The organism is Spirochaetota bacterium, from assembly GCA_017999915.1.
In the GTDB taxonomy this organism is placed as follows: Bacteria; Spirochaetota; UBA4802; order UBA4802; family UBA5550; genus RBG-16-49-21.
The window spans coordinates 173,015-230,685 of record JAGNKX010000003.1; the positions used below are offsets into that span (position 1 = coordinate 173,015).

A 57,671-nucleotide genomic window follows, 5' to 3' on the forward strand; every position below is an offset into this window, starting at 1 on the left:
CATGGAAGCCCGGCTCCTTGCCGGCACGGCTGACGCGATGCTGATCATAGGAACATCGGCCGTCGTAAACCCTGCTGCCGAGCTGCCGGTCGTGGCCAAGGGGAACCGTGCGAAGATCATCGAGATCAACATAGAGCCTACGGGGCTTACCAATTCAATCACAGATGTATTTATCCGCGGCAGGGCCGAAGAGGTGCTGCCGGATCTTCTCGGCACCATGCCGCCCCATGGGTAAACATGAGTGGAAAAAAGGGGTCAGAGCCTGGTCCGGGGAAAAATCCTCAAAAAAGGGGGTCAGAGCCCGGCTTGAGAGAGCCCGGTTTGATGACAAAGCTTTGTCCTGGAATCATGGCCTCACCTGAGCACAGAAGATGTGCGGCTTTTATTTCTTGACATGCTTTGAACCGAAGATATTATACAGGACAAGGTCGGACAATCCCGGCCGTCGTACGCCGCCGAAATTCATCGATCCAGCCCGGAGGTTTTCCGTGAAACACCTCAATATGTGTAATATATTTATTATCCTTTCGGTGGTTCTATCGGTTTCCCATGGTGCCGCCCAGGAGGGAATGGAGGGGGGTCAGAGCATCAAATACAAGGTGATGAAAGGCTTTGCCGAAGCGAATTCGGTGAAGTACCCGGTCATTATAGGCATAAGGGAGGTTGATTCGACCCGGTTCGGCGGAATTACCTTTGCTCTGATCCAGAAGAACCATAAGCAGGCCCTGCTCGTGGCAGAAAAGATCAAGAGATTCTATCTGGGGAAAAAGATCGGCACCGTTGCCCTGCCGTCGTTTAAAAAGGTCACCAAGCCAGAAACCATGGCATGGAATTCCATAAAGTGCGGCAGCGGCGATGAAGGGGCCCACGCTGTCGTGAAGGTCGATGATAAAACCGTCACCGTGTACCTGCTCCCTTCCTGTGATGAAGGGGTGCTGGCCATGATACTGTAAAAGTTAAATTTAGAAAGGAGGAACTAAAGGTCATGAAAAAATCGCTCGCTCTGCTTCTCTTTCCGGTACTGCTTCTGTCATGCGCATCCATCACAAGCCTCCTGGGTAAAAAGCCGGAGGTAAGCCTTAAAAAGTTCGACATTGATTCCATCAGCCTGAAGGACGTGACCTTTCTCTTTGAGATTGCCCTGGATAATCCGTACCCGGTGGGCTTCAAGCTCCAGGATGTGGGATTCACCGTCAAGGTCGAGGGGAACCAGCTCCTGAAGACAAGGACCCCGAAGGGAGTGACCGTGAAGGCCGGCGGCAGCGAAGTGACCCCTGTCAAAGTAACGATCGCCTATGCCGATATCATCCGCCTCATAAAAGATTACACGGAACGTGAAGACCTTAACTGCGCGATCGACATCGATATCGTGATCCCTCTTCCCCAGGCGCTTCATTCGATCAAAAAGAGCATTACCTTCAATTATACTGTCCAGAAAAAGATACCGGCGCTGAAACCCTCTTTCGCCATAACCAATTTTGAGGTGAAAGCGCCCACTATCGACGAGATCAGGCGCTCCCTGGTCGATACCGGCAGAAAAAACCTGGAGCCGAACAAGCTCTTCAACATGTTCCAGGGCCTTCTGTCAGGACGAAAGACCAGCCCGGCGGAAATCCTCGACCTCACATCCCTTGACGTTCCCATCGGCGTCAGTTTCGACGTGGAGGTGAAGAACAACACGAAGGCCCGGCTCCAGTTCCGGGATCTCGCCTATGATTTCTCTATTAACGACGCGAAGATTCTTGCCGGCACCACCGGCAGGACCACCAACGAGGGGAACCGCTCCGTCATACGGATAGCCAACACGTTCAGCTCCAAGGCCCTGGGAAAGTCAATCGTGAATTTCCTGACAAACCGTACCGGCGCGTACCAGTTCAAGGGCTATTCCAGCGTCAAGCTTCCGGACGAGATAAAGATGTCGCCGCTCAAGCTGGATTTCAACGAGAAGGGGCAGTTCGCGATCAAGTAATCGGGAGTGATAGGCACGCAATTGGGCGCCATGGATATTTCCTTTGAGACGAGAAGCCTGTTCATAATACCGCCGCTGCTGTCACTGGTGATCGGCCTCATGATGGCCTTTACCGCCGTCATCAGGGGCAGGCTCTCCCGCGAGAACATACTGTTCGCAGTCCTGTGCATCTGGTGGTCCCTGCTGCTTCCGATTTTCATCAGTCACCACCTGTTCTGGGGCAGGACGGAACTGATCATGAGGATCGAACGGACCTGTCATTTCTTCTACGTGTATCTTCCCGCCCTGAACGTGCTCTATTTTTTTCGCATGACCGGGACCAGGAGCAGGGTGATGCTTCCCGCCGCATTTATCATCAGTTTTTTCCTCTCCCTGTCGACCCTGACGGACTATTACATCTATGGTCTTTACGTTTACTCGTGGGGCTATATGGCCAAGGGCGGCGTCATGCTGCAGGCGTTCGGACTCTATTCGGCGGTGGTGGTGGCCTATTTTATCGTATTTTTCTTCCGCAAGATCAGGACCGAAAAGAACCAGATCATACGTCTCAAGCTCATCTATATCCTGCTTTCCTTTATATTGACGGGGCTGCTCACTCTATCCAATCTGCCCGCCATGAACGGCATCGATTTTTACCCCCTGGGGAACCTGATGTTCCTCCCGTTGGCCTTTCTCGGGTATGGCGTCCTGAGTAACCGTCTGCTGGACATCAGGAGCGTGCTCCATGTATCCCTGATCTGGGGCGCCATGTCGTCCCTGATCCTGATTCCCAACATCGCGCTTTATTACTTCGCCTATTATTTCATGGGCAGGATTGGGGCTGTGTACCAGTTCATGATCGGGGCCGCCTGGTTCATCGGCAACTATTATTATTTCAGGAGGGTGCAGCCTCTTATAGACCAGCTGTTCAATAGGCGCAAGTACAACCTCGGCGCCATCGAATCGGCCTTCATTGACAGCATATCCACCCTGAAAACGCTGGATGAGCTGGTCGGCCAGTTTACTGACCTCATCAGGAAAACCCTGTCATTCAAAAGAGCCGACATGTTCCTCTGCCGGCTGGATGAATCGGCCTTTGCCGATTCGGGCATGAAGACGTGCAGTCTCGATCCGGCACTGGAGACGTGGTTCGTCGATGCGAACCACCTGGTTGACAGGGCACTTGTGGAGGTCAAGGCGGATTACGCTGTGCGGGACAGCCTCCTCGGCCTTTTCAGGGAACTGGACGCCATGTACCTGGTTCCCTTTGTGCAGAAGGGAAGACTCCTGACATTGCTGGCCCTGCCGGAAAAGCAGAATTTAAGACAGCTCACGGCCTACGAGGTGCGCTTCATCAACAATGTCAGGGCCGCGGCCGTCATAGCGATGGACAACTCCGTCATGTACAGCAGCCTCACCATGCTGACGGAGCGCCTTGAGCACAAGGTCGAGGAGCGCACCGCGGAGCTGAAAAAGGCCATGAACGCCCTCTGGGGCGAGATGGAGCTGGCGAAAAAGATCCAGACGATCCTGCTGCCGCGCTCGCCGGCCATACCGGGTTTCGAGATCGCGGCATACATGCGGCCTGCCGACCAGGTCGGGGGCGACTATTACGACATCATTAACGCCGAGGGGCTCGACTGGATCGTTATCGGCGATGTTTCCGGCCATGGCGTGCCCGCCGGCCTCATCATGATGATGGTGCAAACGGCTATCCACACGGCCATCGGCGGGAAGCCGAACCTGCGGCCGGACGCGCTCCTGAACCGCGTCAACAGCGTCATCACTGAGAACATCCGCAAACTGGACGAGGACCGCTACATGACCATAACCGTCATAGCCTGCCTGTCCCGGGGGCGGTTCATGTTTTCCGGCCAGCACCAGCACATCATGGTGTGTCGGGGCGCTTCGGGAGACGTCGAATTGATAGAGACGAACGGCATCTGGATCGGCATATCCGAGGATATGAAGCGTCCGGCCACCGGCGATTTCTCCATGGACGTCGGCGATACCCTGGTGCTCTACACCGACGGCGTCACCGACGCGTGGCGGCAGGGCTCTGCCAGGGACGTCCGCGACCCCGCCGAGGACATGTTCGGCCTTGATCGCTTCAGGGATATCGTCAGGAGCCTTGGCTCCAGGGGCCCCGACGAGATCAGGGATGGCGTCCTTGCCGCGCTGAAGGATTATTATTTCGATGATGACGTCACCATGGTTATCATGAAGAGGGTCGAATAAGCCGGGAAAGGCCTGGTGAGTCCTCGTTGTGGGCGGTCGATCCTTGTGCATTTCTCCATTCCACATTTTTAATAGTCTCACCTGTTGACAATTTCAATGTTTAATTGTATAATAGTAACTAGAGCATGACTCGTCTGTCGTGTAAAACTGGTTCCCGCTTAATTACATTACATTTTTCATCCTGTATCCGAGACTCCGAAGTAGAAGGGAAGGGCGCACTGCGCCGTTGAATTTTTATCTTTTGGAGGCCTTGCCATGATGAATTACCCTCTCCTGCTTACCGATTTCATGCTTCGCGCCGCGCGTTTTTATCCTAAAAAAGAGGTTGTGTCCGTGTATCCGACAGAGACGTTCCGCTACGGTTACGGTGATTGGTTCAAGAGAATATGCAAGCTGGCCCATGCCCTTGATGCCTGGGGCCTTAAAAAGGGTGAGCGGGTGGCGTCTTTTGCCCTCAATAATCATCGGCACCTTGAGCTCTATTTCGGCATCCCCGCCATGGGAGGCGTGCTCCACACGCTGAACATCCGCCTGTCCCAGGAAAACCTGGTCTACATTATCAACCACGCCGGGGACAGGATCGTTTTTCTCGACGAGGACATATTCTTCCTCCTGGAGCCGGTAGCTGACAGGCTCCCGACGGTGAAGCTGTTTGTCGTCATGTCCCAGACCGGGAAAATGCCCCAGACGAAGCTCGCTCCGGCCGTCCTTTACGACGACTTCATCAGGGACTTCCCCGACAGCTACGACTTCAGCGTCGACCGGGACGAGAACGAGCCGTGCCTCATCTGCTACACCTCAGCCACGACCGGCGACCCGAAGGGCGTCGTGTACAGCCACCGCGGCCTGGTCCTTCACACCTACTCGGTGGCGGCCACCCTGGGGGCCCTGGAAAGCGACTGCACCCTGCACATCGTGCCCATGTTCCACGCCAACGCCTGGGGCGCGCCCTTCGTGAGCGTCATGCTCGGCATGAAGCAGGTGCTGCCGGGCCGCCAGATCCTGGACATGAAGTCGCTCTGTAAAATTATCGCCGATGAGGGGGTGACCTTCTCCTGCGGCGTCCCGACCATATGGATGATGATGTACAACTACCTCGAGGGGGGCGGGGAGCACGATTTCTCGTCGGTGCGCAATTTTTACTCCGGCGGATCAGCCCTGCCGGTCCATCTCATGGATGCCTTTGAAAAGAAGTATCATGTCAACATGGCCCAGGGATACGGCGCCACGGAGACTTCGCCGCTGGTCACCCTGTCCGGCACCAAGAGCTATATGGCGGGCCTCTCCATCGATGAAAAGATAAAGTACAAGGCCACCGCCGGCATTCCGGTGCCGGGGCTCCAGGTGAAGATCGTCACCGCCGAGGGAACGGAGGCGTCCATGAACGGGGAGGATATGGGGGAGATCCTGGTGCGCGGCCCCTGGATCGCCAGCGAGTATTATAAAGACCCGGAGACCAGCGGCCGCGTCTTCAAGGACGGCTGGTTCCACACGGGCGATATCGGCACCATGAACGGGGAGGGATATATCAGCCTGGTGGACCGGGTGAAGGATATGATCAAGAGCGCCGGCGAGTGGATATCGTCCATCGACCTGGAGAACGCCATCATGGAGCATCCGAAGGTGCTGGAGGCGGCGGTGATAGGCATACCCCATGAAAAATGGCAGGAGCGCCCCTGCGCCTGCGTGGTGCCGCGGCCGGGACAGGAGCTCGCGAAAGAGGAGATCGTCGATTTCCTCGCGGGGAAGGTCGCCAAGTGGTGGCTCCCGGAGGAGGTCGTGTTTTTAAAGGAGATCCCGAAGACCAGCGTGGGCAAGTTCTCCAAGAAGGAGCTCCGGAAGATCGTGTACCCGATGCTCAATGTGAAGGATTTCGGCGCCTGAAACTACACGGCTTCCTTGGCTTTTTCCAGCAGCTCCATGGCGTTTTTGAGGATGGAGTCCGATGTGTCCGCGAGCTCGCGAATCTCCAGTACCATCTCGGCGACGATATGATTTGAATCGTCGATCGCCTTGGTGGTGTCCCCGATGGCTTTCTTCTGCTCCGTCGTGCTTGTGCCGATCTGCTTGGCAAGGTCTATGTTCTTCGTCATCTGGTCTATGATCACGTTGATATACCGCTCCTCGACCAGGATGCTTTCCTGGAGGACCTTGATCTTGCCGGAGCTCTCGCCCATCTTGCCGATGAGCTTCTTGATGGTGTCCGCCGTCGTGGTTATGACCTTGACGCCTTCCGCCGTGGTTTTCGTGCTGAAAGAGAGGACCTTTTCGATCTCCTTGATGCTCTCGCTGGTCTGTACAGCCAGCTTGCCGATCTCGTCCGCCACCACGGCGAAGCCCCGGCCGTAGTCGCCGGCCCGCGCCGCCTCGATGCTGGCGTTGAGGGAGAGGAGGTTGATCTTGTCGGCGATGTCGACGATGATCGACACCGTCTCGCCGATAACCTTGCTCTGGTCGCTGATCTTTCCGATGGTGCTCTCGACCTCGCGCAGGCTCTCGTTGGATATGCTGGTCTGCGCCACGATTTCCTCGATGTCGCTGTAGGTGTCCCTGAGCTTTTGCGTTGTCTCCTGCTTGATGCTCCGGAAATCGTTGACGATGTTTTCCATCGCCACGTTCCCTTCGACCTGGTCCCTGGCGGTGTTGTTGATGCTCTCCGATGAGCTGTACAGCTCTTCCATGGTCGCCGACATCTCCTCGAAGCCGGCGGACTGGCTCTGCATCTTGTCGTTGAACCGCGTCACCAGCTTGTTCTGCTCGTCCACCCTTTCGAAGAGACGGCCCATGCGTTCCCTGATCTCCATAGTTATCTGTCGCTGGGCCTCAGCCTGCTTCTCGATCACCGCGCGCTGGGCGTTGGTGCGGCTGTTGAATTCCTCGACCACGGGAATATTCCGGTATACCAGGTAAAAGAGGATGGCCGTTGCCAGTATGAAGTAAACCTCGCGGAGGAATATCACGCCGGACACTACAGTTTTTCCGTTTTCAGAGGCATACCAGTGAACATCCGCTCCGTTATATACCGCCCACCAGAAAAAGAAGATCCAGTTTGCCAGGGCGAAGATTGAAAAGAATATAAAAAGTTTTCGATTGTAGAGAAGATACATCATTACAACGAGAACGATCAGCATGGCCGTGCTGTTATAGGATTGGAGCGCGAAGGTCCATCCCTCGCGGAAGCCGTAATTATATTTGGCCACCAGCGGTATAAGCACGGTTAGGAATGCCGCAATCCATGGCAGGACAACCGCTTTCTTGCGTGTTTTTTTGCGGCGGTATATTATTATGGCGATTATGATGGCGACAGTATCAACGGCAATGGGCCTCATGATGTCCAGAAAGCCCATATCCGCTATGGCAAGGAACAGCGCTGCTGTTGCGGTAACCACGATGAGGCCTATAATATAAACGAAACTTCCTTTGATCTGGAGGATTTCGAAGGGTGTATAATCGATATGATCTTTTGGCGTTGATTTATTATCTGTTTTCATATATCTTTTGTACATTTTAAAATACTATAATTCTGGCAAGATGTCAAAAAATTGATTTTTGTCCAGTATAAAAATGATCAATAATCAAGCGTTCTTAATCCAATGATAAATAATTGCATTATGGAAATTATTCATATTTGGAGAGGTAAATATGTCTCGTGCAATCCAACCGGTCGGTTGTAACATTAATAAAATATTCATTGACAAGGGTCTCCGAAATTCCTATGGGCAGATAACTTTTTTTATTGAAGGACAATGAAAAAAGATATACTATAATCCGCGCCCCTGCCGGGCAGCGGGGCTGTATGTATTACCTTAAAAAACATAAAGAGGCTTAACATCATGACGAACAAAACCACTGTTCTTGGCATAGACATTGGGTCCATATCCATTTCCCTGGCTGAGGTGAGCCGGGATGGGAACATCGGGAAGACCGCCTATGCCTTCCACCGCGGAAAAATCGCCGAGACACTGAAGGAGCTCCTCTCCGGTTTTGACCTTGCCTCCGTCGGAGGACTGGCGGCGACAACATCATCGCCGGAGATCATTGACGGCGCCGTGGCGTACGATTCGCGCGTATCGGCCATCAGGGCTGCAAAGCACCTTCACGGGAAGGTCGGATCGATCCTGATCGTGGGGGGCGAAAAATTCGGCCTCGTCCTCTTCGACGGGGATGGGGAATATCTCAATTATCGCTCCAACACCTCCTGCGCCGCCGGAACCGGCAGCTTCCTGGACCAGCAGGCGGCGCGGCTCAGCCTCTCCGGCATCCATGAGTTCAGCGAGCTGGCCTTCCGCAACAGCGGCAGCGTGCCGAAAATTGCGTCGCGCTGCGCCGTTTTCGCCAAGACCGATCTCATCCACGCCCAGCAGGAAGGATATTCCCGCGAGGAGATCTGCGACGGCCTCTCCTTCGGCCTCGCCAGGAACATAGCCGACACCCTCTTCAGCAACGTGAAGCCCGGCGGGCCCATGGTCTTCTGCGGCGGTGTGTCCAAGAACCGGGCCGTGGTTAAGCATTTTTCGCGCATGCTCGACATCGATATCATAACCCACGAGCATTCGCACCTCTACGGAGCCATCGGCGCAGCGTTGAGTTATATCGATGAGAACCCGAAGGGCATCGCCGCCTGTATCCGAAAACCGGAAGACATCATCCTGGTCCATGAAAAGAAAAAGGACTATTATTACGATTCCCTCACCCTGAAGCTGTCCGAGTACCCCTCCTTTGACAGCATCAAGCGGTATGAATTCCGGCCGGTCAATAACGGATTCACCGTGCCGGTGGAAATCGACATCTACGAGCGCCTTGAATCGGGCAGGGAGTACGGCGCGTACCTGGGCGTGGACATAGGGTCCACCAGCACCAAGGCGGTGATACTGGACGAAGACAGGAGGGTCCTCGCCGGGCTCTACACCAGGACCTCCGGAAGGCCCGTGGCCGCGGTCCAGGCCCTTTTCGAGGGGATCGACGATATGACCATGCATCAGGGCGTATCCATACGGTATCTCGGGGCGGGAACGACCGGCTCCGGCCGGAAGTTCATAGGCGGCATCATCGGCGCCGACATAGCCCTGGACGAGATAACGGCCCACGCCCGGGCGGCCTGCGAGCTGGACCCCGCCGTTGACACGGTCATCGAGATCGGGGGGCAGGACTCGAAGTTCACCACGCTCCGCAACGGCATGGTCAACTTTTCGATCATGAACCACGTGTGCGCGGCGGGCACCGGGAGCTTCATCGAGGAGCAGGCGAAAAAGCTCGGCTGTCCCCTTTCTGACTATTCCCGGCGGGCCGAAGGGGCCCGCGCGCCCATGTCCAGCGACCGGTGCACGGTATTCATGGAGCGGGACCTGAACTACTACCTCTCCGAAGGGTTCTCCGTGAACGAGGTGCTGGCCTCGGTGCTCCATTCGGTGCGGGACAACTACCTGACCAAGGTGGCCATCGAGAAAAATATCGGCGATCGCGTGTTCTTCCAGGGCGCCACGGCGAAGAACCGGGCCCTGGTGGCCGCCTTCGAGCAGCGCCTGGGAAGGCCCATCATGGTCTCGAAATATTGCCACCTCACCGGCGCCATGGGCGTGGCGCTGCATCTCCATGACCAGGGCAAGCGGAGCACCGCCTTTCGCGGCATCGGCCTGTACCGGAACGATATACCGGTCCGCACCGAGGTGTGCGAGCTCTGCGCGAACCACTGCAAGATCACCGTCGCCGAGGTGATGGGGGAGACCGCGGCCTTCGGGTTCCTCTGCGGCCGCGACTACAAGACCGATTCCTACGTGAGGCATCCCAACGCCTTTGACCTGATCAAGGAGCGGAACAGGGTCCTGAACGCCTCCCTGCGGGAACCCGGCCGCGAAGAGGCCGGCGAAGGGCCTGCAGTAACGGTGGGCATACCCGCCGCGCTTCATCTCTTCGACGAGATGCCGCTCTGGAGAAAGTTCTTCGATCTCCTGGACGTCGGGACCGTCACGAGCGAGCAGTACCGCCAGGGCATCGCCGAGGGGAAGAACCTTACCGGCGCCGAGTTCTGCGCTCCCATGGCCGCCCTTCACGGCCACGTGAATTACCTGGCGGACCGCGCCGATTATATCTTTCTCCCCCATTACATGGAAAACAGGCAGAGCAGCCGGGCCGTCAAGCGGAACTACTGCTATTATACCCAGTACTCGCCGTCCCTGGTGCTGTCGGCCATCGACATCAGGAACAAGGATAAGATCCTCACGCCCCTGATCCGGTCCAACCTGGGGACGTTTTACCTGAAGGTCCAGCTCTTCCGGATGATGAAGACGATAAAGGGAAACGGCATCGGATTCATGCAGGTGTCCAATGCCTATGACCAGGCCAGCGAGCATTTCATCCGGTCACGGGAGGAGCTCCGGCGTCTCTACGAGGAGGAATCGGCCGGCTCCGACGATATCCATGTTGTCTTCGTCGGGCGCCCCTATACCATCCTTTCCCGGAGCATGAACAACGGCATCCCGGAGATCTTTTCCCGCCACGGGATAAAGACCTTCTTCCAGGACATGCTCCCCGAGGAGGAAAACGACGACGCCGACATGGACCATCTCCTCGAGATGATCCACTGGAAATACGCGTCCGTGGTGCTGAACTCGGCCAAGGCCATATCGTCCGCTCGGGGGGTGTACCCGGTCTTCGTAACATCCTTCAAATGCACGCCCGATTCCTACGTGATGGAATACTTCAAGAAGATCATGGACGGCAGCGGAAAGCCTTACCTGATACTGCAGCTGGACGAGCACGATTCCAGCGTCGGCTACGAGACGAGGATCGAGGCGGCCATCCGTGCTTTCCGCAACCACCACCAATCGTCGCGCAACGTTCCCGCGACCCTCAATGTCATTCGCGCTGACGGTCTCTCGAAGGGAAAGGACATCTTCGCGGGGAAGACCCTTCTCCTGCCTAACTGGGACTGGATTACCTGCGGATTCATCGAAGAGATATTGAGAAAGGACGGCATTGATGCGCGCGTGGTCTCTGAAAGCCCCGACTCGATCCACCGGAGCATGAGATTCAACACCGGCCAGTGCATTCCCCTCAACATCATCGTACAGAACGGCATCGACTATATCGAGCGGCACGGCCTCGACCCCGCCAGGTCCGTCATCTGGAGCATGAACTCGAAGATCGCCTGCAACATCGGCATGTTTCCCCATTACACGAAGTATCTCCTCGAGTCTTTCGGAAAAGGGTACGAGGACATAGCGGTCTACATGGGGGACATCACCTTCGTCGATATAGCCGTGCCGACCGCGGTGCAGTGCTATCTCGGCTTCATGTTCGGCGGGATGCTCAGGAAGATGTCCTGCCACGTGCGGCCCTACGAGAACGTACCGGGCGCGACCGACCGGGCGCTGATGCAATCGGTGAAGATCCTCAGGGAAGCCTTTGCCGGCGGCCGCTCCAAGGAGGATGCCCTGACCGAGGTGATGGGCCTCTTCAAGGCCATCGATGTCACCAGGACAGAGCGGCCCAAGGTTGCCATCTTCGGCGACCTCTATGTCCGCGACAACGATATCATGAACCAGGGCCTTATCAGGACCATCGAGGCCAACGGCGGCGAGGTCATCACCACCCCCTACAGCGAGCTGATCGCCATCGTCGCGGACCGCTATATCAAGAAATGGTTCCTCCAGGGGCTCTTCGGCGACGCCGCCCTGGCCAAGGTGCTCACCAAGGTGGTCACGGTGCTCAACAAGAGGTATTATAGGTATTTCAACCAGGTGCTGCCGGGCGGCGATTTCAGGCTCCTCGACGACGCCGAAGAGGTGCTCACGAAATTCGGCCTGAGCATCTACCACACGGGCGAATCGATGGAGAATATCATGAAGATATTCCACATCATCGAGCAGCATCCGGACCTGTCGCTCTTCGTGCAGACAAACCCGGCCTACTGCTGTCCCTCGATGGTGACCGAGGCCATGGCCGACCGCATCGAGCAGCTCACCGGCATCCCCATCGTCACCATCGAGTATGACGGCACCACCGCATCGCGGAATGAGGACGTGATACCGTATCTGAAATATCCCCGGAAAGCGCGGCGCAGGGATTTTTCCAAGGCTATGTGATGGGGCGGAAGCGGCGGCCAATCCCGGAGCGGAGGATTGGCCGTTGCATGACGGAAACGCGGCAATGCTATTTCCTGAAGACCAGCAGTTTGCTTCCCGTGTAATTGATTATCGTGCCTGCGAGGATCCCGATCAGGGCCGTGAATATGTAATACCTTCTGAAAAAACCGACATGGTTGTAGAGCGATAACGAGATGATAAGGTTTATCGACAATCCCGCCAGGCAGATGGCTATGAATTCCAGGTATTGCATGATTGAGTTGGACGGTTTTGTCCTGCTGAATGTTATGAACTTATTAAGTATATAGTTCGAAGTCACGGCAAAGATAAAACCGAGAACCAGGGACGTCGAATAGGGCAGCGATAATACCTTGTATGCCAGGTACACGGTAAAGAGGTTAACCGGTATCCCCGAAGCTCCGATCAGGGAAAACTGGACGAACTGGACTATGACCTCATACCGGTATGTATAGAGCCTGAACAGGTGGGCTATGTACAACAGCTGCTCTTTCAGGGATAGCTTGCTTTCCCCGTGAAGCCGCTTCTGGAACTGGATCGGTATCTCCATGATGTTCCGGGGATCGGTCTTGACCAGAAGCTCAAGGCCAATCTTGAACCCCAGCGGGTTGAGCCGGTCGCCGGCGGACGCCAGCAGGTGTTTCGGGAACGCGAAAAAGCCGGACATCGGGTCCCTCACCGCCGCCAGGGGCCGCGCGAGCATGCGCGATACCCAGGCGTTCAGCTTCCTGAACCAGTTGAAGTGCGGGATGCTCCCGCCCGGCACGAACCTGCTGCCGATCACGAATTCCGATTTCCCCTCCATGATGGGCTTGATCAATTCCGATATCTTTCCGGGGGGGTGGCTCAGGTCCGCGTCCATCACGACGCAGATGTTTCCCCGCGCCAGGGAAAAGCCCAATATGACCGCGGAGGAGAGGCCCTTTTCGTTGATCCTGACGTGAAGGTCGACGGGATACGCCCTTGACAGCCCCTTGACGACCCTGTCGATGCCGTCCCGTGAGTCGTCGTCGACAATGATTATCTCGTAGTTGATTTTCTCTCCGGTAAGCACACCGTTGATCTGTTGCGTCAGCTCCGGTATGTTTTCGGCCTCATGGTACGTTGGCACGATGATTGAGACGAGCGGTTTGTTCTTCATAGCAGCCTCCAAGCAGCGAATATTTCTTTTTATATATGTGTGATGGATCCTCTCGATAAGCGGAACGCTCTTTAAATCCGCTTGTAGATGTCGAATCCGTCAATGGTTTCAGCCAGCCTGTAGTGGTCCTTGATGTACGACCTCATTTCGGCGGCCCTCATCTCAATATAGTTATCCCTGAATATATGCGAGAGCATGGCGTCTTTCTTCGTGTTGAAGCCGTCAGTATCGTCGACGATGAGAGCCGGCTTTTCATTCATCAGCTGCTTCAGGAAAATATCCCACGCCGTTATGTCTTTTCTGGAGATGCGGGAATAATAGTAATAGCGGCAGAGAAACTCGGCCGGATAGACCATTGACGTGGCCATGGTCCTGCCCGAGTAGATATAGATCGGGGTAACGTTTACCCATACGTATATTTTGTCACGGTCCGATGTGTTCTTCTGAATGTACTCGACCACGCCCTTGTACTGTTTAATGCTCTCATGGATCGTGGGACGCTGTGTGTTCATGTGAATGGCCATGAAATAGAACGGAGACGTCGCGAGGAACAGCACCATCAGGACCTTCACCATGGCCGCCAGCTCTTTGCTGACGGTGAAGCTTTCAACGTGGCGGTACAGGGCATGGAAGCCCTGGGCGGTGAGGAGGCAGAGGGGTATGTACATCATGTAGAAATAGCGAAGACCGGGCTTGCCCCCGGTAAAGAACGCCAGGTACTCCATGAGAAGCATCATCATCAGGAAAATGAACACTTCGCTATTTTGATTCCATTGGAACATGCGGGTAATTCTTCCCGCCTTCGACGCAATACGCGAGAGAAAGGGAGCCTTGTTCTCACCTGATGCCGGTTCTTCCGGTGTCGCTCTTTCAGAGCGGATTCCCCGCCATTGGACAATCACCTGGCAGACGGCAAAGAAAACCATCGGCATCAGGCCCGCGAAAAACAGCAGTATCATCAATGCCGATATAAATTTCATGTTCAGCCGGAGGACTCCGAGATAATGCTTCACTATCGTCGATTGCCAGAACGTATAATAATCATAGACGCCGGAGAAGTAGTAGTATGTGGGAACCGCCGCCGCCAGCAGCACGAAGGGAACCGACAGGGCCAGGACCATTTTGACGGATTCTTTTTTAATGCCGTGCTTGTACAGTATGAATAATCCGTAAACAGCCATGATGATGCCGAATCGCGTGTTATAGAGGGTGGCCAGGGATTGGAAAATGCTGCAGAGGATGATGTCGATCGTCTTGGGAGAAAGATCCCTCTTAACAAAGAAATAGAGGCTGATCACGCTCATCAGTGTGGCATACATTTCAGTTCTTCCGCCCAGCACTTCAGATCCCTGGGAGCAGATGCTGTAGGCCGCGAACAGGAGGCCTGAAATCATGCCTATGGCTGGGCCGCCCAGGCTGTTGCCGACGAAGTATAGGCCAAGGGCCGTTAAAAATATGACGGCGATGGTAATGGCCTTGGAAAGATAGAGGTAGCCCTCGTATGATTTTCCAGAAAGGTTGTATATGAGGGCGCAGGTATAATAGATTAATGGCGGCTTGTTATCCCCGAAATCCCTGTATAAGCTGTCACCGGCCAGGATTGACTGGCCCCCTGTGGCGAATATCAGCTCGTCGATATTCCATGCCGCGACCCTGAATTCGATACTGTGGAACAGTATGGTGGCAAACAATAACGATATAAAGAAAATTCCTTTATGAAGCTTCTTGTTCGAATCCATGGCAATAACGGCTCTTAAAACGTATTGATTAACCATATGGTTTAACCAAAAGGTTAAACCATATGGTTAAAGTAGCCCGCTGAATAATACTGTCAAGAAAAAATTGGGAGATTAGCTTGGATTATATAACATTCGGGAAAAAATGGAAGCACAAAACTAAACTATTGTTCATAAAATACCGCAGAATCCCCAAGAGATGTTTTTATCTTGATTAATGAGGATGAGCGTGATGCATTGTCGTCCATAATTTCCTGATCTGAATTGACAATGGCGGTAACACAATTAAAATAGGACCTCGCCGAGAACACCCTGGCGCGGCATTCATACCTTTCCGGGCTGGCCGGCATGGTCCTGGTGCTGGCTTTCGGTTTCTTCGCCGCTGTCACCAATGCCCTGGATGACGGCTGGTGGCTCTTCTCTTCACAGCTCACCCATGGCTCTCACGAGGGGATACTCCTGGTCCTTGGTTTCTGCGCCCTTGTCATGTTCGCCATTGAAATGGCGATACGATATAAAAAGGAAGGCCATGTAATCGCGGTTTCACCCAAGATCAGAAACAGGCGCTTCGGGGCATTTATCATCGAATGCGCCGTCAACTATGCCCTTGATCTGGCGATCCTGGCCGGGGCCCTGTTTTTTTTCAATTTCGCCAATGAATACGGTGTCGCGAGTCGGAACCCTTACTACAGGCCGTTCTTTGTGCTTCTGAATATTGCGTGGGACCTTTATCTGCTATGGGGATTCCCCTACATTGTGCTGACCCGCTCGCTGCAGCATGATCCTGAAGCTGACCGGCGGGAGCCGGCCTATCTTCTCCTTAAAGCCCTCGTCAGGATTTTTGGCAGGCTCCATCTTCTTGATCTGCTGAAAAAGCCTGATCTCTTCGATATCAGGAGCGACGGGAATGCCGACACCTTCGGCCCCGGCGATAAGAAAATACTCCTCGCGCTGCTCGTGAAGATGTTTTTTGTTCCGCTGATGACCGTCTTTTTTACTGACCAGTTCACCCACCTGGTGGGCAACTGGCGCTACATTGTCGCAGTCCTGGCCGGCATCAAGGAAAATATCCGCTTCGGCATCATGGACTTTTACAACGTGGCGTTCACCGTTATATTCTCCATAGATGTGGGTCTCGCCTGGTGCGGATACACGCTATCCACGCGGTGGCTCAGGAACACCTGCCTCTCGGTGGAGCCGACGCTCCTCGGGTGGATGGCGGCCGTGCTCTGCTATCCGCCCTTTCAGCATTTCCTGGGTATTTACTTCACCATACCCTCGGAAAAGGGCTTTCTCACCATGCCTCACCCCTGGGCGGTGGCGCTCTTCGCCTTGCTTTCCATCATGAGCTACGTCGTGTACATGTCGGCCACGGTGGTGTTCGGGCTCCGCTTTTCGAACCTTACGCACCGCGGCATCATCAGGACCGGCGCCTATGCCGTCATCCGCCACCCTGCCTACGCGGCAAAGAACTTCTCCTGGTGGTGCGTGATGATGCCCTATGTCATTTATCAGGCCGTAAGCCAGAACGCCCCGGCTGTCCTGGTCCAGGTCCTGGGCCTGGCTGGCATGACCGGGCTTTACTACCTGCGGGCCGTCACCGAGGAGCGGCACCTCTCCATTGACCCGGCGTACCGGGAATATTGCAAAGAGGTGCCCTACCGATTCATACCGGGGATATTGTAAAGGTCTGTGGGATTTTTTATTGCACTTTTTGACCCTGCTGTAGATATAAATATGATGCTTAAATATACATACAAATCACCGCTATTCATATAACCATTGGGGGAAATCCATGAAGAGGATAGGTCTATATAGCTCAATGTACTATTTATACATTGGCATCGCAATAATGGCTCTAATGGTCACTGCCGGATGCTATGATAATAACCAGAACAAGAAAAAGACCATGGCAGGGCTCACGGCGGCCCAGGTGTTGAGCAGGTACAGCTCGTCGGGCGGTGCCAGCGCCGGTGTCGGCGACACCATAGCGGATTACCGCGTGGCAAAGGAGAGCGTCTTGCGGAGCATTCCCCAGACCGCCATTGACGCAGCTAAAAACAATCTGAAATATATTATTTTCACACATCCCATGGAAGCAGGGTAATCACCGGCATGACCGGTCTATTAAGTTATAAGAGCGGGGATAGTGCGAAATTTTCTTTCACGTCGGGTGGTACGCCTGTTAGCGGTTCCCTTTATTTCCAGGAAGCCGGCTATGATCTGAGCGCGCAGGAAACGACATGGGATGCCAGCGTTCGAACCTATCTTAATGCCCATCCAGAAATCAATGTGGTCATGGGTTCCTGGTGTGACCCGGCCGGCCATAACCACCAATCATACATTGATAGAATGGAGACGCTGATAACCGAGTATCCCGCTGTCACCTTCGTATTCATGACTGGTCATCCCAACGGTGACGGGGAAAGCGTCGGTACAACATCGGCCTATCACTGCCATACGCTCATTACCGAGCATTGCCAGATCAACAACCGCTACTGTATTGACTACTGGTCCATTGAAACGCACGACATGAATGATAACTATTATGCCACCGCCAATGATGACGGCATAGCAGGCTCTGTCTCATTTTATTATGATTGGATGACTTCCCACGATGAAGGCACTGATTATTATGGTTGCAGCTGCGCCCATACAACGAACCAGAGAATCACCTGCAACCGCATCGCCTATGCCGCGTGGTGGATCTGGGCCAGGGTCGCGGGTTGGAGTGGGAGTTAGTCCCTTACTTCTTATCCTCCCAGTCCCAGAAGAAATCCTTGTTGGTGAGCTCTTTTTCTTCAGGCTTGTCTTCCGCCCTCTGCATGGCCTGGGGAAGGTCATTTGTATTGTTATAGAAATAATCGAGCTGGTCCTCCAGGTCCCTGGTCTCGGCTTCCCAGTAATCGACGGTGCCGAAATGGGGGAAGGCCGCGGGAAAGGCCGGGTCGTCCCAGCGCTGGGCGATCCAGGCGGCGTAGCGGATATACCGGAGCGACCGGAGCGGCTCCACCATGCGTAGCCAGGAGCCGTCGAAATCCCTGAACTGCCGGTACGCTTCAAGGAATACCTCCCGCTGCCTCAGGCCCTCGCTGTCCCGGGCCGGAACGAGCATCCACAGGTCCTGGACGGCCGGCCCGGTCAGGAAATCATCAAAATCCAGGAAAAACCAGCCCTCCGTACCATGGAGCAGGTTGCCCAGGTGGCAGTCGCCGTGTATTCGGTGGAACGGAACATCCTTGCGGAGCGTCTCGTAAATCTCAACGACCTCCATTACGGCATTGCGGTACCGGTCCTTGCAGTGGGGCGGCAGGAAATCATGCTTTTCCAGGAAGGCGAGGGGCTGCAGGCCGTAGGTCTCGCCGGTGAGCTCGATGCGGTGGGGCGCCTTCTTTGCTGCGCCGTTATTGTGGATGCGGGCACAGAGCCGTCCCAGTATCTGCAGCTCCGTGTCCGAGAGCTCATCCGGGACCCTGCCGCCGGTGCGGGGCCACACGGCGTAGAGGATACCCTCGATTTCATGGAGGGTATCTCCGCCCGGGAGCGGGAGAGGGGCGCAGACCGGGATCTCATCGTCCCTGAGGTCGAAGAGGAACCGGTGCTCTTCAAGGATCTGGTCGCGGCTCCACCTGCCGGGGCGGTAAAACTTGGCCACCGCGTGGGAGCCGTCTTCGAGCCTGAGGTCATAGACCCGGTTCTCGTAGCTGTTCAGTGCTAGGCAGTGCCCCGTGGGGTCAAAGCCGCTCTGTTCAAGGGCCTTGATCACGATATCAGGTGTTAAATTAAAGAAGAAATTGCTTGTCTCTGCCATGAATCCCTGCCGGTCTTTGGTAAATTAGAATCTCATGTCGGCCCTGAATGCCTCGATGAACTTGCCCCGGAGCGCCTTCGCCTCGCCTGTCAGCTTCTCGTTGGACATGGCCTTCTTGCTCCAGACCCTGAGGGCATACTTCATAAAGTAATTGTCCATGAACTCGCTCAGGGCCCTGAATCTCAAAATTACATTGTTTGCGTTGCCGGTGTCCCATTCGAAGGAGACTATGGAACCGCTACCGCCGTTGGCCTTCACCATGACGCGGGAAAGGTCGTAAATCAGCTGTTCCATGTTGCTTGGAATGAACATGTTTATCATCCAGGGCGGGATGATGTGGTAGTAGCTGCCGGATATGCGGGTCTTCGAAACATCTTCAAGCTTCATGGTCCATGATCCCCGGGCCGGCTCGTCCCTGTACCTGAAGCTCACCACCATGGTGTCGGTGGTGAAGGAGAGGCCGTGGACGTCATGGACCATCTCGACCACCGCCTTGTAGGAGTAGTCCTTGAGGGATGTCAATGAAATCTCCTCGGTGAAAACGGGGTTGCCTGTATCATCAATGGGGATAAGCCTGCCGCGCCTGGTGCACAGGGTAAGGCTGAGGGCGTCTTCGCGGCTGTCGAAAACGACGGTCATGACCGTGCGGTTGCCGCTGTTCCTGACAACCATGGTGATGCGGTAAAACCCCCTGACGTTCTCCAGGGATTTGCCCAGCTCGGGGAAATCTTCCTTGATATTCGCGATGCAGTACCCGTACCTGAAGGCAAGGCGCGTGTAGGGCTTATTATCGTGGCTCCGAACATCGAGGAAGGACCGTATCACCGAGTAGCGGTTAAAAAGCCCTGAAACCCTGGGGAAGGAGCGGTTGAATTCATTGATCACCCTGCGGGAAATCCCCTCAATCTCCGGATAGAGGGGGCTTTCCGGAGCTTTAAGGTTCCGGATGTTGTCCGGATCGATCACTTTCAGCAGGCCCTCGACGAAGAGCATGACATTGCGGTGGGAGTAGCTTTTTGTCGCTGTCGATGATTCGACTGAAACGATAAAGGACCTTGCGCCGGCGACAGAGGCGTCGTTTTTTTTCAGCCCGTACTCCGTTGAATAATCCCAGGCATGGGATAAGGCGCAGCGGCCGTCCTTTCGCGTCATTATGCCTTCATGATATTTGTCGCCGGCGGTGCATCCCTGGTATCTGAGGGCCCTGAAACCGCCGCCGTTGTCGGTGAAGTACCTGCTTTCATACAGCTTCATGAAATCGAATTGCTCCATCACCGACCGGAGGTACTTCATGAACTCGTCGGTTTCCGGATCGGAGACATGGCGCACCGAAGTCCTGTCCAGGAGCCGCGAGATCTCCCTGGCCGCGTCCATGCCCTTCCTGTCCGGGGAGATATCTTTCAGGACATCGCCGAAGTTATAGGGCGCGATGTTCATCCATACCGTGAGAGCGAGCGTTACAAGGCCAGTCATATCCTGATTCCTGGAGTATAATACTCTGTTAAGTCAATTCATTGAGTTGATCATATATAATTCACGGTGTATTAAAATCAATAGAAAAAATAGTATGATTCAATTCTCACGTCCAATAAATCATCAGAGGCGAAAAATGCCTGCTTAGTGCGAAGTGGAATTGAATAACATGTAGAAAATCATCTCTCAAACGAGCAAAACATGGTGCGCTGATCAGGATGATCGAGTGCAGAGCCGCGACAGGATGTCGCAATAAGGCTCTGCTTTTGCGTGAAGCGAGGATGGTTCACGATGAACCTTCCGCAGCAAAACAACAGACATCATTTGCTAACAAACAAACAAAGCAATAAGCAGGCATGTTTCGCCTCTAAATAATACTTTCTGCTCATTTCCATATACATAGCAATTGACAAAATTATTATAATCATTAAAGGTGAGTAATAGACAAAATTATATCTGAGTGTCTAAAACTCGGATAAGCATATAAAGGGACGCGTGATGTCACACCAATCCGGATCATTGATCTCCATATTCCTTGCCCTCGGCGCAAATCTATTGATCGCCCTGTCGAAATTCATAGCGGCGATGGTGACCGGCTCCGGCGCAATGCTCGCCGAGGCGGTGCATTCCTCTGCGGACTGCGCCAACCAGGGCCTGCTCCTGTACGGGATAAAAAGGTCCAGGAAGCCGGCCAACCCCGAGCATCCCCTCGGGTACGGCATGGCGGTTTATTTCTGGTCCTTCATCGTGGCGATAATCCTCTTCTCCCTCGGGGGCCTTTTCTCTGTTTACGAGGGCATCAAGAAGATGAACGCTCCGGAGCAGCTGGAGAACCCGGCGGTGGCCCTGGTGATTCTCGGCATCAGCATTGTCCTTGAATCGATTTCCCTGGCCGGCTGCCTGAGACAGGTGAATAAAACAAGGGGGGGTCAGAGCCTCCTCCGGTGGTTCAGGACGAGCCGCCAGAGCGAGCTCCTGGTGGTCTTCGGCGAGGACCTGGCCGCCCTCCTGGGTCTGACCGTGGCTTTTGTGTCGATACTGCTTACCCTTTTCACGGCCGACCCGTTCTATGACGCCCTGGGGAGCGTCATCATCGGCGTCATTCTCGTAAGCGTCGCTGTCAGCGTCGGCAACGAGGTCAAGAACCTCCTGATCGGCCAGAGCACCAGCGAGGCGACCCGCAGGGAGATCCATGATTTCCTCTGTTCCAGGGAGGAGATACGGCAGGTGCTGAACATCATCACCCTGCAGATGGGACCGGACATCATGGTGGCGGTCAAGGCGGAGATGAAGGAATGCCCGAGCTGCGCCCTTCAGACCGAGGCCATCAATGCCTGCGAAGCCGCGCTGAAGGAAAAGTTCCCCGCCATACGGTGGTCCTTTTTTGAGCCGGATGTACGGTGATTGAAATGCAGGCTGGACGACGATCAAAGTGCTTCCTTGGCGCATAACAAAAATATCATATCCTTTCATAAAGAAAGAGAATTTTTGTAGACATGCGGTTCCGCCCGTGGTGATTCATTCCAGATGATATATCAATGCATCTGTGAAAAAAACGCGATAACGGCATGGCCCGGAGAGGGGCCGCGCCATCATGCGCCACCGGGAGAGGGTTATGAGCATCCTGTCATGGGAAAAGAATGAATCGGTCGCGGTCATCAAGATGTCCAACGGGGAAAACCGGATGAACCAGGTTTTTACGGACACCATGATCGCAATCATGGATGAAATAGCTGCGGATACCTCGATATCGTCGGTCATGATCCTTTCGGGAGACGGCAAGTTCTGGTCCACCGGCCTGGACGTGCAGTGGGCCCTGGGCCTGGCCCAGGCCGGCAACATGGCGGCGATACGCACCTTCATGGAATCCATCAATGAGATGTTCAAAAAGATACTTCTTTTCCCGATGCCGGTCATAGCCGTCATCAACGGCCACGCCTTCGGCGCCGGAGCCATATTCTCCTGCGTATGCGACTTCCGCTTCATGAAGGCGGACCGGGGCTATTTCTGTTTTCCCGAGGTCGATATAGGCATACCCTTCCTGCCCAGCGAGATCGCCTTTATCACCAGGTACGTGCCGCACCGCCTTTTTCAGGAGATGGTCTTTTCCGGCAAGCGGTACGGCGCCGCGGACCTGGAGGGCCACGGGATCATCGAGAAGGCCTGCGCCGATGAGGCCGACCTGATGGCCCGGTCCCTGGCTTTCGCGAAGTCCTACAAGAAAAAGCGGGGGATCTTCGGCGAGATGAAGCGGCGCCTCAACAACCGCATCATCGAGATCATGGACAACGAGGACGCGAAATACGTAAACACCGGAACCATGCTTATTCTGGACTGATGGGCATGAGCTTTATCCTTCGCCATGCGGGTCGTTTCTCGCAGAGGCACAGAGACGCAGAGTAAATTGATATTTGATTAATGGAAACAGCAATTTTAACGAGAAAGAAAATATACCTGAAAGATTAACTAACCAAATATCTCTGCGCCTCTGCGCCTCCGCGAGATATCTTTTGAAGTCGCTGCTTGCAGGATCGGCGTTTGGTCGGGATAGCACCCCGCTCCTAAACAGGGAATCAGAATGGAAAAAGTTAACTTATATGCTTGACAAAAAATGCCGCAGCGGCGACTACACTTTATCGTTTTTATTATGACATTTATTAATTGATGAGGAATCGAAGAGACCATGAAAATTGACGATTGCCAGACATGCAAGAACCATATATCGTACCAGAACGGCTACGTCCTCTGTAATTACTGGAAGATGCAGGAGCAGAGGGTGACGGGCAAGAGGGAAGGCGGCGTTACTTATATTGTCGCCTGTCCCCGCGAGGAATAGCGTGGCGATGCGCGTAAGGAGGATGTTTCATGGCCTGCGATAACGTACAGAAGAACATGTCCTTTTGCAACTGTTCCTATGAGCCGTGCAGCAGGAAGGGCAAGTGCTGCGAGTGCGTTCAGTACCACCGCAGGTCCAACGAACTCCCGGCCTGCTTTTTCCCTGACGATATAGAAAAGACCTATGACAGGTCCGTCAGGAAATTCATCCAGTGCCAGAAATAATCCGGCGCGCCGCTTTACGCGGGGCCCCGCGGATAGTATATTTATAGTAAATAAAAAGGGGGATCCTGAGGCATCCCCTTTGATATATACATACCAACCCGGGAGGTGCCTACTATGCTGACTACCTTCATACTGCTCTTCGCTTTAACGGCTTTCTTCATAATAATCGGAAGGATCATTGCGGGTAAAAAGGGCATGGTTATCGCCTTCATCCTTGCCCTCGTGATGAATTTCGCCACCTACTGGTTCTCCGACTCGCTGATCCTGTCGGCCTATAGCGCCCAGCCGGTGCCGGCGGGCCACCGCCTCGAGAGGATAACCCATGAGCTGGCCAGGAAGGCCAACCTGCCGCTGCCCAAGGCCTATATCCTTCCCTCAAGGTCGCCCAACGCATTCGCCACGGGGCGCAACCCGGAGCACGCGGCGGTCGCCGCGACGCAGGGTATCCTCGACATGATGAATGACGATGAGCTGGCCGCGGTCATGGCCCACGAGATGGGCCACGTGAAGAATTACGACATCCTCACCGGCTCGGTCGCGGCGTCCATATCCGGGGCCGTGATGATCCTTTCCCGCATGGCCCTGTTCTTCGGCGGGAACAACAGGGCAAGCTTCGGCAAGCGCCTGGCGGTATCGATCCTCGCCCCGGTGGCGGCCACGATCATAACCATGGCTATCTCCCGGGAGCGCGAGTACAAGGCGGACGAGTTTTCGGCTAAGCTGACGGGGCACCCCGAGTTTCTGGCGAGCGCCCTTCTTAATCTCGAGAAAGGGGTGAAGAGGGCCCCCATGGCGGACCACAGCCCGCAGACGGCCCACATGTTCATCGTGCATCCTTTTTCGGGGATGAGCATCGGAGAGGTATTTTCAACCCATCCCCCCGTTAAGAAGCGTGTCGAGCGGCTGATGGAGCTGAAAAAAGATATGAAATAGAAGGGGACCTGCCTTGGAAGGATTCGCACCGGTTATCGGCCGCTGCCGCGATGCGCGGCTCTCGTTCTACCGCTGGCGCGTCGGCGCGGCCGCGGCGTCCAAGATCACGCTCTCGCTGGCGATGGCCTGTCTCACCGGCCTCATGGCGCAGATAATCGTGTACCTCCCCTGGACGCCTGTGCCGGTCACCGGCCAGACCCTGGCGGTGCTTGTCGCCGCGATGGTCCTCGGCAGGTGGGGCGCCCTGAGCCAGGTCCTGTACCTCGTGATAGGCCTGGCCGGCGTGCCCTGGTTCGCAGGCTCAGGCGGCGGTCCGGCGGTCCTCGCCGGTCCCACCTTCGGGTATCTCCTGGGATTCGTTGTCTCCGCCTATCTGGTTGGGGCCATCCTGGACCGTTATGAGGGAATGCGGAGGCTCCTTCCTCTCTTTATCATCATGGCAGCGGCTAATTTCATTGTTATCCTCGGACTGGGGACCCTGTACCTGTACCTGTGGCTTGGAGCGGTCAGGGGAGCGGCCCCCGGATTGTACGAGCTCCTCACCATGGGAGCCATTCCCTTTCTTCCCGGAGCGGCGGTTAAGACGGTCCTCGCCGCCTTCATCGGCACGGCCATCATGCCGAAAGAGCGGATCCCTTCCCGAACATTGTAATTATAATCTATGTATTGCATTGACATTTCGAACCCCGTCAGCCAGGGAGAGAAATCCTGAATTATATAAAATATAATGATTTCTCCTCATCCCGAAATGCCGGGATTCGTCGAAATGACAAAGCAGGGGCGTGTAAATTATAATCTCTTGTAGGATTTGTTGCGGTACATCATTTCATCGGCCCGGGCGATCAGCTCGTCTATTTCGGTGGGATAGGCGGGATCGTATCTTGCGATTCCCCAGCTCATTGAAATAATGTAGCGGTGCTCCGCGGCTTCGTTGTAGCCGTCGATGCTGGCGATGATCCTCTGCTCGATGGATTGGATCTCGTCGCATTCGGCGTTGATCATCAGCACTATGAACTCGTCGCCTCCCCATCGTGCGATGATATCGGAGGTGCGGAATATCTTTCTCAATATGGCGGCGGCCGATATCAGGGTATTGTCCCCTTCGAAATGCCCGTAGGCGTCGTTGATATGCTTCATGTGGTCGAGATCGAAAAAGCAGAGGAGCATGCTCTTGCCGGTCCTCTTCGCTATCTCAACCTGCTGGCGGGCGAGCTGGTTGAATCCGCGCCTGTTGTAAAGGCCGGTAAGCTCGTCCACGAGGGATATCTCGTGGAGCTTTTTCTCCATCGTCCTGCTTTTTTTGAGCTCTTCGCCGAGCTTGACGTTGTTATCCACCAGGACCTGCTCGAAGTTGTGCCTCTGGCGGGCCAGGTCGATGAGAATGCCCAGCTCCATGCTGCGGAAAGGCTTCAGGAGGTAGCCGTAGGGAATCTGCGTCGTGGCGCGCTCCACCGTCTTGTCGTCGGTGCAGGTCGTGAGGAAGATAATCGGTATCTTGTATTTGTTTTTTATCTTTTCCGCCGCTTCGATACCGTCGGATTTGCCCTTCAGGAGAATGTCCATGATGACAACGTCGGGCTTCAATTCCTCAATGGCCTTGATGGATTCTTCAGACGTGGCCACTATCCTGGTTACGGTGTAGCCGTATTGCTGGAGGGTCATGCTGATGTCAAAGGCTATGAGGGCCTCATCCTCAACGATGAGTACTTTGCAATCTTGTTTATTTTTCATTACTAAGTATCCGGGACCATCTGGTTGGACGCTTAAAATAAACAATGTTCACAAGTTTTGTTTTGTCAATGAAAAAATTAATAGGCTTGTTGTAAAATTGCTTATATTCATTGATAGTTGCTCCAGACGCCTTCTGAGGCGGGGCATTTTTCGTTGAATATCAAGTAATGCAACAAGTTAATTAATAAACAGGCTCAGACGATTATTTGCTTGTATATAATGATATTTTTGGATGATACTGTAATGACATTAAGGGTCAAGCATGGAGGTTCTTTATGAAACCAGGCGATCTCATTAAGAATATTACTTTCAAAAAGAGATACATCTTCTATGCGGTCATTGTCATTGCCATTGCCGTTTATGTGTTCCTCACTGTTCCTTTCGGCTGCTATGACATGAAGCCCTCCGGGGATACGCAGGTTTCCGGTGACACCTATACTTACAATGTTCCCCTGGACCCCCAAAGCCCATGGCCGAAATTCCGCGCCAACGAACTCCAGAACGGAAGGAGCCCGGTGATGCCGGTGCAGGGCAGGGGCATGCCCTGGGAGTTTAAAACGAAGAAGGGGATCTTCAGCTCGCCCGTGGTCGACGGCGACGGCACAGTCTACATCGGCTCGGCTGACCAGCGTTTTTACGCTATCCGGAAGGACGGCTCCCTCAAATGGTCGGTCCAGACCGGGGAGATCATCGATTCCGCCGCACTCCTGGATGATCGCGGGCGCGTCTACGTGGGCTCCGGCGACGCCCTTGTGTATTGCATCGACCGGCAGAGCGGGGTGGTGCTGTGGAGATCGAAGGCCCACTCGGTCGAGGAGGTGCAAAAGGAGTTCGGCCTCAAGACCTATAATGTCAACTGGTTCGAGGGTAATATCGGCATTCTAAAAAATGGCACTCTTCTGGCGCCGAACGACAACTACCTGGTGTACGCCATCAGTCGCGATAACGGAAAAAGGATCACCCAGTATATCGCCAATGAGATGATCTGGTCGCTCCCGGCGGTCAACACCAGGACGGGCCTGGTGTTTTTCGGCACCGATTTCATGGCGCTGAAAAACGTCTACTGCTACGACACCGCCACGGGGAAGCTGAAATGGACGGCCGGGGGCCTGGGCACCAATGCCGCGTCGCCCCTGCTGACTTCGGATAAGAAGAACGGCGCCCTGGTGATCGGCGGTTTCGACGGCTTCGTCCGCGCCTACGCCCAGGACTCCGGCAAGGAGCTGTGGAAGTTCGGGGCCAGGGACCATGTCTACGCCAGCGCGGCGCAGCTCTCCGACGGCACCATAATCGTTCCTTCGGCCGACGGCACCATCTACGCCATTGATCCGGAATCGGGCAAGCGGAAATGGGCCTTCGACACCCTGGAGCCGATCCGCTCGTCCCCGGCCGTGGGCGGCAAAGACCTGATCTATGTCGGGTCCGGCGAGGGGAGGCTCTTCTGCGTGAACCCCGACGGAACCCTCCGGTGGGCGTACCGCTGCATAGGGGACGACCGGAACGACCTGAACGCCTCCCCGGCCCTTGGAAAGGAAGGCGTATATGTCGCCGGAGAGAACGGAGGCGTATTCTTCGTTCCCTATGACTATCCGCTGACGCCTGCCGGCAGGGGCGATGGCCGATGCGCCCGGGGACCGAAGGAGGACCTTCCCGATGAAGGGACCTTCATGATCTATACGACGCCCTTCGGCGGTCTTCTGAAAGAGGCGCCGAAAGAAATAGACGCGAATCAGCCTCTCACCTTTTCACTGTTTGTCCGCAAAAATGGGGACACGGTGCTCTCCGCCATCGACCGTGACAGCCTGAAGGTATCGGTATCCGGGAGCCCCGCCATGACTGTCAACGTGGCGGCCAACCGACGCTTCGTTACTGTGGCGCCCCGGGAAGCGTGGATCGGCCCCGCCGGCGGCACCGTCACCGTCACCCTGAAGGGCACTTACACCACGGAGATGTCACGCTTCGGCCTCAAGTTTTTCGGAGGCAGCCGGGGAGGGGATTTCAACCTCGCCTATTCCTTCACCGTGCCGGCCCGGAAGGGAGGGGCCATGCCCTACCGGGTGCCCCGGGCCGACGGCGATTCCTCATCCTGCTTCGAGTTCAGCCGCATGGCGGCGCCGAATCCCTCCATGCTCCCTTCGTGGAACCAGATCGGTTTTGATTCGCTTCACTACCTGGCGGGAGCGGTGGAAAGGTACGGGTCCGGCGAAAGGGCCATTCTCTGGGTGATCGGAGGGAAGCTTGACGGGGCCACGGGAAAGACTGTCGTCAATCCCCAGCTTGAGGCGCGCTTTCCCCTTGTCCTGGACTATGACCGCGGACTGGTAACCTTCTATAACTATGACGGTTTCAAGATCAACTTCATAGGGTCTTGGGACATGCCCTTCGGCTTCTACCGTATCTCGGCAAAGGCCGATCCGGTCACCGGCGCGGTAACGACCCGGGCCGCCATGAGCGCCGTGGCCCTTTGCGATGAGATCGAGTTCTACGGCAAGGGCCTGAAGCTCATGGGGATGTCCGAGTTCGATACGGGCCGCATGGCCGTGTTCGGCGGCTTGAACCTCGGCCTCTGGGGCGCCGGAGCGGCGGCGAGGCCCGCCGGCGCGGGACGGGTCGCCTTTGCCGCGGCGGATACATCGGTATCGGCGAAGGTCTCCGGCGGCGCCCTGAAAAAGGGCGGCCATGTGTTCAGCCTTCTGCTGGTTGACGATGCTACCGGAAAACCGCTCCCCCTGTATTACACAAAGCGCACGGCGGTCGAAGCCAGCGCCGATGGAACGGTGACGAAGGTAACCGTTTCATTCGATCCGGGCCAGGTGAAGGGAAAGGTCAGGGCCTATTACATGGTGAATACCTATCCGGCGGCGAGGGGATTCGTCACTGTGCCGGGAAAATAGGCATGAGAAAATAACTCAAGGACATGGCCATGCAGCTGACAACGCCTCCTGAAATGACGACGGCAGTGACTGACTTCATCCTCGGGTGCCTGGCCCTGGGGCTGCTTGCCAGGATCCGGGCACTGAAGGGCCTGGACCGGCTGAAAGCCGGCGCATGGTCATGGGTGTTCGGCCTTTTCTGCCTGGCGTCATTATATGGGTCCGTTGTTCACGCGGTAGCGATGCCAGCGGAGACCCGCGACCTGCTGTGGATGCCCCTTTCATTCATCCTCGGCATGATGGTTTCGGTATTTGTCATAGCCCTGATCGTCGAATGGAAAGGAACGGCTGTTTTAAAACGGGCCGCAGCGGTGATGATATCCCTGGGTTTGATTTTCTTCGCGGTCATGATGGCATTGTCGAAGGTCATAACCGGTTATTTCATCGTTTTTATCGGATACTCGGGCCTCGCCATGGCCGTCTCATTCTGCATCTGCCTTTACCTGGCATTGCAAAGGCATGACGGCGCTTACGCCTTGATGGCAGCGGGGGTCGCGGCGATAATCATCGCCTCCGTGGTGCAGGCCATGCGAACCTTCCACGTCACCGTCATATGGGAGTTTGATTACAACAGCGCTTATCATTTAATCCTGATGGCGGCTGTTGTACTCATCTACACCGGTATACGGAAAAGCGCTGTTCCATAATTTTAACCGCAAATACAGGGATTCCTGATGTAACTGTTAATGCTGGGGACAACAATAAGCATTTTGCCTATAACCCGGGTAGTGATCTTCCCCTACATTTCTGTATATATGCACGGATATTTGCACTTTTATTGAATAAAAAGTTATTTTGCCGTGGTTTTAGTTCTTGACTTCTTGAAAAGATAAATACTAATATAAAAAAAAGTCCCATAATTATAGTTAATCTTTAGTTAATCACATAACGCACAACATGAGGACGCGATGGAAGATAAAAAGACGGGGAAACTGCGTGATTTTTTTCTTTCAGCTTATTATGACCAAGAATACCTTGATTATAAAAAAGCCCAGTTCATCTTAATCTTCAGCATTGTTTTTACGGTTCTCATTGTAATCCTGTTGGTCGTGGCGGCAACTGTAATGCCGGAGCATTTGGTCCGGTACTCGACAATGATCTTTCCCTCTTTGCTGGTTTCAGTTGCGAGCATCCTGCTCATCAAAAAGGGGAAGGCATCCATTGCCATCAATGTGCTTGTGCTATGCTCCACCCTTGCATTGATAATAGGATTTTTCATGAGGCCGCCCCATCTCGCAGGCGTCTCCATCGGTCTTTTCATGTACATGAGCCTTGTCTTTGCCACGCTCTACTCCTCAACGAGAATATCCATTCTGGTGTTTGTCTGTTTCATTATAACCCATCTGGTCTATTATTTAATACAGTCGCCCGGCATAACGGCGGAACAGACCGCCGATATCATGAAAACGGCCATGCTTGACGGCGTCATATCTTTGTCGATCGTATATGCCGTTTCTCTTTCGGCCTCGCGCTTCCTGAACAAAGCCATCCTTCGCAGCAAGGAGGAGACCGAGAAGAACAGGAAGCAGTACCACGAGATAAAGGACCTCAACGGCACGATCCGCAACACCTCCACCGAGCTGACGGAGTCGATCCACATCATGTCATCGGTCATCGAGCGGTACGCCACCACGGCCCAGAGCCAGGCGGCGTCGGTGGAGGAGCTTACGGCGACGATGGAGGAGATATCCGCGAGCATCACCAGCGTCAGTAATGCCACGAGGGACCAGAACGGCTCCATCAAGGACCTGATCGGCAGCATCGGGGTCATCACCGGGTCGATCGAGGCCATGGAGCGTTACGGAAAGGAGATCGCCGGCCTCTTCACTTCCTTCATGAACCAGGCGGAACAGGGGAGAAACGCATCAGAGCAGCTTGACGCCATCAACAACAAGATCCTCGCCAATTCGAACAGCATCATTTCCGTCGTGAGCATCATGGAGGATTTCTTCGAAAAGGTGAACCTCCTTGCCCTCAACGCGGCCATCGAGGCGGCCCGCGCCGGGGACCATGGGCGGGGCTTTGCCGTCGTGGCCGAGGAGATCGGGAAGATGTCGGACACTTCGGCCCGGGACCTGAAGCAGATCTCGACCCTTATCGAGAGGAACAAGGAAGACGTTGAAGCGGGAAACAAGATAATAACCGATATCATCGGCTTTATAAAGATGCTTCTTGACAATATCACCAATATCAAGGAAAAGACCGGCGAGGCCATCAGGGAAGTGAGCGCTCAGAAATCGATCAAGGACGACATGAACGACAAGGCGGTCATCGTCAGGGACCGTTCGGATCAGATCGAGCATTCCATGACGGAGCAGAAACTGGCCATCGAGGACGTGGTCAAATCCATAGACGAGACCAACAAGAGCGTCCAGCTCAACACACAGAGCACCGAGGACCTGCGCAAGAGCGCGGAGACCCTCGCCGACCTGTCCAGCAATCTCAACGCGGTTTTCACGGATAACTGACGGATCATACCCATCGCCTGTAATGGCACCATCAGCAACATCGGCGCGCGTATTGCTCATATCTGCCAACAGGGAGGAGGCCACCATGGCCGCCTGGCCGCTGGGCTTGGTCTGCGTGGCAGCTGCGACGCGTGAGGCGGGCCATGACGTGCGCGTCCTGGACCTGATGAGAAGCTCTGACCCCCGGGCCGCCGTGGCGGAGGAGATCGGCGGATTTCGGCCCGAGGTTATCGGCCTTTCGGTCCGTAACATCGACGACCAGCGCATGAAGGGCGCCGCCTTTTTCCTGGATGACGTGAAAATCATTATCGACGCGTGCAGGGAACATTCGAAGGCCCCCATCGTCCTTGGGGGAGCCGGATACAGCATTTTCCCGGACAGCGTTCTGAAGTATCTTGGCGCCGACCTGGGAATACCGGGCGAAGGGGAGGCCGCCTTCCCTGAGCTGATATTGCGCATTCACTCCGGCTCTGACCCCCGGGGACCCTATTCCCTGTACCGCGCCGGGCGCGCCCCTGCCGGGACAAGGACCTTCATAAAGAACCTTGACGACTATCCCCTTCCCGATATAACCATGAAGGATCTGCCGGCTTACGGCGGCGAGTTCTGGATGCCGGTGCAAACACGGCGGGGCTGCGCCATGGAGTGCAGCTATTGCTCCACGCCGGCCATAGAGGGAACGCTTCTCAGAAAACGCTCTCCCGGGGCCGTCACCCGGTGGCTCGGACGGTGCGCCGACGCGGGCATCGGCAGGTTCTATTTCGTGGACAATACCTTTAACCTGCCGGAATCCTACGCCCTGGACCTGTGCAGGGAGATCACGCGGGCCCGCCTGGGCATATCATGGCGGGCCATCCTCTACCCCTGGAAGCTGAGCGGGGAGCTTGCGGAGGAGATGGCCCGGGCCGGGTGCGCGGAGGTGAGCATCGGCTCCGAGAGCGGCAACGGAGATATCCTCCGGTCGATGAACAAGCGCTTTACCGCCGAAGACGTGCGGCGCTCCTCCGAGCTGATGGCGCGCCAGGGAATACGGCGCTTGGGGTTCCTGATGCTGGGCGGGCCCGGAGAGACCCCTGCCTCCGCGGAGGAGAGCCTGGCCTTTGCCGACTCCCTCGGCCTTGAGTCGCTGAAGATCACCATCGGCATACGCATCTACCCGGGAACGGAACTTGCCCGGAGGGCCGTGGCGGATCGGATCGTCGCCCCCGATGACGATCTCCTGCGTCCCCGCTTCTACATGACGGCGGGCATGGAAGGGCCCATCAGGGAGATGGTGGATCGATGGAAAGCCGATCGGCCTCACTGGATCGTATAAGGCCGACTCCCGATAGCTATTGCGTCGCTATCGTTTAACGAAGGACGCGGCTCTGCGGCTTGATTTTTATATTGACATGTCAACTAATGTATAATCAGAATGAGGCCTGTTAAAGGGTGCATTCTCCATCGGACGCCATTCCGATACTATTCATGACAGGTGTACTATGAGCTTTCCTCAGAACGCACTGTTATCAAAGTACTGCGCGCCGCTCCTTTTCGCGCTCTGTATAATGCTGCCCGGGTCCGCCCTGCACGGAGCGGGGGCCGTCACGGTGTCGGACGAGGTCGACAGTTATCCCCTCGGCCTCCACCTGTATTACCTGGAAGATGTAAGTAAAAACCTTACCATCGATGACGTTTCCGGCGGCACTTACGACGATACGTTCGTCCCCAGCCGTGAGGACATCCCGAATTTCGCCTTCACCGATTCCGTGTACTGGGTGCGCTTCACGGTGCGGACGGAGCAACTGAAACAGGCCGACTGGATCCTGGAATTCAGCTATCCCCTCATGGACCAGATCAGTCTCTACGAGAAGAAGAAAGGGGGCAAAGCGGTGCCATTGGGGGAGACGGGATTCTCCCTTCCCTTCAGGACGCGGGAATCCTCTCACCGGTTCTTTCTTTTTAATCTTAAGCTCGCCCCGGAAGAGACACGAACCTACTATCTCCGACTCGTGAACGAGGACCGGATGGAGGTGCCGCTGAAGCTCTGGTCGGCCCGGGCCTATTACGCCCGCGACCATGACGAGCAGTATCTGCTGGGGATCTATCTGGGGCTCATCCTGTTCATCTGCGTCTTCAACCTGCTCATTCTCGTGTCCATCAGGGACATATCGTACCTGTACTATATCCTCTTCGTGCTGAGCTTTGGCTTTTTCCAGCTCATCCAGAACGGCACCCTCCAGGAGTATTTCTGGCCCTCCGCCCTGGAGCAAGTCAACCACGTCATTCCCTTTTCGATCGCCATCACGCTCCTGACCCTGGTCCTGTTCACCCGCTCTTTCCTTGACGCGAAAAAGCTATACCCGGCCTTCAACCGCTATTTTGTCATACTGGCCTCGGTCATCGCCCTTTCCATGACCTTCCAGCTCTTTGTCAGGTACTCGGCCGCGGTGCAGGTGCAGGTGGCGCTTTCCCTGGTCACCCTCATATCTGTTTTCGGCGTCGGGACGGTGGGCGCCTACCGGGGGTCCCGGCCGGCCCGCTACTTCATCGGCTCGTGGATGATCATCCTCACCGGGGGCATGATTTACGCCCTCAAGGTGCTGGCGGTCCTGCCGACGAATCCCTTCACCACCTACGCCCTGCAGATCGGTTCCGTGATCCAGTTTATCCTCCTGGCCCTGGGCCTCGGCGACAAGATCAACTTCATGAAGCAGGAGAAGGACACGGCCCAGCAGGAGGCCATCCGCTCCCAGCAGCTGGCCATCGACAACCTGAACAAGGCCGACCGGCTGAAGGACGAGTTCCTGGCCAACACTTCCCACGAGCTGAAGACGCCCCTGGTGGGGATCATCGGCATGGCAGAGTCCCTGGTGGACGGCGCCGCCGGCCCCATGTCGATCGAGATGAAGTACAACCTCTCCATGATAATATCGAGCGGCAAGCGCCTGGCGAGCCTTATCAACGACATCCTCGACTTTTCCCGAATGAAGAACAGCACCATCGAGCTGCAGCAGCGGCCGGTGGACCTGCACCAGCTCGTCGACCTGGTCTTCGTCATGGCCAACATGCTCCTCCACGGCAAGAGGATACAGCTCCTGAACGAGGTGCCGGTGAACCTGCCCCTGGTGAAGGGCGACGAGAACAGGCTCCAGCAGATCTTCATCAACCTGGTGGGAAACGCCATCAAGTTCACCGACCGCGGCTACGTGAGGGTCACGGCCAGGACCGCCGGGCCGGAGCAGGCGCCCTCCATAATCGAGATAATCGTGGAGGATACCGGCATCGGGATTCCGTCGAACAAGCTGAATGACATCTTCAAGTCCTTCGAGCAGGTGGACGCCTCCATATCGCGGGAGTACGGCGGCACCGGCCTCGGCCTTTCCATAACGAAGAAGCTGATCGAGCTCCACGGCGGCGCCATCAGGGTCGAATCGGAACAGGGAAAGGGGTCCCGCTTCTTCTTCACCCTGCCGGTGTCGTCGAACCAGTCCACTATCGCCGCCGAACCGGCCCCGGCGGCCGCCGAAGCCCCGGTCCCGGATGCCTTGCCAGTGCCCGCCCCGGCCTCCGGCGAGGGCACCAGGATCCTCGTGGTCGACGACGAGCCGATCAACCTCCAGGTCCTCACGAACCAGCTGTCCCTGGAGCGGTATTCGGTGATGATCGCCACCAACGGCGAGGACGCCATACGCATCGTGGAGGAGCACCTGCCGGACCTGCTGATACTCGACATCATGATGCCGCGCATGTCGGGCCTCGAGGTGTGCCGGCGTCTCAGGGAGGTCTACAGCCTCCACGAGCTGCCGATCCTGATGCTCACGGCCAAGAACCAGCTCAACGACATCATAGCCGGATTCGAGGCCGGGGCCAACGACTACCTCGCCAAGCCCTTTGACAAGCGGGAGATGATAGCGCGGGTCAACACCCTAGTGGCCCTCAAGGAGGCCATCGACAAGAACAACTCCTACATAGCCCTGCAGAAGGAGCTGGAGATCGCCAACCGCATACTCCAGTCGATCCTTCCGGACGTCCTGCCGGAGATGAAGGACCTCAGCATCCACGCCCATTACCACCCCATGGAGGAGGTGGGGGGCGACTTTTACGACTTTCATGTCATCGACAACGACCGCATCGGCGTCCTCATAGCCGACGTGTCCGGACACGGCGTGCCGTCGGCCATCATCGCGGCCATGATGAAGGTGGCCTTTTCCCTGCAGAAGTCGATCGCCCACGAGCCGATCGATGTCCTCCGGGAGATCAACCAGATCCTGCGGGGCAAGTACGGCCGGCAGATGATCACGGCGATCTACGCCTACCTGGACATGAAGACCGGGACCATTCGAGGGTCCAGCGCCGGCCATTTTCCCATTATAATTTTCAGAAAGGCCGATCAGCAGATTCACGAGTTCAAGCCGAAGGGATGGGCCATGGGCCTCCAGCCGGAGCTGAAGCTCTCCCAGGAGGAGTTCACCCTCATGGCCGGGGACCGCATCATCCTTTTTACCGACGGCATCATCGAGGCCAGGAACAGGGAGGGCGAGCTCTTCGGGTACGAGACCTTTATTCAGCTCATTCGCGACAACCAGGACATGGCGCCCCGGGAGTTCTCGGATTATATTTTGAAGCGCATCACCGAGTGGTGCCAGCAGGGGAAGAGGTTCGACGACGACCTTACCCTCATCGTGATGGACGTGGCGGACGGCTATGTCACGGCCGGCACGGCGGTGTGAATACGTGCAAAATGGAAGATAACCATTATGCCGTGGAGTTATTGCGCCTTCTGAAAGAGCTCGACCCGGAGGAGGAGACTTTCAACGCCGAAGGGCGAAAGAAGTCGAGAAGGAAATTGTGAAGTTAAAGAAAAGATAGGAATTGCCCCGACTCCCAGTATTTGTCGAATAGCCGTTATCAAGACGATTAACAATGCTATAGCCCCATACTAAGATTATTCCCAAAAAACTGATAAAGTCGTTGACATTAATTTAAATAATTAAATAAATGAATAAAATATTTAATTATTTAAATTAACATTAATTGGTCACTGAGTCTATACAACGATAAATATAAGGATATAAAACAATCCCGGTCAACCGGCAGGAACGCCCATGAATATTAAAACATTCGCCGCATTGATTAAAAGCGGACAATTGCCGGGTTTGCTCCTTTTTCGAAGGCAGTTCACATTTTTTTATCGTCTCTGCTTTCTGGCTTCCATTGCGGATAAGGCGGTTCTGCAGCAGTTATACCGGGGGAAGGTGCGGGTGGAAGATATTCCGGGCGGATTCGCAGGGGACACCGGCCCTGGAAATGCCACCGCAACATGGCTCGACCTGGCCGTAAGCCTCGGATTATTGAAAAAAAAGAACGGGAAGTATTCCCTCCGCGGCAGGCTGGTAAAGCGCTTTGCTGCGCCGGAAAATGATTCATTTCGCGCGCTGGTCCGGGAGGTCATGTCACTCCATTATCGTTATCTCATGGAGACACCGGAAAAGCTCGAAGCGGGCAATCTCTGGGACTCCGCCGGTCCCCATAAGGAATTTGGCGATGTCATCGCCCGGTCAAGCCGTGTCCTTGAGCCATTCTTGTTCGAACTGATTGACCGTTTTATCCCCTGCTCGGATTCCCTTCGATTGCTTGAGGTGGGTTGCGGCAACGCGGGGTATATTATCTACGCGGCAGAAAGACACGAACGTCTCCGTGCGGTCGGATTGGAGCTCGACTCGAAGGTGGCGAAAACGGCCCGGGGTGCCGTCGCGGCCAGAGGTCTCCAGGATCGCGTGACAATTGAAGTCGCCGATGTAAGGGAATACCGGGCAGGCGCGCCGTTCGACATCCTGACACTGTATAACAATATTTATTATTTCCCCGTTGAAGAGCGGATCGGGTTGCTGGCGCATTTGAAAGATCTTCTCAATCCGGGCGGCTGTATCCTGCTGACGACCGGCTGCATGGGGGGCGGTATCGAGTTCGACCTGGTGAACCTTATCCATGGAACGACAAGGGGGTGGGGCAGGCTGCCCTACAAAGACGAAATGCTCCTGCAGTTGGGTACAGCGGGGTTCAAGCGGAATAGGGCGAAAAGTCTTATCCCCGGGAACGGGTATTATGGTTTTATCGGCTACAAACCGTTATAATAGGCCGGGCGCTTCCGGCGGGAACAGGCAAAAAGCTATGGTCAGGTCCGACAAGGAAAAAATGATATTCAGCGCCTCATTGAAGCTCTTCGCCCGCTATGGATATAAAAAAACAACGATAGAGGACGTGGGCCGGGAGCTGGGCATGACTCCCGGGAGCTTGTACTTCTATGTGAAAAGCAAGAAAGACCTCTACGAAAAAACGGTTCGCACCGCCCTTGATTCCTGGCGGGAATCAGTGGCGGCGGCGGTGTCAAGGGAATCGGGCGCCGTGAACAAGTTCAGGGTCATGGCGGAGCAGTCTTTCAAATATCTTCGTGACCGCAGCGATATCCTTGCCATTCTTTCACGGGACAGTGATATTTTCACCATTACCCCCGGAGAAGACAGGTTTTCCGATATTAATCGCGAGGCCATGGGGTTAATGAGGAGCATACTCGAACAGGGGGTCAGGGAAAAGACCTTTCGCGCCATGGACGTAGAGCTCATGACCGACTTTCTTTTTTCCACATACATGATGATGCTTATCAAGGCATACGTGAAGCCCGAGGGAGACAATGTTGAAGCCATGTTTCGCGAGGGATTGAATCTGATACTGAAGGGGCTGGCGAAATAAAATGCCGCCAAGTTCCTAGACGACCGGCAGGCACGGAACGGGCAACCCTGAAGCCATCGGTCAAATCACTGGTGAGCATAAACGGCATTATAATGCCTTTAAATATTTCAGGAGGTACATATGACAGCCGCAACGGAACAGGCCCTCAACGGGTTGAGAGACCTATCAATGATCAAGTGGTACGTGATTCCTCTCCTTGCGATCGTGCTTTACATTTACGTAACGGAGATGAAAAAGGCCAGGGAAACCGGCAACTGGGAGGCGATTCTAGCGGGACTCACTCTCTTTGGCATGGACTTCCTCAATGAAACATGGAATGGATGGGTAATGGCAATCTCGCAGCATTCCGCGTTCTGGACCACGCCGGGAGATACGGCGCTGAGGACCATGGTGGGATGGAACATTGAGATCATGTTCATGTTCTCCATAGCGGGAATCATCTATTACCACAGTTTGTCCAAAGAGCAGAACCTCAAAATACTGGGAATCCCGGAAAAATGGTTCAGCGCCATCGGCTTTTCCGTATTCTGCGTGTTCGTGGAAGCGGTGCTCAATTACGGCGGGCACCTGGTGTGGGAATATCCGTGGTGGTACCGCTCCTTCGGCGGTATATGGCTGATATTCCTCATCGGTTACTTTCACTTCTTCGCGGCCATCATCTTTATGCTCTGGCTTAAGACGACGAAGAAAAGGGTCATTTTTATCTCATGTGTTTATGGCGTGGCGATCGTCATGAACATTATCGGCCAGGGGATCATGGGCTGGACATACTGAAAGACCTTGTATCGCCTGCCGTAAGGGAATGCATCGAATCGTTTTTTAAAAATACACTCCCAGCGACAGCTCCGCGCTGATCTCGACATGAGCAGCCTTCCGGTCCGCGTCGAGATTGTTAAAGACCAGAGTGCCGGTCGTGCAATGGTGCGAGGGGGAAGGCCTTCCCGGCCTCCCCCCTTCGCGCTCCCCTCTCTGGGTCGCTCAATCGGCGCGACGGCCTTCGGGCGTAACTCATCGAACCCGCTTCGCGGGATTCGATTTCAAACAGACGCCCGATAAGTATCCGCCCTTTGGGCGGATGTTTAACGAGTTTTTTCTATTGATTATAGATTCAATGAGTGTTTCCAAATAATTGGTTCCATGCTTAGCAATCATGACAGAATATGTATGAAACACAGGAGCAAAAACATCATGCCGGTAAGTTCATACGCCTCCTGAATGAGCTCGATCCCGATGAGGAGGCCTTCTACGCCGAAGGGGCGAAGGAGGTGTAGGAAGCGATAGGGAAGATGAAAAGGGGGCGGAAATAATATTCCTCAGTATGGATTTCATGGGCCCGATCGGACAGCTGTAATTACATCCCGCTGCTTTTAGCGGGATTGTATGATAATAGCTTTCATGAACAATAAATTTAAAATTTAGATGCGTATAACAATTGTTGTCCCCACCTGCTAGATTTATTAATATTCTCTGTTGAAATGATAAAAACAATTGTCGCCAATATTTTTGTTGACTTGAATTTTGCATGAATATTAATAAAAAAAATATAAAAAATAGGGAGCAGCCATGAAAAAAACAATTTTAGCATCGTTGATATTGATGCCATTAATGGCGTGCAGCGGCGGATCTATCAAAGTTGTAAAAGATGATTTTAAAAATCTTACTGAAGTTACTTGGTCAATTGATCACGGAACTGATTGGACCCTGAATAAGTTAAGAATCAACGAAGGCAAGTATGTTAAGCAAATAATAAATAACAAGGCAACAGTGCCGTATTATACGGCAAAATTATACATTTATCAGGGTGGCTCAACGATCTCTAATGAAATTATTGTCAAAACAAAGGACAAGACTGCCACATTACCTCTCGTGATTGAAAACACTCAGAAAAACCTGGAGATAATGATTGGTTCAGGATTTGCCACGGCTGCTACTTCAGGCACTCACAAGATCAGGATAAATTTTCCGCAACCATTAATTAATGAAATACTAAAATCGGATCTGGTCTCCTATAGGTTTTATGTAAATGAACAACCTGTTACAATAGTCATAAACAAAAGTAAACTGGAGAAATTTAAATCATTTTTATCAATTACCAGTAATTGATGCATATTATTGTTCGCTAATAAAATATGACTTGTGAGAGTAAACGTTTTCCCGCTTTGTTTTCGGGACTGGATGGCCATACTCTCATTTGAGGTTGCCGGGGGAAAGCCCGGCCCTGATAAAAATAATTCCGTAGTACCGGGGAGGTAGTAATGAGAAAATTGTTTCTGACGATCTGTGTAACCTGGTCATTTGTCATGACAGGCATGGGAAATCCAGTTGATGTAATCAATGATGATTTCAAGAAAACCACGCTCGTAAAATTGGTGATTAACCAGGGTGCGGATGAAAGGCCGAAGAGTCTTCTGGGGGAAATAATCTTCACCAGGGAGATCAAGAACAATAAACCAGGTCAGGTGGAGCTTAACTTCAAAATGGATATGTCGCCGGAATTTAATGATGTCGAAAAGAAGTTCTACCTGAAAACAGACGTGAGCCAGCATGAGATGGTAATACAGCGGTTCGAGCGGGAAATGAAATCCCAAAATGAGTTGATCGGAACGAGACAACGGAAGGTGACAAGAATTAAAGTCATTCTGCCAAAACCGGTCGAAGACGAGATGTTGAACACTAACCAGCTGGTCATAAGGTTATATGTTGGCGATCAGCAGGCGACCTATACGGTGAGACGGGGACAGCTGAAAGATATAAAAAAATTCATCTCTACTGTGTCGGTGAAATAGTTTAAAAGAGCTGAATAATGAAGGGCTCGGGCGGCCGGAATGATTCTGCGCGGAGAAGCGATATGGACATCCAGCCGTCTGCAAGCCGGCCGCCATCTATACAGAATTAAAACCGGTAATATGCAGTCATATTGATGTGGTGGTCACATGCCACTGCGCTATCCTGCGCCGGAATACTGTAATAAGAAGGATACACGGAAAAAGGTTGTTCTTTTATCCGCTCCAGAAATGCGTGCGATTCCGGGTTAAGGTACGCGCCCAAGGTTGCCGCGGCCATGATCAGCGAAATCCCTCCGAAACCGGCCATGACGTACAGCGACGCATCCCTGCCCCGAATGTTTTTTTTCATGTCGCCGAGGTTATTTCTCATCGCGAGGACCTGCGTAAGGCCATAGAGCTGAAACGCGCTTGTTCCGGAAAAGACGAGGGTCATGTTGAACGCCTTTTTGCTGTTATTGTATTCCCATTTCGCGGAGGAGTACCTGGACTGGAAAACGGCGGCCGGTATGCCTGCTGCGCATGCGGCTATGGCGAAAGCCAGTGAGGAATAGCCGCATTGTTCATAGGTATCCATGCCGGAGCCGGTTGTATATATCACGGTTTTATATTTTGTCTTTTTTTCCGGCTCAGGTTTTTTGCCCAGCATCCTGTCCGTCAGCCTTTTTACGAAGCGTTCAGCCGTTGCGTCCAGGTTGCTCCTCGACTCGGTGGCAATTTTTTCGCTGAAGTCGGCCGAGCCTTTCTCGACGTCAACGATGCGGCCCGTTATTATTATCTTCTCGTCAAGCTGGATGAGGGAACCCACCAGGATTTTGTTGGCCGAGAGGAGTTTCCCCGCCTGTACCGCGCAGGAATCTTCGGTGCACCCGGTCATCTGGAACCCCTGCTCGAAGAGTATCTTGTTCATCTGGTCCCGCTCCACCACGATGTACTCGCCGGTGTTGATCATATCATTGCGTATCAGCTCCGATATGGTGCGCGAGTCCTTGACAGAAATCCCCTTGGGCGAGAAATCCATGATGGCGATGCGCATTTTCTTGTTTTCAGCGAATAGCGGTGATCCAAGGAATAGAGTAAATATTGATAGAATTATTACTATTATTTTATTCAGATTCACGAAAATTGATCCTTATATTATACATTATATGTCCAATTATTATAAACATTTGTTTATAAATTATTTTTTTAATAATATGCAGTATAGATGGTATAATTGGTTCCCGGTTTAGTATAACCAGTTTGCACATAAATCCAGTATTTCCCAGCAGCTGAAATAGGGGTGATCATTGTAATATCACCAGTCCAGCTTCCGCTACTGTATATTTCAGTGCAACTGGGATTTTCTAATGATCCCGAGAGGCCTGCATCACCCGATGTAGAAACTGATAGATTTTTACCAGCGGTTGTAATATTTATATAAAAGTAATTAGTCTGACCACCACCGGGGTCAGTAGTAATATTACGATTGCCATTGAGCGATAACATTAAAGCACCATCATGGCAAACTGTCGAAGCAAAGCCTAATCCTGGTACAGATATAAGCGTCATATTATTTGTTTCTTTTTCCATTTTATTAACATCATCCATGGTGTCACAGTTTGAAAATATAAACAGTAGACACAACATGGCGCCGGTCATGATATGGCGAATACTCATGGAACTCGTCCTCTCGGTTTTACATTATTATAGATATAACGGATTGTGATAAAAAATATTAATATAAGCTTCAGGTCCGGATGCGTCTTGTAAAGCATTTTTTAGAAAGGCGGCAGGCCGGTGACGCATCTGCCGGTTCTCGACATCTGGTCGGCGGTGTACGCAGATCCTTTTAAAATAATCTTTATACTAAAAATGCACGCCCAGGGACAGCTCGCCTCCCAGCTCTATATGGGAGGCCTTCCTGTCCGCGTCGAAATAGGCCGGCAGGGCCTTGGAGTACCTGAGGTTCGTGTAGGCCACGGTGACCCTGGTCCCCAGTATCAGCGGGAACCACTTGTTCAGGCTTATCTCCGGGCCGAAGCCGCCCCGAATGGTGTAGCCTTTAACGTTGGCAGAGTTGAACCTGCCCGATTGAAGAATGATGAGGGCCTGGCCCAAATTATAAAAAGGCGTGCCATAGATTCCCGCCATCCGGGCCCAGAGATAGGGCGCGTCACGGAGAGCTGATCCGGCTGTGAGGTTGCCGGAAACAATCTGCCCCCCCAGCAGGTAGAAGCTCAATATGACATTGTAGATATTGCTCCTGGGGCCCATGATGAGGCTTGCCGCGGGACCGGCTGCCCAGTAGTGGTATGTCGCGAGGCCCCCCTGGAAGAGGTCGCCTCCCAGGGACTTGTCGGCGTCCTGGTTGTTAAAGACCAGGGTGCCGGACATTTCGTAGCCGTAGCGAGCGCGCAGCCCGAACTTGAGGCCTGTCACATTGAATTTTTTCTTCACGGGGAACTTGATCGAGGGCGCCATGACGTCGACCTCCGGGCCCACGTTCAGGAACCAGGCCAGCATGGAGTATTTTACCGGTTTCAGGTACGCCATTGAAAGGTCGGCCTTGAACATGTCCACGCGGCGCTTCTCTTTGCCGGCAACGCCTCCCTGCCATATGCCGCCGCCGCCGTACAGGGCCAGTCTCACGTAGGAATCGATGAACCCCCCGGGATGGGGCGGCGCCTCGGGAAGATCCTTTTTGATCTCGTCCCTGGCCGCGTCGGCCGCTCCGCCTTCCTCCCCGCCTCCCTCGGTCTCGTCGCCGCGGGAGCGCGTCGATTCGCGGTCCACCACGGCGAAGCCGTTGTAGGAGAGGGTCTGGCTGCTCCCCGGCGCCAGGGATATCTTCGCCTCGTAAAGCTTGCCGCCACGCTCGTTCAGCACCGTGTAGCTCCCGCTCTCCAAACCCAGGGTCACGGCCCGGCCGGCTCCCTTGTTCAGCTCCGCCACCAGGGCTTTCCGGTTGTCCCGGAGAAATATCCTGCCGGTAATGGGCTTCGAGAGGACCAGGGAACTGGAGCTCCTGCGTATCTCCGTGAGGACCACGTCGCCTAAGCCGGACATCATGATGTGATAATTGGGGTGCTGGGGCCCGCGGAGGGTCTTCTCCGTGCGGGCCAGGGTTTCGGTATAGGCGTACTGGTACGCCTCGTTCAGGGTGATCCTGCCGTCGCCGATCTGGTCGGCGGCGCCGCGGAGACCAGTGAGGAGCGAGTGGGTGAAGAAAGAGCCCTTGATCCTGTCCGATTCCTGGGACGCCTCGTCGGAGGAGCTCGAGGTCATGAAGGCGAAGCCCTTCATGGAGTGTGACCTGTCCACCAGGAAGGGGGAGCGCATCCTCCCGCCCTTGATGCTGGTGAAGGCCCCGGAGGAGCAGGAGTCGAGGATGGCGATGCGCACATCGGCGGGGATGTTGATCACCGCCTGCTTGATGTCGCGGTAGAGGATCTTTTCGCCGCCCGGCATGATCCCTTCCTCGTCCGAGTGTCCGGAATAGTAGAACAGGAGCTCCACCCGGGCGAAGCTCTTTTTCGCGCCGATCACCCGTCCCCGCATCTCGGCGATGGCGTCGATGAGGCGGTCTTTCCGCGGCTCCAGGAGGAGTATGGCGCTTTCCTGGTCCACCCCGCCGAGCTTCCTGAGGACCTCCATAACCGACCGTGCGTCCGTGATGGCGTAGCGCAGCCTGACACGGTCAGGGCCGCCGTTGTTCGATCCGATGATGACTGCGTAGCGCTTCATCACGTCCTGACGCGCCGCGTGACCGGTCCCGGCCGAGAAGGCCAGGGCCGCGATGATCAGTGCCGATAATGCCTGGAGGTACCGCATGGCGTTAATCCTTGAGGAGTACCAGTGATGTCTGGCGGCTCCCGGTGTCAATTGATAATTCAGCTTTTTTCGCCCTGCCGGGGCTTGCGGCCAGCTTTTCCGCCGCCCTGTACAGGGCCCGGGCGTCAAGGGGAGACCGTGACGATATGAATATGAAGCGTTCGAACCCCGGGGCGTCGTCCAGCTCGTAGGAGCTCCGGAGAAATATCTTCCTGTTTTTCTCGATCCTGGTGTCCCGCGACGGCGAAGCCGGGTAATGTTGCGTCACGGTACCCCTGCCGTCCAGGGAGAGGATGACGCCGTGGGTGTCTTCTGCGGAATAGTAGGCGATCTGGAGGAGGTCCCTGTCGCGCACTTTGCTGGCTGCGGATAATTGCTCGGCGCCGCTCCCGCTCTTACGGTAGACATAGAGTTGGGCGCCGGTCCCCTTGACGCGGGTCACATCGTTCATGAATGGATCGGGGATGGTATCGTTGCCGCTCCTGATGATGGGGAAGAGGACAAGGACCGCGACGGCGGCGACAGCCGCCATGGACGGGACGAGAACCATCGCGCGGGAAAAACGACGGCCCGGGGCGGGGGCGATCCCGCTGAGAGAGGCCCACTCGATGATCCGGGGGACGATCGTCTCGGGCCTGTAGCGGCGGAGTATCTTTCCATTGGATTCGTTTATTTGTTCAATGCGTTTGCGCAGCAGCGGATCCGCTTTCATCGTTTCCCTGATCCGTTCCATGACGTCGGGGGTAAGCTCGTTGAGCAGGTACCGTTCAAGGGTAATGTCTGGAATATGTTTTGCGTTCATGACAGCATCTCCTCTGAAACCAGGCTCTGCGCGGAGGCCTGCAGCTTTTTCAGCCTTTTACGGACGCCCGAAACGGAGAGCCCCACTTCCCGCGCGACCTCCGCCAGGGTCATCCCGTCCACGTAATGGAGGACGGCTATCTCCCGCGACGACGCCGGATCCCTTTCGAAGATGCGGTCCAGCAGGTCGGCGACGCCAATCCGGTCCTCGGCATCGTCGTACCGCGCGATCGCGTCAAGGGCGTCGGAATCATGGGTCACCTGCTTTCTTTTCTCGTCCCTGATCATGTTGAGGCACACGTTCGTCGCCATCCGGTAGAGGAGGCTCGACGGATAGGAGCCGGTAAGCTTCACGCGATTTCTGATCAGGTTCACGAATACCTCCTGCATGGCGTCCAGCGCCCTGTCTTCATCGTTGAGGAAGCGCCTGCACCTCCTGAGCACCATCGGTCCGTACCGCCTGTAATAGTCCTCTATGTCTATGCTCATCAATTGCCCCGGCAGAACGGCGCGCCTCTCCATGGGGGCGCGCCGGAGTATGGTGAATCAGATATGAATCCCCACCGACACCTCGCCGCCCACTTCGTGATGGGCCGCCTTTGTGGTGGTGCCGCCGTATATGAGCGGCGCCTTCCCGAAGGTGAGGCTCGTATAGGCGTATGTCAGGTGGAACCCGACAACCAGCGGGAACCACTTGTTCAGGCTCACTTCCGGGCCGATGCCGCACCGGATGGTGTAGCCCTTCACGGTGGTTTTGTTGAGCGCGCTCAGGGTTAAAATGTTCACGCCGCTCATGAAGGGCGCCACGTTGCCGGCGCTCCATAACCCGACCAGGCGCGCTGTCAGAAGATTGGAATCGCGCAGCGCGGTCATGGGGTTGAGTCTGCCTCCGAAGACCTGGCCTGCCGTGCCGTACACGCTTATCATGAAGTTGACGACGTTGCTCCTCGGGCTGAAGATGAAATTCATGGTCGGACCGGCCGTCCAGTAATGGTACTGCAGCAGCCTGCCCATGAAGACATTGTCATCGTTGATGCCGTCGAATCCATGGCGGTATTCCGGCGTAATGACGCTCATTCCTTCCTCGTATCCATAGCGTCCCCTGACGCCGAACTTCAGGCCGGTGAAATCAAAGCCCCGCTTCTGGGCGAACCTGATGGCCGGAGCCATGAGCTCCGCCTCTGCTCCGCCGGTGGCGAAGGTTCCGTACTGGGAATAGCCCGGCGTATGGAGGGTGGCCATCATGAGGTCCGGCTTGTAGGCCCTGAAGACGCCCCGCTCCTTCTTGACGATGCCGCCATCCATCATTCCGCCGCCGCCGAAGATGGACATCCTGAAAATGGATGTATGGTATCCGCCGATCGGTTTTTTCGCCGTGTCAGCCGTTTCTTCCGGGGCGGTTTTCTTGAATATGTCGACGCTCCGGCCATCGCTGAATTCCAGCCGGGAAACCTGGTCGCGGCTGATGGATTTCTCCTCGCCCGCGCCGTCCTGCCGGTAGAAGATGGTTTCTTTCGTGACCCTCGAAATGGAGCACCTGATGGCGTCGCCGCCGGTGAGAATGATCGTATCCAGCTGAAAGTGCTGCTCCTTTCCGCCGGTGTAGATGATCTTTGAGATCCGGTCTTTGCTCACGGTGTCAAAGGCTGATGGGCCTTCAGGGTCGTATTCGACAGCCCCGTCGGTCACCTGTATGACCGCTCCTTTAAGGACCGTGCCATCCTTTAATATGATCTCGTCCGCGTAGAGCGCGCCGGCAGCGAAGATTGCCAGGATGAGGAATAGTGGTTTTTTCATGGGAACCCCCTTCAGTCGTATGATGAGCCGCCATGCCGGACCGGTTTTGATGGCCATTCCCGGTATGGGCCCGTTTCTTAATGTAACACCGGTATGGGAAAAAACTGTTACCGCGTTTTCATTTATTTTTTCCATCGACGGGGGCCTGCTGCGGTCATCATGGCTCTGACCCCTTTCCTGATGACGATCCGGTCCCGGTTCATCCCGGCAAGCCTTGTTCTTTTTGATCGGCCGGGATTTCCTCCGCGCCGCGGTCTTTGTATTCCGACGGGGTTATGCCCATTATCTTCAAAAAGGTCCGGTTGAAGGTGCTCAGGCTTTCAAAGCCGACGGCGAAGGCGATGTTGATGATGGTCCCCTGGTCCCGGGCGCGTAGCCTCTCGGCTGCGTCGTGGATGCGCAGCTCGTTTATGTACTCGTTGATCTTCTTCCCGGTGTGGATCTTGAAGAATTTCCCCAGGTGGTTCGGGCTTATGTCCAGGGAGGCGGCAAGGCCTTCCCGTGAGATGTCGGAGGTGTAGTTCTCCCGGATGTAGGAGACGGCCCTGTCGATTTTTTCTTCCGTAAGGGACGTGATCGAGTAGGTCTTGCTGTCCTGTTCGCGTTGATTCGTGCTCCGGTATGTGAATGCGTTGTCGAATACCTCGATGAGATTGTCGGCGAACGCCATCATTATCGATGAATCCTTTTCGGTAAATCCGTAATCTGATGACGCTTTCTCGAAGTAGCATATGCCCAGGACGCCATGATCGGATTTGATGGGGATGCACATCACGGGATGCTCGGGCGCCGTATCGCCGCTGCTGGCCTTGCCGGTAGATGTTATGACGGGCAATCCCCGGGACAGCACTTCCTCGATGATCAATGGCGAGTACCCGTCGTTCCTTCCTTCGATCTCATCTATGTATGACCGGAGCTCAAGGTAATTATCATCTTCGACAGTGAGGAAATATATCTTGTCCGCCTGTGTGAGCTCCTTGGCTTTCAGAATCGTCTTTTCCCTGAGCTCTTCGATGTTCGATATGATGCTTATGTCCTGGCTCAGTTTCTTGATGGCAAGCTCCCGCTGGTTGTCGAGAATCGTCCGGATCGAGGGAGTGTATGCCGCTGCGGCGTCTCCGGCCGGGGCCTTTCCTTTCCTGTCCTCGGTGATCTTCGAGACTATTTCGCTCAAGAGGAGCTCGATGCTCCGCTCCTTGATCTCGCCTTCGAGCTTTTTTGAGACCGCCTGAAGGCCCTTGCGCATGAGGTTCATGCGGTCCACCAGGGCGATGGACAGGATGATCAGGAACGCGGCGGAGCCGATTATGATCGACCATGTCGTCAGAAAGCTTCCCGGTATCAGCCCGAAGCTCCTGAACACGTACAGCACCGATCCGGCCATGAATCCCAGGCTGATGAGGGCGTAGAGATAGGCGTTACGCTGCCTGCGCGCCACCAGATAGACGCCGACGCTGAAGGCCGTGATGATGGTCACCACCGTCAGGAAGGCGGTGGCGGGCATGATGATCTTGTAGGAGCCGAGGATTGGGATGGTCGCCACTGACAGCGTCGCGGCCAGAAGAACACCGGCCTGGGCGTCCAGTATTTTCTTGAACAGCGGGGCGTTCTTTTTAAGCTGGAGAAATACCAGGATGAAGCGATTGCCGGTGATGTTGGCGAAGCAGAGGAACAGGGGAGGGCATATCTCCGCCAGCTTCGGGCTTTCCGGCATGAGGTGCTGGAAGGTGACACCGATCTGGGACATGATGAAAAGCAGGATCGACAGAATGAAGAGGGAAAAGTTCAGATAGCTGAGGTGGCGGATCAGGAAGTAGACGCAGAGGTAATTGAAGGCCATGATGATCATCATGCCGTAATAGAACATGAGGAGTCTCTCTTCCAGGAGGGCCGACGTCGCGAAATGATCAGGTGACCAGATCGTGAGAGGGAAATACATGGAGCTCGGCGTCTGCTGCCGCAGGTAATAGGTTTTTGTCGAATTGGCTTCCTGCGTCAGGGGAAAGACAAAAGTCCGGTGGGGATAGGGACGGTCGGTGAAATCATACCGAGCCCCTGTTCGCATAGTCCGGAAGGCGTTATTTCCCTTGGGCGTGAAGAGCTGGAGATCGGATATGAGCGGGTAACCATGCTCAAGAAAAAAAGAAATCTCTTTTCCCGTTGTATTGACCACGGTAAAGCGCGCCCAGTATACGTTTCCTGTAAAACCAAACCCAGGATAAACTTCGGTGGAGGGCGACCATAACGCCCCCTTTGACGGCCCGGAAACATCGGTAATGGAAAGGGTCACCTTTTCGTCTTTCAGGAAATCAATATATAATCCTATGGGTATTTTTTTCAGCGAATCATCGATTCTGATCGGCGCGGAATAGAGTGAGGATGCAAGCATGAGAATACCGATGGCGGCCTCGGCAATGAGGCGGATTCCTTTCATCTTTTTTCTCCTGCGGAAATTCAGAATACTTTTTTAATTGAGATGCATCGGGGTAACTAATTTTCAAGCTTTTTATAAACAATAAAATAACCGGAATCGAACATTTAAATGTATTTTATTATATTATTGTTTATATAAATATACATTAAAAATAACATTATACATAATAATATATTTAGCAATAGTCTTTTTTTAACAGGGCTGGTCAAAATCTGATCTTTTAAATCAATAATAACCATTTTCAATTTAAATTTCTTTTGATAAGACAACCTTAATTTATTATTGTATCAATAAAAAAAAGAATTAGTTGTATAAGTATAATTACGAACCGTCTGGACGGTAAATTATTATGCATATTCATTCTTTTTGATAATAATTATCACGATTCTCCAAAAAGGGGGGGCATGATGAAAATCAGAAGGATTTCCATTGGATTGTGGCTATTGCTTATTTTTTCAGTCATATCCGCAAATTGCCGTGTCAATGAAACAGGGGCATATTTTCTCCCGAATCTGTTCTATAGCGGGGAAATGTCCAATACCGATTTGAAGCTGCTGACTGTAACATCTTACGAAAGTACCAGCGGCGCCACTGCATCAATTGAGCTGACTCCGGCTTTTGACCCAAAAGAATATAACTATAATGTGGCCATATCTTCGCTCACAACCCAGGTGACGATTGTCGCTGTTTCATCAGATAAGCGATCCGAAGTGAGTATCGATACCATAGTAGGAAGTTCCAGGACCATGGAATTGGTGGAGGACACCAGGGCTATTGACATATCGGTCGCGGCTCCGGATGGTGTAACGATAAAGTCATATACCATCAACTTCACCCGTTCGCTGGAGCTCGATGAGTGCAGGCTTCTTAATTTTCAAGCAACTTCGCCTGATAAAGAAAGCATGAATCTTTCTCCCACCTTTGATCCGAATGTAAAAGATTATAAGATTATGGTCGCGTGGAACCACCTTTATGTGGTCGTTAAGCCGACCGCTGTCAGCAAGGTGTCGGCCATACAGGTTAACGGGGAGAAGGTCGTCTCAGGGAATGAGAAACTGGTCGTTCTCAGCCTGGCCAAGGGCGATTCCGTCAACAGCGAGGTGATTAAGATTGTCGTTGTTGCGAACAGCGGCTCAACCTCACTGTATAACGTAACGGTCATGCGGGCCATAAAGCCCGTTTTCACCAAGAATGAGGCGCGTCTCCAATATATCAAGGTGAGCATGGGGCCCAATGAATCATCACGTCAGATATACCAGGATGCCGACGGCAATTTCTTTCCCGACAACAGCCTTGCCTTCAATAAAGACGTTTTAAGCTATTCCTGCGTTGTATTTGGATATACCAAGGTCAATGTGACGGCAAAGGCCATGTCGGACGCTATTACATCGATGAGCATTGACGGGACCGCCGGCACGCCGTCGACCCTCGTTGAAGGGAAAATGACGCAGGAAGTATCCCTTACGGCGGGAGTCATCAAGGAGATACCGATTCAGGTCGTTTCGGAGGACGGGACGATAACCCAGGTCTATACGCTTCGTGTACGGCTTCTCAATGTGTACGAGTTGTTCTTTGGAATCTACGGGCCGGTGGCCCGGGCGAACAAAGCCTCCTGGACGCCGAAACCGAGCGGCGCATACGATAAGACATTTTATGGCGCCATCAAGGATTATGACGCGGAAAATTACATGCATTGGGTAGTCACGGTCAGCGGTACCACGGCGACGAACTCCATGACTTACGTTAATTATGACAACGGCGATCAGGGCATGCCTCTGGTGGGCTCCAATGGAGGATTCAAGTTGAACGGGGGGATGTCCGTGAAAATCAACGGGTTATCCGGTTCCGGAATCGGCCCGCAGACAGGGGACATCACCATGCTCACGCCGGAAGGGGATCTGATCGCTGTGCTTCACGTGCATTATATCATAACGAACAAGGACGCCACCTCGCGCAACGCCGATTCCTATACATCGATTGATTACATGGGTACAAGCGGCACGGTGCTCTATTATGACGCGGATCCGGACAACAAGAACCTCGGGTCGGCATACTGGGACCCGGCGAATCAGTGGACGGCAAACAGTTTCTGGCATCCCTGATGATCGAAAATCGAGAATGATTCCGGACGTTATTACAAAAAGGAAGGAACGTACTATGAAAAAAACAATGAAATCACTGGCGATGATAATCACGGCTGCGGTCCTTATCGGCGGCTGTGATTCCGGCAAAAGCGGGAAAAGCATGCTCCCCTACGCAACGCCCTTTGCCGCGGCGGGCAGCAGCGCCGCGCTGAAGAGCCTTGAGGTTCTCAATTTCACCATTTCGCCGGCCTTCGCGCCTGAAGTGGCGGAGTATACCCTCGTTGTGAAAAAGGCCGAGACAACATCGGTTACGGTAAAAGCCATAGCTTCCGATGGCGCCTCTGTCACAGTGGGATTGAACGATCTGACCCCGGCGGCGGTCTCCGCCACTGATCATACCGCACCGGTGGCCCTTGACGCAACAAAGGACGTGAATACCGTTACCGTGAATGTGACCTCCGAAGACGGCGCCGCCACCATGGCCTACCTGGTGCGCATATACTATTACGGCACCAGCGCAAGTCTTTCGGGCCTTTCTGTTGCGGTGACGGCCGGTTCCCTGGGAGGAGTTACGGCAAACCTTGCTCCCGCTTTCGATGCGGCGGTTACGGCCTATACAGCCGGCATATCATGCTATGTTTCTTGTCTTGATGTTACCGTGCATTTGCCCGATGGGGCCGGTATGACCGCCGCTGTCAACGGGTGGACCGCCACATCCGGTGTGGCCGTTCCCATAACCGCCCTTCCGGCAGCCACAAAAACAGGCACTATCACCGTCACGGTGACATCGCAGGATAAGAGCGCCACAAAGACCTATACGATTTCGATTACCAAGGGAGCGTTACCGTCGTCCGAGGCTCATTTGAAAAATCTTGTTCTTCGCAGTTATCGGATATATAATGGGAAAACGGGGATCACCGGTTATTCGTGGGGAGAAGAAGTATTGACTCCGGTTGTATCCGCGGCAAAATTGTTGACCGCTTTTGATTATGCCAAGACCTTCACTGATGGCGTGGGCACGTATCAACCGTATCAATTCCAAATTCTGGCGACACCGTTGGACAACACTGTTTCCGGTATAACGGGGCTTGTAACCCTCAATAGTGGATCTACTACCGGGTTCACTTTCACCAAGGACGCTTCGACAGGTGTTTACACGGGAGAGGTAACAGGGCCAACAGCAACGAATTGGCTGGGCCAGACCTATGGTCATGGTTTGACTGAAGCATATCTTGATGTTACCGCGGAAGATGGAACGGTAATACGATATAAAGTCATGATGCAGGTTAATTGATATATTTCAATGAATGTTGATGAGAAGTATACGACAAAGTCACATGAATTAAGCATATCAGAGATCCAGCAAAAAGCGGAATTGTAACAACGGCCCTGCCGCCATGAGGGGTGGGGCCGATTTTTAAACATAAATAAAGCATATCCCGGAGGAATACATTATAATGAAGAAGCTCGGTATTATATGTATTATTAATATTTTGTTTTCGATCATTGCGTTTTCAGCCTACGCCTCCCGCCTCAACCAGGAGGACGGCATACTTCCCAACCACAGCGCCGATTACGTGCGGACCCTCAACCGGTTCGCGTCAACCGGGGCGGACGCTGCCTTTTACAACCCGGCCGGCCTGGCCTATCTTGAATATAACGGGTTGAACGTGCATTTCAGCTCCCAGACCTACTATGCAAAAAGGATCCATTCAATGGATTATTACGGCATCCAATATCAGAACTTCCCGATGCTTCCCACGTCGAATTACAAGAATCCAATGAACGGTAAGCCCAAAGAATACACCGCCGAAACCCTGGCGCCGGTGCTGCCGGGATTCGAGCTCATATGGAAGGCCGACACATGGGCCGTCTACCTCGATGTGGCCGTGACCCAGGCTGCGCCGGGCATGACCTTCGACAAGGGCCTGGCCGTGATCGACTGGGGCATCCTGGCTCCCTACGAGACGAAATACGCCATGACAGGAGGCATCTCGAACAATGTCATGGGCATGTGGCGCGACGCCAAGGCCGTGCGGACCGAAATGTACATAGCCGGCACTGTCGGCGGCGTTTACAAGTTCGTCGAATGGATGTCGGCGGCGGTGGGCCTGCGGTATATCAACGCATCGGGAAACCAGTCGATCAGCGTGAAATACGCCGGAATAGCCACCCAGACCACCACCGGGTACGGGGTCGAGATGACCCTTCCATGGCTCATCGATGTCGACGTCAAGGGATACGGGCTGGGCGTAATCGGGGGTCTGCATTTCCGGCCTCTGAGCATAATCGACATCGGACTGAAGTACGAGTATTACCTGCCCATGATACTGAAGAAGAAGACGAACAAGTTCTTCGTCCCCGGCGTGGTCGCGTCATCGGGAAACCTGAACATCTTTCTGGACGGCATAAAGCCGATACTGATGGAATACCTCTACGACCCGTCCGGCTATGATATATCCAAGATGACGCCGGAGGCTTTCATCAGGTTCCGGAAGGAGGTCAAGAAGGAGCTCAAGGTCACATACCCGCAGACCCTTTCCATGGGAACCTCCGTGAAGATATGGAAGGGCCTCAGGACCGAGCTTTCCTGGGAGATCCAGCTGCGCAACAAGAGGGACCTCGACGGCAGGGAGAAGTATTTTAAGGAAGTGGGGTACCGCCTCGGCGGGTGCCTGGAATGGACCTTCCTTCCGAAGACGACGATCAGCGTCGGATACGCCTTCAACGATTTCGGGATCAAGCCCAATGCCCGCAATGAGGTCGACCCGCTCCTGCGAAGCCACAGCCTCGGCGGCGGGTTCGCCTTTGGCGTTTCAGAATGGCTGGATATCACCGTCGGCGGCATGTATATGATGTACATCAAAGAGCGCGTTTACAGCTACGAATATTCCAACGTGAGCGGCGCCACCATTCACGCCATGAGCAAGACCTTTGATGAAAAGAGGCTGAGCGTGGGCATCGGCTTTACGGTGAAGCTCTTTGGCGCTCCCCCCAAGACCGAAGACAAGGAGATGAGCATCAAGCTTCAAAAGGGAGGCGCATAGGCCGGTTTCGGCAGGACTGACCAGGCTGATCAGATGAGATGGGCCGTTAAACCGCCCTGGCTGTGACACTGCGGCCCATTGATTGGATCATCTTTTTGGATCGTAAATTTATCCAGCACGGTCAATATGTCAAGCTTGCGGATCATGTCGCGGCTCAGGCCGCACAGGACAAGATCGATATCCTGTCTCTTGAGGCGGGTGTTGAATTTCAGAAGAAAGGCGATAACGGCCGCGTCGATATTTTTCATGCATGAACAATCCATCGCTATGCGCGATGGATTGTTTTTTATCAGGGACTCTATTTCACGCTCCATGCGGGCAAGGTTTACGCATGTGGGGTTTTCATTCATGCGCACCAGTATCGTCGCATCGCATTCTTCAAAGTATAAAGTGCCCATCCCGCCTCCTTTGAAATTTCAACATTCCTCATATATTTTAATTATACAGGGAATAGGCTGCTATGTCTTTTTAAAAGGCACGGGAATTGTATTTGAGCAGGAATAAATTTGAACATGGTGTCAGAATCGGCGCCAGGAAAATGATCGCGGGTGTCCGGCATGGTTCCATGAGAGCGAGCGAAACATTATGCGGCAAAATATCCCGCCGCATGCTCCGGTGTATATCGTCAGGGCTTGGCCGGGATCATCCTGTCGCCGCCGGACGTGAAGGTTTGCTCGAATTTGCGGTGGGGATAGAAAAGGGGCACATGAACGACAAAGGTGTACGAGCCTTTACTCATGACATAAGCGTCATCCAGCTTCTTAAAAAAGATGGCCATGGCAAGGCTTTTCAGCCCGGGAGGATAATAGGCCACGGTCCCTTCGAGATAGACCAGGTCAAGGCCATTGATTGAAAAATATATGAAACCCTTCATATGGCGGGAGGTGTTCTTCTTCGGCATCACCTCGAATTTCCAGCAGGGTATCCCCTCTATCGTTTTTTTGCCCTTGAGACGCGTTGCGTAGTTCGCGTCCGTATCCGGACCAAAGGGCAGGTAGGCCGGGCTCCGTGTCGGATAATTGTATTTCCAGGCCGGCTCCGGCTTTCCGTTTTTCTCGTATTTCAGCACCTTGTACGTAGCCTTTCGGTAAAAGTACTCCCTGCGCCGGAGGAGCACGGTGTAGCCGCCCCGGTACGAGTTGTCCCTGGAGTCGTACTGCCGGGACACGATCTCGCGGGTGCTTTCAACGCCGATGTATTTTTTGTAAACGGGCAGCGTCTTTTCCCGGATCTGCCTGACAATGTCCTGTTCCAGCCGCTCCGGTATGACGGTGCCAGGTGAGGCGCCCGAAAGAGCTGCCACGGCGATTGCGGTGAAAATGATGGCGATATACGTTATTTTCATTGATGGAGCCGATGGTCTGCCATTCAAAAAGGAATAGAATGACGGCCCTGTCCAATCTGTCAATTATTATACCATAAAGCCCGTGGCCCGAAGTGATCTGCCATGGTAGCAGTATTATGTTAGGGGTATGGGCCATCCCTGCGAGAAGGCGACAGGACGTCGCCGATTCCGCCGAGTCAACATGGATGTTATACGAGGCGGACGAGCGGGGATGGCCCATGCCCCCACTATTCAACTGCTACCCCCGCTATTATTCAGCCTGGTGTTTAAATCCTGCTTGAATAATTTATCACGCATGATAAGGTTCTCCCTGCCGTGAATACCCTTCAGAAGGAGACGACCGATGAATGAACTGGACCGTGAAAAAAAATGGGGCCTGAGCTTTTCCTATCTCATCAAGGTGCTCTTCATGAGGAAGAAAGTCGGCGCAAAATTCCAGACCCCGGGATTCGGCCTCGCGGCGCAGCTCTTCGCGACCGTGGCGAAGCATGTGATCAGACGCCTCGGCCCGGAGGAAGGCGAAAAGCTCCTGAAGGAAGCCATCGAGGAATTCGGCAGGGAACGCGGGAAGCGCATTGCCGAAACGGTCAAGGCCCAGGGAAAGCCCCTGTCACTGCGGAACTGGCTCATCTATACCGATATCTCGCCGGAAAACTTCGAGGCCAGGCCCGATTTCCCCGGGGGGGACCTTGAGGCGCGGGTGGGCAGCTGCACCTTCATCGAAGCGGCGGTCCGGTGGGGCCTTGTCGATTACGCGAAGATATACTGCAAATACGCCGACTATGCCATACTTGACGGCTATAACCCGGATGTCACCCTCATGCTCAGGGACCGGCACGCAACGGGAGAGGATCACTGCGTGTTCCGATATATAATGAAAGAAGAGAACAAGAAGGATCTCTGAGCCTCAGGAGCTTTTCAGCATTTCCCTGATCTCGTCCCTCAGGGCCATCTTGTTCACCTTTCCGCTCGCCAGCAGGGGGAGCATGGGACGTATGAAGAATTTTTTCGGGATCTTGAAGTTGGCCAGGGACGATTTGCAGAGGCCCCGCAGATCCTCCTCGGTAACGGCCTGTCCCGGCTTGGGCATGACAAAGGCCCATCCCACCTCCTGGTATATCTCGTCGGGGACGCCCATTACGGCGGAGAAGATGACCCCCGGGTGTGACTCGATAACTTCCTCGATCTCGCGGGGATACACGTTTTCGCCGCCGGACTTGAACATCTCCGAGAGCCTGCCGGTGATGCGGATGTAGCCGCG

Annotated in this window: 45 protein-coding genes and 1 pseudogene (2 of these 46 running past the window's edge); 30 read left to right on the forward strand and 16 right to left on the reverse strand. The window is 54.2% G+C overall.

Annotation, left to right across the window (positions count from 1 at the left end):
* The 5 genes from KA369_06450 to KA369_06470 form a co-directional block, all read left to right on the forward strand.
* Positions 1-235 carry the end of an NAD-dependent deacylase gene (locus KA369_06450; protein MBP7735598.1) on the forward strand. 506 nt of this gene lie to the left of the window's left edge, so 235 of the gene's 741 nt are visible here — the last part of the coding sequence; its start codon lies off the left edge, out of view; its stop codon occupies positions 233-235.
* 253 nt (positions 236-488) lie between these two features.
* On the forward strand, positions 489-953 hold the full coding sequence (locus KA369_06455) for a hypothetical protein (GenBank protein ID MBP7735599.1): 465 nt from the start codon (positions 489-491) through the stop codon (positions 951-953).
* Between the two features lie 32 nt (positions 954-985).
* Positions 986-1,969 carry an LEA type 2 family protein gene (locus KA369_06460; protein MBP7735600.1) on the forward strand — a complete coding sequence of 328 codons (984 nt, stop codon included), beginning with the start codon at positions 986-988 and terminating at the stop codon, positions 1,967-1,969.
* 30 nt (positions 1,970-1,999) lie between these two features.
* Positions 2,000-4,186 (forward strand): SpoIIE family protein phosphatase, encoded by a 2,187-nt coding sequence (locus KA369_06465; GenBank protein MBP7735601.1) that lies wholly within the window; start codon positions 2,000-2,002, stop codon positions 4,184-4,186.
* A 255-nt stretch (positions 4,187-4,441) separates the two neighbouring features.
* Entirely contained in the window at positions 4,442-6,070 is a 1,629-nt protein-coding gene (locus KA369_06470) for a long-chain fatty acid--CoA ligase (GenBank protein ID MBP7735602.1), read from the forward strand.
* A 2-nt stretch (positions 6,071-6,072) separates the two neighbouring features.
* On the opposite strand, the gene KA369_06475 is transcribed toward KA369_06470, so the two are convergent.
* A complete protein-coding gene (locus KA369_06475; protein ID MBP7735603.1) occupies positions 6,073-7,677 on the reverse strand; it encodes a hypothetical protein in 1,605 nt (534 codons plus the stop codon).
* A 342-nt stretch (positions 7,678-8,019) separates the two neighbouring features.
* Between KA369_06475 and KA369_06480 the strand changes: the two genes are divergently transcribed.
* Positions 8,020-12,270, forward strand: a complete 4,251-nt coding sequence (locus KA369_06480; GenBank protein MBP7735604.1) for a CoA activase — start codon at positions 8,020-8,022, stop codon at positions 12,268-12,270.
* Positions 12,271-12,337: 67 nt separating this feature from the next.
* Here KA369_06480 and KA369_06485 read toward each other — a convergent pair whose 3' ends face one another.
* Together KA369_06485 and KA369_06490 are read right to left on the reverse strand one after the other, a co-directional pair.
* Positions 12,338-13,429 carry a glycosyltransferase family 2 protein gene (locus tag KA369_06485; protein MBP7735605.1) on the reverse strand — a complete coding sequence of 364 codons (1,092 nt, stop codon included), beginning with the start codon at positions 13,427-13,429 and terminating at the stop codon, positions 12,338-12,340.
* Positions 13,430-13,500: 71 nt separating this feature from the next.
* Complete coding sequence (locus KA369_06490; protein MBP7735606.1) at positions 13,501-15,168, reverse strand: hypothetical protein; 1,668 nt, start codon at positions 15,166-15,168, stop codon at positions 13,501-13,503.
* Positions 15,169-15,513: 345 nt separating this feature from the next.
* On the opposite strand from KA369_06490, the gene KA369_06495 reads away from it, so the two are divergent.
* The 3 genes from KA369_06495 (at position 15,514) to KA369_06505 (ending at position 17,907) form a co-directional block, all read left to right on the forward strand.
* A complete protein-coding gene (locus KA369_06495; protein MBP7735607.1) occupies positions 15,514-16,851 on the forward strand; it encodes a hypothetical protein in 1,338 nt (445 codons plus the stop codon).
* Positions 16,852-17,017: 166 nt separating this feature from the next.
* A complete protein-coding gene (locus KA369_06500; protein MBP7735608.1) occupies positions 17,018-17,272 on the forward strand; it encodes a hypothetical protein in 255 nt (84 codons plus the stop codon).
* A 245-nt stretch (positions 17,273-17,517) separates the two neighbouring features.
* A complete protein-coding gene (locus tag KA369_06505; protein MBP7735609.1) occupies positions 17,518-17,907 on the forward strand; it encodes a hypothetical protein in 390 nt (129 codons plus the stop codon).
* A gap of 4 nt (positions 17,908-17,911) precedes the next feature.
* Here the strand turns inward: KA369_06505 and KA369_06510 are convergent, their stop codons facing one another.
* Both KA369_06510 and KA369_06515 read right to left on the reverse strand, forming a co-directional pair.
* Positions 17,912-18,976: a serine/threonine protein kinase gene (locus KA369_06510; GenBank protein MBP7735610.1), complete on the reverse strand. Its 1,065-nt coding sequence runs from the start codon at positions 18,974-18,976 to the stop codon at positions 17,912-17,914.
* A 24-nt stretch (positions 18,977-19,000) separates the two neighbouring features.
* A complete protein-coding gene (locus KA369_06515) occupies positions 19,001-20,449 on the reverse strand; it encodes a hypothetical protein (protein MBP7735611.1) in 1,449 nt (482 codons plus the stop codon).
* A 498-nt stretch (positions 20,450-20,947) separates the two neighbouring features.
* Here KA369_06515 and KA369_06520 point away from each other — a divergent pair, with 498 nt between their 5' ends.
* From KA369_06520 to KA369_06545, 6 genes are all read left to right on the forward strand, one after another.
* The gene (locus tag KA369_06520; GenBank protein ID MBP7735612.1) at positions 20,948-21,853 is read left to right on the forward strand and encodes a cation transporter; all 906 of its coding nucleotides are present in this window, start codon (positions 20,948-20,950) and stop codon (positions 21,851-21,853) included.
* Positions 21,854-22,064: 211 nt separating this feature from the next.
* Positions 22,065-22,787: an enoyl-CoA hydratase/isomerase family protein gene (locus KA369_06525; protein ID MBP7735613.1), complete on the forward strand. Its 723-nt coding sequence runs from the start codon at positions 22,065-22,067 to the stop codon at positions 22,785-22,787.
* Between the two features lie 345 nt (positions 22,788-23,132).
* A complete protein-coding gene (locus KA369_06530; protein MBP7735614.1) occupies positions 23,133-23,285 on the forward strand; it encodes a hypothetical protein in 153 nt (50 codons plus the stop codon).
* A gap of 29 nt (positions 23,286-23,314) precedes the next feature.
* Entirely contained in the window at positions 23,315-23,509 is a 195-nt protein-coding gene (locus KA369_06535; protein MBP7735615.1) for a hypothetical protein, read from the forward strand.
* Positions 23,510-23,623: 114 nt separating this feature from the next.
* On the forward strand, positions 23,624-24,442 hold the full coding sequence (locus tag KA369_06540; GenBank protein MBP7735616.1) for a zinc metalloprotease HtpX: 819 nt from the start codon (positions 23,624-23,626) through the stop codon (positions 24,440-24,442).
* Between the two features lie 121 nt (positions 24,443-24,563).
* A complete protein-coding gene (locus tag KA369_06545) occupies positions 24,564-25,094 on the forward strand; it encodes a biotin transporter BioY (protein MBP7735617.1) in 531 nt (176 codons plus the stop codon).
* A 137-nt stretch (positions 25,095-25,231) separates the two neighbouring features.
* Here the strand turns inward: KA369_06545 and KA369_06550 are convergent, their stop codons facing one another.
* A complete protein-coding gene (locus KA369_06550) occupies positions 25,232-26,173 on the reverse strand; it encodes a diguanylate cyclase (protein MBP7735618.1) in 942 nt (313 codons plus the stop codon).
* Positions 26,174-26,448: 275 nt separating this feature from the next.
* Here KA369_06550 and KA369_06555 point away from each other — a divergent pair, with 275 nt between their 5' ends.
* The 11 genes and pseudogenes from KA369_06555 to KA369_06605 all read left to right on the forward strand — a co-directional run bounded on the left by KA369_06555 (position 26,449) and on the right by KA369_06605 (position 41,092).
* On the forward strand, positions 26,449-29,067 hold the full coding sequence (locus KA369_06555) for a PQQ-binding-like beta-propeller repeat protein (protein MBP7735619.1): 2,619 nt from the start codon (positions 26,449-26,451) through the stop codon (positions 29,065-29,067).
* 29 nt (positions 29,068-29,096) lie between these two features.
* The gene (locus tag KA369_06560) at positions 29,097-29,753 is read left to right on the forward strand and encodes a hypothetical protein (protein MBP7735620.1); all 657 of its coding nucleotides are present in this window, start codon (positions 29,097-29,099) and stop codon (positions 29,751-29,753) included.
* Between the two features lie 261 nt (positions 29,754-30,014).
* Positions 30,015-31,574: a hypothetical protein gene (locus tag KA369_06565; GenBank protein MBP7735621.1), complete on the forward strand. Its 1,560-nt coding sequence runs from the start codon at positions 30,015-30,017 to the stop codon at positions 31,572-31,574.
* A gap of 22 nt (positions 31,575-31,596) precedes the next feature.
* Complete coding sequence (locus tag KA369_06570) at positions 31,597-32,889, forward strand: cobalamin-dependent protein (protein ID MBP7735622.1); 1,293 nt, start codon at positions 31,597-31,599, stop codon at positions 32,887-32,889.
* Between the two features lie 166 nt (positions 32,890-33,055).
* The gene (locus KA369_06575) at positions 33,056-36,286 is read left to right on the forward strand and encodes a SpoIIE family protein phosphatase (protein MBP7735623.1); all 3,231 of its coding nucleotides are present in this window, start codon (positions 33,056-33,058) and stop codon (positions 36,284-36,286) included.
* 375 nt (positions 36,287-36,661) lie between these two features.
* Positions 36,662-37,690, forward strand: a complete 1,029-nt coding sequence (locus tag KA369_06580; GenBank protein MBP7735624.1) for a class I SAM-dependent methyltransferase — start codon at positions 36,662-36,664, stop codon at positions 37,688-37,690.
* A 37-nt stretch (positions 37,691-37,727) separates the two neighbouring features.
* Positions 37,728-38,306 (forward strand): TetR/AcrR family transcriptional regulator, encoded by a 579-nt coding sequence (locus KA369_06585; protein ID MBP7735625.1) that lies wholly within the window; start codon positions 37,728-37,730, stop codon positions 38,304-38,306.
* Between the two features lie 120 nt (positions 38,307-38,426).
* Positions 38,427-39,080 carry a hypothetical protein gene (locus KA369_06590; protein MBP7735626.1) on the forward strand — a complete coding sequence of 218 codons (654 nt, stop codon included), beginning with the start codon at positions 38,427-38,429 and terminating at the stop codon, positions 39,078-39,080.
* 401 nt (positions 39,081-39,481) lie between these two features.
* Positions 39,482-39,577: pseudogene (locus KA369_06595) on the forward strand (rubrerythrin).
* A gap of 292 nt (positions 39,578-39,869) precedes the next feature.
* Entirely contained in the window at positions 39,870-40,409 is a 540-nt protein-coding gene (locus KA369_06600; GenBank protein MBP7735627.1) for a hypothetical protein, read from the forward strand.
* Between the two features lie 152 nt (positions 40,410-40,561).
* Entirely contained in the window at positions 40,562-41,092 is a 531-nt protein-coding gene (locus tag KA369_06605; GenBank protein MBP7735628.1) for a hypothetical protein, read from the forward strand.
* Between the two features lie 106 nt (positions 41,093-41,198).
* Here KA369_06605 and KA369_06610 read toward each other — a convergent pair whose 3' ends face one another.
* From KA369_06610 to KA369_06640, 7 genes are all read right to left on the reverse strand, one after another.
* Complete coding sequence (locus tag KA369_06610) at positions 41,199-42,209, reverse strand: hypothetical protein (GenBank protein ID MBP7735629.1); 1,011 nt, start codon at positions 42,207-42,209, stop codon at positions 41,199-41,201.
* 68 nt (positions 42,210-42,277) lie between these two features.
* Entirely contained in the window at positions 42,278-42,748 is a 471-nt protein-coding gene (locus KA369_06615; protein MBP7735630.1) for a hypothetical protein, read from the reverse strand.
* Positions 42,749-42,937: 189 nt separating this feature from the next.
* Entirely contained in the window at positions 42,938-44,902 is a 1,965-nt protein-coding gene (locus KA369_06620; GenBank protein ID MBP7735631.1) for a caspase family protein, read from the reverse strand.
* A gap of 4 nt (positions 44,903-44,906) precedes the next feature.
* The gene (locus tag KA369_06625; GenBank protein ID MBP7735632.1) at positions 44,907-45,704 is read right to left on the reverse strand and encodes a hypothetical protein; all 798 of its coding nucleotides are present in this window, start codon (positions 45,702-45,704) and stop codon (positions 44,907-44,909) included.
* Positions 45,701-46,192, reverse strand: coding sequence for a sigma-70 family RNA polymerase sigma factor (locus KA369_06630; protein MBP7735633.1), 492 nt, complete (start codon positions 46,190-46,192; stop codon positions 45,701-45,703). The genes KA369_06625 and KA369_06630 overlap by 4 nt, the downstream gene beginning before the upstream one ends.
* Before the next feature lie 57 nt (positions 46,193-46,249).
* Positions 46,250-47,500, reverse strand: coding sequence for a hypothetical protein (locus tag KA369_06635; protein MBP7735634.1), 1,251 nt, complete (start codon positions 47,498-47,500; stop codon positions 46,250-46,252).
* 199 nt (positions 47,501-47,699) lie between these two features.
* Positions 47,700-49,934 (reverse strand): helix-turn-helix domain-containing protein, encoded by a 2,235-nt coding sequence (locus KA369_06640; GenBank protein ID MBP7735635.1) that lies wholly within the window; start codon positions 49,932-49,934, stop codon positions 47,700-47,702.
* Between the two features lie 407 nt (positions 49,935-50,341).
* Here KA369_06640 and KA369_06645 point away from each other — a divergent pair, with 407 nt between their 5' ends.
* From KA369_06645 to KA369_06655, 3 genes are all read left to right on the forward strand, one after another.
* On the forward strand, positions 50,342-52,036 hold the full coding sequence (locus tag KA369_06645; protein ID MBP7735636.1) for a cadherin-like beta sandwich domain-containing protein: 1,695 nt from the start codon (positions 50,342-50,344) through the stop codon (positions 52,034-52,036).
* 55 nt (positions 52,037-52,091) lie between these two features.
* The gene (locus KA369_06650) at positions 52,092-53,312 is read left to right on the forward strand and encodes a cadherin-like beta sandwich domain-containing protein (protein MBP7735637.1); all 1,221 of its coding nucleotides are present in this window, start codon (positions 52,092-52,094) and stop codon (positions 53,310-53,312) included.
* 163 nt (positions 53,313-53,475) lie between these two features.
* Entirely contained in the window at positions 53,476-55,065 is a 1,590-nt protein-coding gene (locus KA369_06655) for a hypothetical protein (protein MBP7735638.1), read from the forward strand.
* A gap of 29 nt (positions 55,066-55,094) precedes the next feature.
* On the opposite strand, the gene KA369_06660 is transcribed toward KA369_06655, so the two are convergent.
* Positions 55,095-55,463 carry an STAS domain-containing protein gene (locus KA369_06660; GenBank protein ID MBP7735639.1) on the reverse strand — a complete coding sequence of 123 codons (369 nt, stop codon included), beginning with the start codon at positions 55,461-55,463 and terminating at the stop codon, positions 55,095-55,097.
* Positions 55,464-55,690: 227 nt separating this feature from the next.
* On the reverse strand, positions 55,691-56,410 hold the full coding sequence (locus tag KA369_06665; GenBank protein ID MBP7735640.1) for a hypothetical protein: 720 nt from the start codon (positions 56,408-56,410) through the stop codon (positions 55,691-55,693).
* Between the two features lie 343 nt (positions 56,411-56,753).
* Between KA369_06665 and KA369_06670 the strand changes: the two genes are divergently transcribed.
* Positions 56,754-57,314, forward strand: a complete 561-nt coding sequence (locus tag KA369_06670) for an L-2-amino-thiazoline-4-carboxylic acid hydrolase (protein ID MBP7735641.1) — start codon at positions 56,754-56,756, stop codon at positions 57,312-57,314.
* A gap of 3 nt (positions 57,315-57,317) precedes the next feature.
* Here KA369_06670 and KA369_06675 read toward each other — a convergent pair whose 3' ends face one another.
* A protein-coding gene (locus KA369_06675; protein ID MBP7735642.1) for an AMP-binding protein crosses the window boundary here: on the reverse strand, positions 57,318-57,671 show its 3' end. It continues 1,242 nt past the right edge of the window; 354 of the gene's 1,596 nt are visible here — the last part of the coding sequence; its start codon lies beyond the right edge, outside the window; it ends in the stop codon at positions 57,318-57,320.

Coding starts and splice junctions, on each gene's coding strand:
- KA369_06460 (MBP7735600.1), top strand. CDS start 986: ATGAAAAAATCGCTCGCTCTGCTTCTCTTTCCGGTACTGCTTCTGTCA.
- KA369_06465 (MBP7735601.1), top strand. CDS start 2,000: ATGGATATTTCCTTTGAGACGAGAAGCCTGTTCATAATACCGCCGCTG.
- KA369_06470 (MBP7735602.1), top strand. CDS start 4,442: ATGATGAATTACCCTCTCCTGCTTACCGATTTCATGCTTCGCGCCGCG.
- KA369_06475 (MBP7735603.1), bottom strand. CDS start 7,677: ATGAAAACAGATAATAAATCAACGCCAAAAGATCATATCGATTATACA.
- KA369_06480 (MBP7735604.1), top strand. CDS start 8,020: ATGACGAACAAAACCACTGTTCTTGGCATAGACATTGGGTCCATATCC.
- KA369_06485 (MBP7735605.1), bottom strand. CDS start 13,429: ATGAAGAACAAACCGCTCGTCTCAATCATCGTGCCAACGTACCATGAG.
- KA369_06490 (MBP7735606.1), bottom strand. CDS start 15,168: ATGGATTCGAACAAGAAGCTTCATAAAGGAATTTTCTTTATATCGTTA.
- KA369_06495 (MBP7735607.1), top strand. CDS start 15,514: ATGGTCCTGGTGCTGGCTTTCGGTTTCTTCGCCGCTGTCACCAATGCC.
- KA369_06500 (MBP7735608.1), top strand. CDS start 17,018: ATGGCTCTAATGGTCACTGCCGGATGCTATGATAATAACCAGAACAAG.
- KA369_06505 (MBP7735609.1), top strand. CDS start 17,518: ATGGAGACGCTGATAACCGAGTATCCCGCTGTCACCTTCGTATTCATG.
- KA369_06510 (MBP7735610.1), bottom strand. CDS start 18,976: ATGGCAGAGACAAGCAATTTCTTCTTTAATTTAACACCTGATATCGTG.
- KA369_06515 (MBP7735611.1), bottom strand. CDS start 20,449: ATGACTGGCCTTGTAACGCTCGCTCTCACGGTATGGATGAACATCGCG.
- KA369_06520 (MBP7735612.1), top strand. CDS start 20,948: ATGTCACACCAATCCGGATCATTGATCTCCATATTCCTTGCCCTCGGC.
- KA369_06525 (MBP7735613.1), top strand. CDS start 22,065: ATGAGCATCCTGTCATGGGAAAAGAATGAATCGGTCGCGGTCATCAAG.
- KA369_06530 (MBP7735614.1), top strand. CDS start 23,133: ATGAAAATTGACGATTGCCAGACATGCAAGAACCATATATCGTACCAG.
- KA369_06535 (MBP7735615.1), top strand. CDS start 23,315: ATGGCCTGCGATAACGTACAGAAGAACATGTCCTTTTGCAACTGTTCC.
- KA369_06540 (MBP7735616.1), top strand. CDS start 23,624: ATGCTGACTACCTTCATACTGCTCTTCGCTTTAACGGCTTTCTTCATA.
- KA369_06545 (MBP7735617.1), top strand. CDS start 24,564: ATGGCCTGTCTCACCGGCCTCATGGCGCAGATAATCGTGTACCTCCCC.
- KA369_06550 (MBP7735618.1), bottom strand. CDS start 26,173: ATGAAAAATAAACAAGATTGCAAAGTACTCATCGTTGAGGATGAGGCC.
- KA369_06555 (MBP7735619.1), top strand. CDS start 26,449: ATGAAACCAGGCGATCTCATTAAGAATATTACTTTCAAAAAGAGATAC.
- KA369_06560 (MBP7735620.1), top strand. CDS start 29,097: ATGCAGCTGACAACGCCTCCTGAAATGACGACGGCAGTGACTGACTTC.
- KA369_06565 (MBP7735621.1), top strand. CDS start 30,015: ATGGAAGATAAAAAGACGGGGAAACTGCGTGATTTTTTTCTTTCAGCT.
- KA369_06570 (MBP7735622.1), top strand. CDS start 31,597: ATGGCACCATCAGCAACATCGGCGCGCGTATTGCTCATATCTGCCAAC.
- KA369_06575 (MBP7735623.1), top strand. CDS start 33,056: ATGAGCTTTCCTCAGAACGCACTGTTATCAAAGTACTGCGCGCCGCTC.
- KA369_06580 (MBP7735624.1), top strand. CDS start 36,662: ATGAATATTAAAACATTCGCCGCATTGATTAAAAGCGGACAATTGCCG.
- KA369_06585 (MBP7735625.1), top strand. CDS start 37,728: ATGGTCAGGTCCGACAAGGAAAAAATGATATTCAGCGCCTCATTGAAG.
- KA369_06590 (MBP7735626.1), top strand. CDS start 38,427: ATGACAGCCGCAACGGAACAGGCCCTCAACGGGTTGAGAGACCTATCA.
- KA369_06600 (MBP7735627.1), top strand. CDS start 39,870: ATGAAAAAAACAATTTTAGCATCGTTGATATTGATGCCATTAATGGCG.
- KA369_06605 (MBP7735628.1), top strand. CDS start 40,562: ATGAGAAAATTGTTTCTGACGATCTGTGTAACCTGGTCATTTGTCATG.
- KA369_06615 (MBP7735630.1), bottom strand. CDS start 42,748: ATGAGTATTCGCCATATCATGACCGGCGCCATGTTGTGTCTACTGTTT.
- KA369_06620 (MBP7735631.1), bottom strand. CDS start 44,902: ATGCGGTACCTCCAGGCATTATCGGCACTGATCATCGCGGCCCTGGCC.
- KA369_06625 (MBP7735632.1), bottom strand. CDS start 45,704: ATGAACGCAAAACATATTCCAGACATTACCCTTGAACGGTACCTGCTC.
- KA369_06630 (MBP7735633.1), bottom strand. CDS start 46,192: ATGAGCATAGACATAGAGGACTATTACAGGCGGTACGGACCGATGGTG.
- KA369_06635 (MBP7735634.1), bottom strand. CDS start 47,500: ATGAAAAAACCACTATTCCTCATCCTGGCAATCTTCGCTGCCGGCGCG.
- KA369_06640 (MBP7735635.1), bottom strand. CDS start 49,934: ATGAAAGGAATCCGCCTCATTGCCGAGGCCGCCATCGGTATTCTCATG.
- KA369_06645 (MBP7735636.1), top strand. CDS start 50,342: ATGAAAATCAGAAGGATTTCCATTGGATTGTGGCTATTGCTTATTTTT.
- KA369_06650 (MBP7735637.1), top strand. CDS start 52,092: ATGAAAAAAACAATGAAATCACTGGCGATGATAATCACGGCTGCGGTC.
- KA369_06655 (MBP7735638.1), top strand. CDS start 53,476: ATGAAGAAGCTCGGTATTATATGTATTATTAATATTTTGTTTTCGATC.
- KA369_06660 (MBP7735639.1), bottom strand. CDS start 55,463: ATGGGCACTTTATACTTTGAAGAATGCGATGCGACGATACTGGTGCGC.
- KA369_06665 (MBP7735640.1), bottom strand. CDS start 56,410: ATGAAAATAACGTATATCGCCATCATTTTCACCGCAATCGCCGTGGCA.
- KA369_06670 (MBP7735641.1), top strand. CDS start 56,754: ATGAATGAACTGGACCGTGAAAAAAAATGGGGCCTGAGCTTTTCCTAT.